The organism is Candidatus Vallotiella hemipterorum (genome assembly GCF_910593725.1).
Classification (GTDB): Bacteria; Pseudomonadota; Gammaproteobacteria; order Burkholderiales; family Burkholderiaceae; genus Mycetohabitans; species Mycetohabitans hemipterorum.
This window is the reverse complement of the sequence record NZ_OU343031.1, coordinates 576,714-634,384: the sequence shown is the minus strand read 5'-3', so window position 1 is coordinate 634,384 and position 57,671 is coordinate 576,714. Positions and strand designations below refer to the sequence as shown.

The 57,671-nt window shown below is 42.7% G+C and carries 30 protein-coding genes, 1 tRNA gene and 2 pseudogenes (2 of these 33 cut by a window edge); 17 read left to right on the top strand and 16 right to left on the bottom strand.

The window, feature by feature from the left end; genetic code table 11:
- Nucleotides 1–116, bottom strand: the start of a protein-coding gene (gene nth / locus KW136_RS02100; protein WP_216796817.1) for an endonuclease III. Its footprint begins 556 nt before the window's first position; the window shows 116 of its 672 coding nt (coding positions 1–116); it begins with the start codon at nt 114–116; its stop codon lies off the left edge, out of view.
- A 135-nt stretch (nt 117–251) separates the two neighbouring features.
- Nucleotides 252–1,076, bottom strand: coding sequence for an electron transport complex subunit RsxB (gene rsxB / locus KW136_RS02095; protein ID WP_246583177.1), 825 nt, complete (start codon nt 1,074–1,076; stop codon nt 252–254).
- A gap of 1,161 nt (nt 1,077–2,237) precedes the next feature.
- Here rsxB and KW136_RS02090 point away from each other — a divergent pair.
- The 3 genes from KW136_RS02090 to msbA all read left to right on the top strand — a co-directional run bounded on the left by KW136_RS02090 (nt 2,238) and on the right by msbA (nt 10,485).
- The gene (locus KW136_RS02090) at nt 2,238–3,677 is read left to right on the top strand and encodes a DEAD/DEAH box helicase (protein ID WP_420885633.1); all 1,440 of its coding nucleotides are present in this window, start codon (nt 2,238–2,240) and stop codon (nt 3,675–3,677) included.
- 1,462 nt (nt 3,678–5,139) lie between these two features.
- Nucleotides 5,140–8,676 carry a DNA polymerase III subunit alpha gene (gene dnaE, locus KW136_RS02085; RefSeq protein WP_216796811.1) on the top strand — a complete coding sequence of 1,179 codons (3,537 nt, stop codon included), beginning with the start codon at nt 5,140–5,142 and terminating at the stop codon, nt 8,674–8,676.
- A gap of 39 nt (nt 8,677–8,715) precedes the next feature.
- On the top strand, nt 8,716–10,485 hold the full coding sequence (gene msbA / locus KW136_RS02080; protein ID WP_420885632.1) for a lipid A export permease/ATP-binding protein MsbA: 1,770 nt from the start codon (nt 8,716–8,718) through the stop codon (nt 10,483–10,485).
- 127 nt (nt 10,486–10,612) lie between these two features.
- Here the strand turns inward: msbA and KW136_RS02075 are convergent.
- Both KW136_RS02075 and ppa read right to left on the bottom strand, forming a co-directional pair.
- Nucleotides 10,613–10,689: transfer RNA gene (locus KW136_RS02075), tRNA-Met, on the bottom strand.
- Nucleotides 10,690–11,884: 1,195 nt separating this feature from the next.
- Nucleotides 11,885–12,415, bottom strand: a complete 531-nt coding sequence (gene ppa / locus KW136_RS02070) for an inorganic diphosphatase (protein ID WP_216796809.1) — start codon at nt 12,413–12,415, stop codon at nt 11,885–11,887.
- A 1,332-nt stretch (nt 12,416–13,747) separates the two neighbouring features.
- Here ppa and argH point away from each other — a divergent pair.
- Entirely contained in the window at nt 13,748–15,157 is a 1,410-nt protein-coding gene (argH, locus tag KW136_RS02065) for an argininosuccinate lyase (RefSeq protein ID WP_216796807.1), read from the top strand.
- 165 nt (nt 15,158–15,322) lie between these two features.
- Here the strand turns inward: argH and KW136_RS02060 are convergent, their stop codons facing one another.
- From KW136_RS02060 to apbC, 3 genes are all read right to left on the bottom strand, one after another.
- The gene (locus KW136_RS02060; protein ID WP_216796805.1) at nt 15,323–17,608 is read right to left on the bottom strand and encodes an arginine/lysine/ornithine decarboxylase; all 2,286 of its coding nucleotides are present in this window, start codon (nt 17,606–17,608) and stop codon (nt 15,323–15,325) included.
- 115 nt (nt 17,609–17,723) lie between these two features.
- Complete coding sequence (dcd, locus tag KW136_RS02055; protein WP_216796804.1) at nt 17,724–18,293, bottom strand: dCTP deaminase; 570 nt, start codon at nt 18,291–18,293, stop codon at nt 17,724–17,726.
- Nucleotides 18,294–18,910: 617 nt separating this feature from the next.
- Complete coding sequence (gene apbC / locus KW136_RS02050) at nt 18,911–19,999, bottom strand: iron-sulfur cluster carrier protein ApbC (RefSeq protein ID WP_216796803.1); 1,089 nt, start codon at nt 19,997–19,999, stop codon at nt 18,911–18,913.
- A gap of 672 nt (nt 20,000–20,671) precedes the next feature.
- Between apbC and metG the strand changes: the two are divergent.
- From metG to KW136_RS02030, 4 genes and pseudogenes are all read left to right on the top strand, one after another.
- A pseudogene (gene metG, locus KW136_RS02045) lies at nt 20,672–22,348 on the top strand (methionine--tRNA ligase); the annotation flags it as partial.
- 2,965 nt (nt 22,349–25,313) lie between these two features.
- Nucleotides 25,314–26,150: a pantoate--beta-alanine ligase gene (gene panC / locus KW136_RS02040; protein ID WP_216796801.1), complete on the top strand. Its 837-nt coding sequence runs from the start codon at nt 25,314–25,316 to the stop codon at nt 26,148–26,150.
- Nucleotides 26,151–28,612: 2,462 nt separating this feature from the next.
- Nucleotides 28,613–28,903, top strand: a complete 291-nt coding sequence (locus KW136_RS02035) for an ATPase (protein WP_216796800.1) — start codon at nt 28,613–28,615, stop codon at nt 28,901–28,903.
- Entirely contained in the window at nt 28,900–29,220 is a 321-nt protein-coding gene (locus tag KW136_RS02030) for a cell division protein ZapA (RefSeq protein WP_216796799.1), read from the top strand. Before KW136_RS02035 ends, KW136_RS02030 begins: the two co-directional genes overlap by 4 nt.
- Nucleotides 29,221–30,225: 1,005 nt before the next feature.
- On the opposite strand, the gene lgt is transcribed toward KW136_RS02030, so the two are convergent.
- A complete protein-coding gene (lgt, locus tag KW136_RS02025) occupies nt 30,226–31,128 on the bottom strand; it encodes a prolipoprotein diacylglyceryl transferase (protein WP_216797428.1) in 903 nt (300 codons plus the stop codon).
- Between the two features lie 752 nt (nt 31,129–31,880).
- Here lgt and ilvD point away from each other — a divergent pair.
- Entirely contained in the window at nt 31,881–33,554 is a 1,674-nt protein-coding gene (gene ilvD / locus KW136_RS02020) for a dihydroxy-acid dehydratase (RefSeq protein WP_216796797.1), read from the top strand.
- A 664-nt stretch (nt 33,555–34,218) separates the two neighbouring features.
- On the opposite strand, the gene KW136_RS02015 is transcribed toward ilvD, so the two are convergent.
- A complete protein-coding gene (locus KW136_RS02015; RefSeq protein WP_216796795.1) occupies nt 34,219–34,635 on the bottom strand; it encodes a DNA polymerase III subunit chi in 417 nt (138 codons plus the stop codon).
- 57 nt (nt 34,636–34,692) lie between these two features.
- The gene (locus KW136_RS02010) at nt 34,693–36,213 is read right to left on the bottom strand and encodes a leucyl aminopeptidase (protein ID WP_216796794.1); all 1,521 of its coding nucleotides are present in this window, start codon (nt 36,211–36,213) and stop codon (nt 34,693–34,695) included.
- A 231-nt stretch (nt 36,214–36,444) separates the two neighbouring features.
- On the opposite strand from KW136_RS02010, the gene lptF reads away from it, so the two are divergent.
- Entirely contained in the window at nt 36,445–37,542 is a 1,098-nt protein-coding gene (lptF, locus tag KW136_RS02005) for an LPS export ABC transporter permease LptF (RefSeq protein ID WP_216796793.1), read from the top strand.
- A 3-nt stretch (nt 37,543–37,545) separates the two neighbouring features.
- Complete coding sequence (gene lptG, locus KW136_RS02000; RefSeq protein WP_216796792.1) at nt 37,546–38,694, top strand: LPS export ABC transporter permease LptG; 1,149 nt, start codon at nt 37,546–37,548, stop codon at nt 38,692–38,694.
- Nucleotides 38,695–40,480: 1,786 nt separating this feature from the next.
- Here the strand turns inward: lptG and KW136_RS01995 are convergent.
- On the bottom strand, nt 40,481–41,794 hold the full coding sequence (locus tag KW136_RS01995) for a hemolysin family protein (RefSeq protein ID WP_216796791.1): 1,314 nt from the start codon (nt 41,792–41,794) through the stop codon (nt 40,481–40,483).
- Between the two features lie 2,402 nt (nt 41,795–44,196).
- Between KW136_RS01995 and KW136_RS04160 the strand changes: the two are divergent.
- A pseudogene (locus KW136_RS04160) lies at nt 44,197–44,463 on the top strand (penicillin-binding transpeptidase domain-containing protein); the annotation flags it as partial.
- Nucleotides 44,464–45,459: 996 nt separating this feature from the next.
- Here KW136_RS04160 and ispH read toward each other — a convergent pair.
- Entirely contained in the window at nt 45,460–46,404 is a 945-nt protein-coding gene (gene ispH / locus KW136_RS01985; protein ID WP_246583176.1) for a 4-hydroxy-3-methylbut-2-enyl diphosphate reductase, read from the bottom strand.
- A gap of 569 nt (nt 46,405–46,973) precedes the next feature.
- On the opposite strand from ispH, the gene rpmB reads away from it, so the two are divergent.
- Together rpmB and rpmG are read left to right on the top strand one after the other, a co-directional pair.
- Complete coding sequence (gene rpmB / locus KW136_RS01980) at nt 46,974–47,198, top strand: 50S ribosomal protein L28 (protein ID WP_216796790.1); 225 nt, start codon at nt 46,974–46,976, stop codon at nt 47,196–47,198.
- A gap of 24 nt (nt 47,199–47,222) precedes the next feature.
- Nucleotides 47,223–47,390: a 50S ribosomal protein L33 gene (rpmG, locus tag KW136_RS01975; RefSeq protein WP_216796788.1), complete on the top strand. Its 168-nt coding sequence runs from the start codon at nt 47,223–47,225 to the stop codon at nt 47,388–47,390.
- A gap of 964 nt (nt 47,391–48,354) precedes the next feature.
- Here the strand turns inward: rpmG and KW136_RS01970 are convergent.
- The 4 genes from KW136_RS01970 to purN form a co-directional block, all read right to left on the bottom strand.
- Nucleotides 48,355–49,551 carry a DesA family fatty acid desaturase gene (locus KW136_RS01970; protein WP_216797426.1) on the bottom strand — a complete coding sequence of 399 codons (1,197 nt, stop codon included), beginning with the start codon at nt 49,549–49,551 and terminating at the stop codon, nt 48,355–48,357.
- 193 nt (nt 49,552–49,744) lie between these two features.
- Nucleotides 49,745–51,082 (bottom strand): mechanosensitive ion channel family protein, encoded by a 1,338-nt coding sequence (locus tag KW136_RS01965; protein WP_216796786.1) that lies wholly within the window; start codon nt 51,080–51,082, stop codon nt 49,745–49,747.
- Between the two features lies 1 nt (nt 51,083).
- Nucleotides 51,084–52,370 (bottom strand): RsmB/NOP family class I SAM-dependent RNA methyltransferase, encoded by a 1,287-nt coding sequence (locus KW136_RS01960; protein WP_216796784.1) that lies wholly within the window; start codon nt 52,368–52,370, stop codon nt 51,084–51,086.
- Nucleotides 52,367–53,008: a phosphoribosylglycinamide formyltransferase gene (purN, locus tag KW136_RS01955; RefSeq protein ID WP_216796782.1), complete on the bottom strand. Its 642-nt coding sequence runs from the start codon at nt 53,006–53,008 to the stop codon at nt 52,367–52,369. Before purN ends, KW136_RS01960 begins: the two co-directional genes overlap by 4 nt.
- Before the next feature lie 163 nt (nt 53,009–53,171).
- Here purN and KW136_RS01950 point away from each other — a divergent pair, with 163 nt between their 5' ends.
- The 3 genes from KW136_RS01950 to lspA form a co-directional block, all read left to right on the top strand.
- Nucleotides 53,172–54,134 carry a bifunctional riboflavin kinase/FAD synthetase gene (locus KW136_RS01950; RefSeq protein ID WP_216796780.1) on the top strand — a complete coding sequence of 321 codons (963 nt, stop codon included), beginning with the start codon at nt 53,172–53,174 and terminating at the stop codon, nt 54,132–54,134.
- 222 nt (nt 54,135–54,356) lie between these two features.
- Entirely contained in the window at nt 54,357–57,194 is a 2,838-nt protein-coding gene (gene ileS, locus KW136_RS01945) for an isoleucine--tRNA ligase (protein WP_216796778.1), read from the top strand.
- Nucleotides 57,195–57,671 carry the 5' portion of a signal peptidase II gene (gene lspA / locus KW136_RS01940; protein ID WP_216796776.1) on the top strand. 36 nt of this gene lie beyond the right edge of the window, so 477 of the gene's 513 nt are visible here — the first part of the coding sequence; it begins with the start codon at nt 57,195–57,197; its stop codon lies off the right edge, out of view. It begins immediately after the preceding gene.

Here is a 57,671-nt window from a genome sequence, read left to right as displayed (position 1 = left end):
GAAAGTATCACTGCAATTAGAAGTTCGAACGATGTTGTATACTCTAGTTCTGTAGTTGGATAGGGGTTCAAGTTTTTCAGCGTTTCGTAGATTGCACGGCGCTTTTTAGCGTTCATAAAAGTTCTAGACTTAGAAAAATAATAAACACCGACGTGATTTATCTCGTATTGGGGAACAAGCTATTCCAGTGACACTGGATGGAGAGTATAGTAGGGTATTCAATAGAGTGCAGCTACTTTCATCTTTTTAGCTTAATCCAAGCTCTGCTGTCCGGCCTTAGTCGCGTCGATTTGCTCTTGTATGCTTATACTCACGCCTAATATGTTCCGAGGCACTACCCCTCCCTGAGCAACTAGTTCTTCTTTTTTATTGTGGATACGCGCTAGCGCCATCTTGATAACAGCTTGTTTCCGTATAGCGATATAGTTTTTCAACAACGCTATGAGCCTTACTTCTAGCGAGCTAGCTGAGATAGTAGTCGCCGCCGTCAAGGCCCATTCTAATGCGGGCGGCAGTTTTACTGGTAGTATTGCATGGCGTGAGGCAGCATGCTGTTGCGCCTGATCACGCTTTTTCCTAATCCGAAGATTACGCGTCTCATGCCGCTGTCGGGCTGCTTCTGCCTGCTGAGGGGACCATGCATCCCATCCGGTAGCAATTTCAGTTATTGGAATCATCTCAATACAATTGACAGGGCACGGAGCAATGCATAGATCACACCCAGTACACCAATCTAGTAATACTGTATGCAGCTGCTTTGGTGCGCCGACAATAGCATCAACTGGGCACGCTTGCGTACATAACGTACATCCGATACATATAGTTTCATCAATTACCGCTCGTAGTCGTACTCGCTCGACACCATTAATTGGGTTGAGCGGAATAATTGGCTTATTAAGCAAAGATGCTAGCCGGGCGACACCTTGTCGCCCTCCGGGCGGACACTGGTTGTAGCTTGCTACGCCGTTTGCAATAGCATCCGCATAAGGTCGGCATCCGTTATAGCCACATTTGGTGCATTGGGTTTGAGGAAGCAGATCGTCGATGCGATCCGCAAGCGATGGAGAGACGCTCACAGTATTGGAACCTAGGTACGTCAAGAAGTATGACGCGTATTTATCAATACATAATTATTACTTATTCCAGTAGCGGCGCGTCGAAGTTGCGTAATATTATTTACCGTTCTCTACGTCCATATTAGAGCAAGTAACTGAGCGTAGAATGCTTTTTCTAGCGTCTAGAATCTTATAATTCTACGTCTAATATCGATAAGTGAAATAAAGTAGCGAAGAATTTACACAGATCCGATGTTAGAAAAGTGTTAAGAAGAATCTCGACCCTATTTGCACGAATTAATAATAAGATTACGTTTGATAAGGATCTCGCATCAAACGTACGATGCTCTCTGTTTTCAGAAAGATATTTCTTATTATATAAAACTTTTGGGGTGTAGCTATAAAGCTATGCTTAGTGCTCCGATCAGCTTTATCAGAGCTATTCTTATTACAACGCACCGGGCAGCATAGTGGTTTACAGCAGATCGAACGTAAACACGGCCTCGATGCGAGCAAGCAAAGCTTGAGAACCACATTACGTGGTATTAGTATACTCTATATACGCTAGTTGTAGAATGTATTAAGCAATGCACTTCTGATGCTAGACGGCTAAAAAACAAGAATATTAAGCACTTAGATTTTTCGGCTTTAGGTCTGCTATTCCCTAATTATAACGTATAAAAAAGTACCCGATACGTTACTCATAACCGGGCTGTCCCAGCCCTACATTTTCTCAGAATTATACCGAGTATTCTTAAGCATGCAACAGCCTATTAAGCTATGAGCTTATACTAAATTTTCTTAAATAAAATCAAGCAGCAAGGCAGATGCGGAAGATACCTCGGCGTAGGGACATAGATAAACATCATTAAAAATAGAGGCGTTCAAATTATTTAATGCACTAGTAAGCTACTAAAAATCTCTTTTAATTAAGTAGACCTATATTAACTATACCCCATAAGATGAATCATCCTTTTTAGGATGACCTAAATTATTTCCGAGAGCGAGGGGTCCGATGTATGTATCTAGTATCACCGGATACTAAGTGTATAGAGTGCTATAATTGAGCATTATTCCAGCATTCCCTCGGAGGGCATCCGCTTGAGCGAACGCTCACATATAGCATTAGATCTAAATACTACCTCGCGTTCCATTCTAACTGAAGCACGAGTTTCTTGTGGTATCGCCGTTTCTAGCTCAGTACCAGTGTCTTTTCCATTGTCATTTGATGAATTTGGCCTTTCTGCGTTAATCGTTCGGTCAGTAATAGAACAGGGCTATGTAAAACCAACGCCGATCCAGGCTCAGGCGATCCCAGCTGTGCTAGCTGGCCGAGACGTCATGGGTGCAGCGCAGACCGGAACAGGTAAGACAGCTAGCTTTGCACTACCAATTATTCAACGCTTGTTTCCACTTGCTAGTCTTAGTGCATCTCCCGCACGCCATCCAGTACGAGCACTTATTTTGACCCCTACTCGAGAACTTGCAAATCAAGTAGCAACTAATGTCCATAGGTATGCTAAGTACACATCATTACGCAGTACAGTCATATTTGGCGGTGTCGATATCAATCCACAAGTGGCTGAATTGCGCCGTGGTGTCGAGATCGTAATCGCGACACCCGGTCGGCTACTTGATCATATTCAGCAAAAAAGTACGTCATTAGCTCAGGTGCAGATACTTGTACTCGACGAAGCTGATCGGATGCTTGACATGGGCTTCTTACCAGACTTGCAGAGAATCCTAAACTTGTTGCCACGTGAAAAACAGACCTTGTTGTTTTCCGCGACATTCTCCGCTGAGATTAAAAAACTCGCAGCGACTTACTTACGCAATCCGGTTACGATTGAAGTAGCTCGTAGTAATTCAGCAGCTGAGAATGTTCGGCAAATCGTCTTTGAAGTGTCCGAGCCTAATAAGCAAGCGGCAATCCTTCAGTTAATCCGTCAGCGTAAATTAAAGCAAGTAATTATTTTTTGCAACAGTAAGATCGGAGCAAGTCGGCTGGCAAGGCAACTCACGCGCGATGGCATAATAGCTACCGCAATTCATGGGGATCGCTCTCAAAGCGAGCGAATGCAGGCGTTAGAGGCATTTAAGCTCGGAACAATTGAAGCGTTAGTTGCAACCGATGTAGCCGCCCGAGGACTAGATATTGTAGAGTTGCCGGCTGTAATCAATTTCGATTTGCCATTTAACGCGGAAGACTATGTGCATAGAATCGGGAGAACGGGTCGTGCTGGGGCATCCGGTGATGCGTTGTCATTGTACAATGTCAACGAGTGTAAACAACTGACGGATATTGAAAATTTAATTAACCGCAAGTTCACTCTTCAACCTCTCGAGTTACACCGATCAACATCTCGGAACAGCTCGCATGAACGTGTTGATTGTAACGACCGTCGTCGTAATCGACATGATGATGTTTCTAACCGGGTACGCTCATCAATACCTGATGCCAAGCTAGTTGATGACTTCTTTACGAAGCCATATGAGCCCTCATTTTCAGTCTGCCAAATAGCAAACTATGAAGAGCAGAATCCGGTACTCGACAAGAAATTACCTAAGCAACGATTAGCTGCGCTATTAGGCGGATTCGGCATGCCGCGTCGGGATTCTTAATCCCCTAGGGGGGGTTAACTTGTGATAAATACCCCCCCATATTCTATGGTCTATCTTACTAGGGCGCTAATATGAGCCGAAAATGCAACAGCCCTCTAGCTTCATCGATTTAAGAGGCTGATTTATGCCGATTAGTAGCGCTCTAGTTTTTCCCTCTAAATAAAAAATGATAGATACTGTTAATAGATGTTAAGTAATAAAGCATAATTGTAAGCAAATTTTCCACAGGTGTAATTGAGCATCTCTTATGTATGATTAGTACGCGTTAATAATAGCTACCTTAAGTTATTTAACTTACTTATTTGTTATATAGTTTTCTGCAGATTAGTAAAGTGTGGTACTAGCAATTGGCTTACAAGAGAGTTTCGGTACGGTGTGTGCTAAGTCAATATAAAGTATTCAAGCTATGCATAGCTGTGTTACATGATGGCACTTGATGTTTTTATTTTACACCCTCTATATACTAAAAAACTTACTTACTTTGATTTAGGCAGAACATTAGCCTGTTTCATAGTAACCCTAACACAGTAGACAACTCTGAGGAGGCGACGCAGAAGATCGGGATAAAAAAGGGGGGGCTAAATTTCCTATTGTTATTTCTAGTAATACCGGATGTTATCCGTCAGATGGTCTATATTTACCTTAACTTAACTACCTGTAGGATGATTTTGATATTTTCCTGGCTATTAAAAGAGTAAGTACATGTATTGTGTACCGATTCCAAATTTCTTTCTAAAAATATAGGTTAATAATATAACAGATTACGCCCCTTAAATATGCTTGAATGCGACCTAGAACGAGTTATAGGCGTTACGTATACTTATTAATTAAGTATATAAGATTTATGTGCTTAATAGGGCTGCTATGTTATTTAGGCGCATGCCTATTAATCTTAATTTCTGATAATAACCAAACTTAAGATTATATTACTAACGACTCAATTATAAAAACTGACGCTTATTCCTAATCAGGATGCTTTAAAATATTTACTTGTTTAAAAACTCTTCTTGAACAGGATGTGATGAATATATCGTCTAACACCAAGCTAATATGCAAGTAGTTGCTTAATATATTGGTTGACTTAAGACCGCCGGTAATAAATAGACTGGAATACTTAAACCCTGGGATATTTTAGTATCGAATGCCATGAGAATAGTGGGGTGGCAAAGATTAGCCGTATCAAGTAAGTCGCTCTTTTTTAAAAAAATTAATGTACCGGTAGGTGACCGTATGCAATATGGCGTTTAAGCCATCTATTTATTTAGAAATCACTGAGCTATATACCCCATATTATTTCTAGTCCGCCGACAGGATTATATCCACCGGGTGGTGAGTTAGCAGTCTAGCTTATTTATATGAGTGTCTAGTCAACTAGGTTGACTGTTATCAGTAGTTATTGTTATTAGGCCAGACGCTTCGGTAACGACGGCTAGCGGCATTCTCCGTAAGATAGAACACAGATATGTCTGATCCACGATTCGTTCATCTGCGCGTTTACTCCGAGTTTTCTATTGTCGACGGTATTATACGACTTGACGACATGATTCAGCGGGCAGTAGAAGACGGGCAAGGTGCAATTGCACTCACTGATCTTGCTAATGCTTTTGGTCTAGTACGCTTTTACAAAGCTGCACGTGCACGCGGTGTTAAACCAATTGTTGGTGCTGACGTTTGGATTTCAAATCCAGAGAATCGAGACAAACCAGCGCGGCTATTATTGCTCGTTAAGGATCGATCTGGCTATCTAAGCCTGTGCGAGCTCCTTAGCCGAGCGTGGTTGACGAACCAGTATCGTGGCCGAGCTGAGATTAACCTTCACTGGCTTGAGGAAAGTTTTGCTAAAGGTCTGCTAGCATTGTCCGGTGCTCAACAAGGCGATATTGGTATTGCACTAGCTTCAGGTAACGTACAAGCGGCTATTCGCCATGCTCAGCGTTGGGCCACTATCTTTCCAAATGCGTTCTATATTGAGCTGCAGCGGATACAGAAACCAGGCATAGAAGCTTATTTACAGCAAGCTGTAAAACTCGCTGCGCGGTTAGGGCTGCCTGTAGTAGCGACGCACCCAGTGCGGTTTATGACCCCGGAGGACTTTACTGCTCACGAAGCGCGCGTGTGTATTTCTGAAGGCGACATTTTAGCTAACCCAAGGCGCGTGAAACGCTTCTTTACAGATGAGTACTTTTTCACGCAGCATCAGATGTGCGAGCTGTTTGCTGATATCCCATCAGCGCTTGAAAACACAGTACAAATCGCCAAGCGCTGCAATCTAACACTTGAGCTAGGTAAGCCCAGATTACCGTTATTCCCAACGCCGGCTGGGATGTCGCTAGATAATTACCTTATTCAGTTATCTATCGCTGGACTTAAGCAGCGGCTCGCGCAGCTATTTCCCGATAAAATGCAACGAGATGGACACTGCCAGACGTATAAAGAAAGACTAGCATTCGAGTGTGACACCATTATTAAGATGGGTTTTCCCGGTTACTTCTTAATTGTTGCAGACTTTATTAATTGGGCGAAAAATAACGGCGTGCCAGTAGGACCTGGACGAGGTTCTGGTGCAGGTTCGTTAGTGGCGTTTGCACTTGGGATCACAGACTTAGATCCATTGCGTTACAATTTACTCTTTGAGCGGTTTCTAAATCCAGAACGTGTCTCAATGCCGGATTTTGACATCGACTTTTGCCAGAATGGTCGCGATCGCGTGATTCAATACGTGAAGAGCAAATACGGTACTGCTGCAGTGTCACAGATCGCAACATTTGGCACTATGGCAGCAAAAGCCGCTGTGCGTGATATAGGTCGTGTATTGGACTTGGGGTATAACTTTACCGATAGTGTCGCGAAGCTGATTCCGTTTAAACCTGGTAAGCATATTACTATTGCTAGCGCTATTAAGGGAGAGCCTCAGCTACAGGAGCGATTTAATAGCGAAGATGAGGTTCGGCAGTTACTCGAATTAGCACAGCGTGTTGAAGGATTAACACGAAATATCGGAATGCACGCCGGTGGTGTGCTAATTGCGCCCGGTAAGCTTACTGATTTTTGTCCACTATATACACAGGACAACGATGGCAGCATTATTAGTCAATATGATAAGGATGATGTTGAAGCCGTTGGACTTGTTAAATTCGACTTTCTTGGATTGACTACGCTTACAATCCTAGATTGGGCTGAACGATACATCCGGCGACTAGATCCGTCTAAAAAAGAGTGGTCACTTGCTCAAATATCTCTGGAGGATGCTGAATCGTTTAAAATCTTGAAGAACGCTAATACGGTTGCTGTATTTCAGCTAGAAAGTCGCGGTATGCAGGGTATGCTCAGAGATGCGCAGCCAGACCGTTTCGAAGAAATTATCGCATTAGTAGCACTATATCGGCCAGGCCCGATGGATCTAATTCCAAGTTTTTGCGCACGTAAGCATGGACGAGAAGCAGTAGAATATCCGGATCCTCGCGTCGAACCTATTCTGAAAGAGACCTATGGCATCATGGTCTACCAAGAGCAAGTGATGCAGATGGCTCAGATCATCGGCGGATATTCACTAGGAAGTGCTGATTTACTGCGGCGAGCGATGGGTAAAAAAAAGCCTGAGGAGATGGCTAAGCATCGTAGGTTATTCCGAGAAGGAGCGGCTAAGAATGGTTTAATCGCGGAAAAGGCTGATGAAATATTTAATTTGATGGAGAAGTTTGCTGGATACGGCTTTAATAAGTCGCATGCGGCATCATACGCATTGCTTGCGTATTACACGGCCTGGCTTAAGGTGCATCATCCGGCTGAATTTATGGCGGCTAATATGTCGCTCGCCATGGACGATACTGACAAGGTAAAAATTCTTTTTGATGATTGTATAGCGAATCATCTGGTAATTCTACCACCTGATATTAATCAGTCTGTCTACCGTTTCGAGCCAGTAGCTGATACGGTAGACAAGCAATTGAAGATAATCCGCTACGGTCTCGGCGCGATCAAGGGTAGTGGGCAGAATGCAATCGAAGAGATTCTTCGGGCCCGATCGACAGGGCCGTTTAAAAACTTATTCGACTTCTGCGAGCGAATCGATCGACGCATTGTAAATCGCCGTATGATTCAAGCCCTAATTAAAGCTGGCGCATTCGATTCTCTACATAAAAATCGGGGTCAACTACTTGAGTCGGTTCAGCTTGCAACGGAAGCGGCTGATCAGGCGGGAGCTAATGCATTACAAGGTAGTCTCTTTGATATGCCTGATGGCTCCAGAGAACATCATTATAAATTAGTTGATAGGCCGGCATGGACAGAGAAGCGAAAATTGCAAGAGGAAAAAGCAGCCCTTGGCTTTTATATTTCTGGGCATTTATTTGATGCATACAGGAGTGAAGTACGACATTTTGTATGCCAAACAATCGGAGGATTAAAAGAGGGGCGTGATCAGCTAATCGCTGGGGTCATTACTACAATGCGTACACAGATAACGCAACGCGGTAAGATATTAATCGCTGTGCTAGATGATGGCACTGGCCAGTGCGAAGTTACTATTTTTAATAAAATATTCGACGCGAACCGTGAGATTTTTAAAGAGGATGAACTACTAGTCGTACAAGGGCAAGTGCGTAACGATAGTTTTGCTAGCAGGCTTCGATTTACAGTTAACATTGCTATGAATTTAGAGTGCGCTCGTTGCTGCTACGCAGACTCGCTATTGCTTTCGATCAATCACAATGCAGATCTGACACGGCTTCGTAATCTACTCGAACCATACCGGCTTTCGGAGACATCACAGCCTAAAAAGGCGTTGGTAGCTGTTAGTATGTCGGGCCGATCACACAGTAGGAGCGGCCTTGAGTCTGGTGGATTGAGAGTTAGGGTCCGGTATCAAGGTGCGAGTGCGCAATGCGAGTCGATGCTGGGCGATGCATGGCGCGTAAGATCTAGCGATGAGCTTCTTAATCTGCTACGAGCAGAGTTCTATGCAAGCGGGGCTGTTCAGATTCTATATCCGGAGTGCTGATGCTACTGAAGGAGTAACTTGACTATACCTCAGAACGGAATTGTCAGCAGGGTAGCTAAACCCCTTACATACGCTGATGTGCTATCTCGTATTGGCCGGATTATACGTCCGTATTGGTGGGCTGTTATGCTTGCAATCGTATCAATGGGGCTAGTAGCGAGTGCTGAGACAGGCATACCAGCATTGCTTAAGCCATTGATAGATAATGGTCTCAGGCTGAAAGACTCAAGTGTAGCGGTTTGCTGGTATGTACCGGCGGCACTTGTTAGTCTCGCGCTGGGTCGAGGACTTGCCCAGTATGCGTCTAGCTATCTACTATCCTACGTATTGAACCGTATTCTGTTATATTTGCGGCTGCAGATGTTCCAAACAATGCTGCGCGCACCCGCTGATTTCTTTCAGCGTGAAACAGCTAGTACAATTATTAGTGCAATTGTATTTGAGGTAAATCAGGTTCTTAATGTGCTAATGACTGTACTTGTCACACTTGTGCGAGATTCATTGACAGCAGCATTCCTACTTAGCTATTTGTTCTACCTAAATTGGCAGTTAACGCTAATTGTTTCGGTAATCCTGCCGGCGCTTGGCTGGCTAGTCAGTAAGATTAATCGTCGCTTACGTTGGCTCAATCGTGAGCAGCAAATGCTGACCAATCAGCTCTCTTATATCGTTGAAGAGACAGTGGGTGGTTATAAGGTTGTGAAGGTGCATAATGGTGAGCCGTACGAAATGCGCCGCTTCACGCATATGATCCAGCTTCTCCGTAGCTATGCAATGCGGATGGCTATTTCTAGTGGGCTAGTACAGCCAATAACTCAGTTTTTTGCGTCGCTTGCTTTGGCAGTTGTAGTTTTAATTGCGGTAATCCAATCGGCAAACGATAAAACGACAGTAGGTGGATGTGTTGCGTTTATCATGTCTATGCTACTTATTATTTCTCCATTAAAGCATTTAATCGATATAAATCAACCGTTAACACGCGGTATGACTGCAGCTGAACTAATTTTTGGTCTAATTGATGAGCCGGTGGAGAACACCGGCGGTGAACGAAAAGTTATTCGCGCGCAGGGTGCTATCGAATTTGAGCATGTAAGCTTCCACTATAGGGAAGCACATCAGCCAACGCTTGACGATATCTCATTTAAAATTTCGCCTGGTGAGGTAGTTGCGCTAGCTGGACCATCTGGAGGCGGTAAAACCACGCTGGTAAACTTGTTACCCCGCTTCTTCGAACCCTCTACTGGACATATATTAGTCGATGGTGTTCCGTTACCAGAATATCGATTACCGGATTTACGAAAGCAGATTGCATTCGTTACCCAGGACATCTTACTATTTAATGATACGATCGCAGCTAATGTTGCTTATGGGGAGAGCATAGACTATAAACGGGCAGAAGCTGCCTTATGCTCAGCTAGTCTTATAGATACAATAGCATTAATGCCAGCGGGGCTTAATACACTGATTGGTGATAACGGCATGCGTTTATCTGGTGGTCAGCGGCAACGTCTTGCAATTGCCCGCGCGATCTATAAGGATGCGCCGATTCTGATCCTTGATGAAGCAACGGCCGCACTAGATTCAGAATCGGAACGTCATATTCAAGCGGCGCTCGCGGTATTAATGCGTGGACGGACTACACTACTTATCACGCATAGATTATCAACTATCGAATATGCTGATCGTATACTCGTTCTTGATACGGGTCGTATTATTGAACAGGGTACACACACACAACTACTAAGTCAGGATGGTTTATACGCGAATTTATATAGAATACAACACCAGCAAGGAAAGATGGTTGTATAACAAGTCGCGGCGTATAAAAGCCCTAATATCTTACTATAAAATTAATCGTAATTACCGACAAAATTTTGTGGTGTGAAATGCACTTATGCACTCGGAATTATAATATTCCGGATAATATTTTATGAATTGGTTGCGGGGGTAGGATTTGAACCTACGACCTTCGGGTTATGAGCCCGACGAGCTGCCAGACTGCTCCACCCCGCGTCTGCAAAAACGTATTTTAGCGGAAACTAATGGGCAGGTCAAATACTTTGTAGCCTAAATATATATGCTCGTAACAAGCATCAGAGCTGCTTTAGGATCCTGTTTATCTAGGAAACACTTGAACCATTTAATTTTTATTGACAGTAGATACAAGGGTGCTTGCTAGTGAGGACCTACCCAGCGTTGGTAATGCCGACTAGAATGTTTATCAGAATATAGTAACTATGTTTAGAATATAATGTACGTATAACTAACAGTAGAAAATGTATGTCTCACATAGATAGAGCTAGATTAGTAGCTATCCTCGATCGAACAGCATAACATGTATAGTTGTAATAATATTATTAACGCCTTATTTTCCTGTTCAGTTTATTAAAACTCGATTTTTATATATTAAATAAGCACACATAATAATTTGTATATTAACTACTATTAATTAATATAGATGGTTAATTTGTCTATAATTCCGGTGTAGCTAAAGATGCCTGTAAAAATCGATAAAGCGATAATTTATTAGTCCTCTGCTAGCTCGGTGTCTCGAAAATATATCTCTAACTGTGTTTTGAGAATCCTACTCTTACGTGATAGCGTATGGCGTAGTTTAATAAACTCATTCCGCAGGACTAATGTTAGGGCAGCTAGATGAATATATTTTGAATATAAGTTATCTTTTGTGTCAGCTCATATGTACGCAAAACTGCTGTATGACACTATTGCTATTTTTTGCCGAAAACCTCTCAGGTTATATCTCCATGATCTAGTGATCATGGAGATACTGTGCTTTACTAGTACTAAAATTAGAATAGTAAACTACAACATAGCTGCATATAACTTACATTCTTAGTTTCTTTAGGCAATGTAATTGAAGATTACCCGTTGGTTCTGATTCAGAAACCTACTGTTAGGTGTTGTCTTTTGTTGTAGATAGCAAAAATATAGAAAGACAGTCCATGTGCGCGAAGTAGCTACCAGTTAAAGCGTAGTAATATCTTAAACCTACTCAATGTGATCTGCATCCTGAAAAACATTAACGCTGTGCTTCTGATCTATAGGATCCACAGAGGATAATCGCAAATAAGCCTCCTGAGTTAATTAAGCTTAATATGCCGTCGATAAAATCGCTAAGCCGATAACCTAATCCTAGGTGGGGTATTGCTGATAAGTGGTAGTGTACTTCGTTGGTACTAGCCGGTATTTATCGCTTATAAAAGTTTGCAATGCTGCTGGTAATCTCCTTGTGCGCATCGGCGATACCTTTCCAGCCCTGAACTTTAACCCACTTGCCTTTTTCGACCGCTTTATATTGCTCAAAAAAATGCTTAATCTGGTCTTGTAGATAATCTGGTACATCATCAATAGATTTCAGGTTCGCAGTCATCTGGCATATCCTATCGGCCGGCACCGCGATTAATTTAGCATCTCGCCCAGATTCGTCTATCATGTTTAGTATACCTAACGCTCGACAACGCACAACTGAACCAGCCAGTAGCGGAAATGGTGTGATCACCAATACATCAACTGGATCACCATCGCCAGAAAGCGTTTTCGGGATAAATCCGTAGTTTGCTGGATAGCGCATTCCCGTACCAATAAAACGGTCTACGACGAGTAGACCAAGCTCCTTATCGACTTCATACTTAACCGGATCACTGTGCGCTGGAATTTCAATAATAACGTTAAAGTCGTGGGGTAATTCGTTGCCGGACGGAACATGATCGAAGCTCATATCGGATTATCCTGATAACGATAAAATAAATAGTGGGGAGAACGCGTTAATTTTATCAACTAACTGGCTGCGAGCGTGTGATTCGCGACAATCTGTATCATTTATTATCCGCTATGAGCTTGAGCGCCAGATTAAGAAATGCCTGTATCATATGCTATATGGCTGTGATTGCAAGTCAAAAACCCTAAAAGAAAGTCTAGCATCCTCCTGGTGCCTGTCGTACTATGCTTCTGTGCGCGCTGCTGACTCAACGAACGGAAAGGGGGGGGGATCTTATCGCTTGCACAGTCCGTGTATCGGTGTAGGATTTATCAGACCCTATGAATTCGAAAACGCTCCTTAAACGATCCTATAGGCATCGGTTGGACAACTGTAAAACGATAAGCAATTCCACCAGCTAAATTTGAGATGCAGAGCAACTGATGCGCGATAGAGATGGGTGATTACTAGCGCCTAAAGACGTCTCAGCATTATGCCGCTAATTAAGTAATTCTATACTTTACTATGAGTTATATCAGGCATATCGCCATTGTGGGCTAGGTTGTCTAGCGATTTCTAGCATCTTTAATAATTTGGGTACTGAAACTCAGTTACTTTACTCTGTTATATAGCTACTGCAGTACACGCTATGAGATTTCAAAGCATTAATACGTTGTGCAACCCGAGTATACATCTCGTTATACTTCTAATACAGTCCGCAAGCAGGCGTTTATACACACACATACAGGCCCTGCTATGCTTCCGGGCTAGATATAGATAGCATCCTGGTAGTGCGTATTGATCCTTCTAAATAATCGTGCTATGCATACGTATAAAGTATTGAAGAGTAACTCGAGTCTGCCATCGGCTGCGCTAATAATATCTTCAACTTCCTCAGGGTAGTTAATCTCTGCGGCAAAAGCAATAATAATAAGTGCACCAATCAACGCCTAGGAATGATAGTGCTGTTCGTCTATTAATAGACAAATCCGTATTAGATTAGATCTACACCACAAAGGTGTATTATATGGCTTGCCGTCGCGTCGGCTAGGGTTAGGATACATATCTCTCTCACCTCTTTTTTCATAGAAACCGGCAAGGAAGGCGATATATACAGTATCTACTAGACATAATTTTAGTGTGTTTAGAAGCATGTTATAGAGCTCCATCAACCGGACCGTTTTAGCGCCTACTTCACTTCTTGATAGCCAGTTAGATGAGTGTGTATTGATATGAAACTCGTAATGCCCACCTTGGTATGTTAGCACTATTACATCACGATGCTATAATAATGGCTTTGTCGCATAGTAGCGCGGCAAGCGGCACATCTTCTCACTATTGCGTCAATCTGTCATGACATCTCAATTGTATAAAAAGGGCGAAATCTGGTCTGCGCGTTTTTCTGAGCCAATATCTAGTCTGGTTAAGCGCTACACTTCGTCCGTGTTATTCGATACGCGACTTGCACTTATTGACATTGAAGGTTCGCTTGCTCACGCGGCCATGCTCAGTACTCAAGGAATTATTAGCAAAGATGATGGGGTAGCAATCCTAAAAGGTATGGAGCAAATTCGAGGCGAGATCACGCGGGGAGAATTCGAATGGCAGCTCGATCTCGAGGATGTCCACCTAAATATTGAGGCTAGACTAACCGCATTGATCGGCGATGCGGGAAAAAAATTACATACTGGACGATCGCGTAACGACCAAGTTGCTACTGATATTCGGCTCTGGCTCCGCGGGGAAATTGATAAGATTATTAACCTCATTAAAAGTTTTCGAGGCGCGCTTCTTGACCTTGCGGAACGGCATGCCGATACAATTCTGCCTGGTTTCACGCACTTGCAAGTCGCTCAACCCGTGACATTTGGCCATCATCTTTTAGCATATGTAGAGATGTTTACGCGCGACACTGAGCGGATGCTAGATTGTCGTAAGCGGGTTAATCAGTTACCACTTGGCGCTGCGGCACTCGCCGGTACTAGCTACCCAATTGACCGCTGGCAAGTCGCTAAGACGCTGGGTTTCGATAGCATCTGTACAAATTCACTTGATGCGGTGTCAGATCGAGACTTTGCAATCGAATTCACAGCAGCCGCCGCCCTAATTATGAGTCACTTCTCTAGGCTGTCTGAGGAGCTTGTATTGTGGATGAGCCCGATGGTTAGCTTTATCGACTTAGCCGACCGTTTTTGCACAGGCTCATCTATTATGCCACAGAAAAAAAATCCTGATGTGCCCGAGCTTGCGCGCGGCAAGGCCGGCCGAGTAAATGGGCATCTGGTCGCGCTGCTTACGCTTATGAAAGGACAGCCTCTTGCGTATAATAAAGATAATCAAGAAGATAAAGAGCCGCTGATCGATACCGTGGATACGGTGATTAATACACTGCGCATCTTTACTGAAATGATCGCTGGCATTATAGTTAATCCGAGTATGATGCGCTCGGCAGCATTGAGGGGATTTTCAACTGCGACTGACCTAGCCGATTATCTTGTCAAAAAAGGCTTACCGTTTCGCGACGCGCATGAAGCCGTTTCACATGCAGTACGAATATGCATAGATGAGGATCGTGACCTACTAGATCTAAATCTTGAGAAGCTACGAACAGAATTACCAAATATCGCACATCTGTTAAGTGACGACGTATTTGATTACCTGACTCTAGAAGGATCGGTCGCTAGCCGAAACCACATCGGTGGCACCGCACCCGAACAGGTTCGAGCTGCCATAATAGTGGCCCGAACTATGTTATCCACGTAGTAAGAAATCTATAATGTTATATTAATTAGCTATAGCACTGTATATATTAAATCAGATTAAATTACTTAGCCATTATTAATCGTATACCTTTCGTGCTATAGGTAATCTCTAGATAGAATTTGTTAATCAATAATCCAAGAGCTGCAGTATTGCTAGTGCCTTTAGTTAGAGTTGTACGCAATCTACGAAATATTCAACCTTGCTATCAATAACTTTGGTGACTAACCCATGAATATCAGTATAGAAGCCTGGAAATAGTGCATTAAATTCACGAGCAAAGCTCAAGTAGCGCACGATGGTCTTATTAAATCGTTCTCCCGGAATAAGCAATGGAATTCCGGGAGGATAAGGCGTTAGCAAAATACTTGTGATACGGCCCTCTAAATCGTTAATTGGAACGCGATCAATTTTTCGGTGCGCAATTTTTGCGAATGCGTCAGTTGGGCGCATCGCTGGCTCCATATTAGACAGGTACATCTCGGTAGTCAGTCGCGCAATATCATTTTCACGGTATACGCTGTGAATCTGCTGACACAGATCACGTAGTCCTACGCGCTCGTATATTGGATACTGTACAATAAATTCTGGTAGTACGCGCCATAGCGGTTGGTTTCTATCATAGTCGTCTTTAAACTGCTGGCACTCAGTAACCATTGAGTTCCATCGGCCCTTTGTAATACCAATTGTAAACATAATAAAGAATGAGTACAATCCTGTCTTTTCTACAATAATGCCATGTTCCGCAAGATAGCGGGTAACAATTGCAGCTGGAATGCCCGCCTCGCCAAACTCGCCCTCTACGTCTAACCCGGGGGTAATAATTGTAGCTTTTATTGGGTCTAGCATATTAAAACCCTTAGCTAGATTACCAAAACCATGCCAGCGATCGTTCGGTGGCAATATCCAGTCTTCGCGCGAACCAATACCTTCGGTAACAAGACGATCTGGCCCCCATACCTTAAAAAACCAATCATCGCCATATTCGGCATCAACCTTACGCATCGCGCGACGGAAATCAAGCGCCTCGGCGATTGACTCCTCGACAAGAGCGGTACCACCTGGCGGCTCCATCATCGCCGCAGCTACATCGCATGATGCAATAATAGCGTACTGCGGGCTAGTTGACGTATGCATTAGGTATGCCTCATTAAAACGATGCCGATCAAAGCGTGGTAGTCGCGAATCTTGTACTAGGATTTGAGATGCCTGCGAGATGCCGGCTAAGAGCTTATGTGTCGAATGAGTAGCAAATACTAGGGCGTCAGTCTGGCGAGCGTGTTGCCCGATTGCATGCATATCTTGGTAAAACGGATGGAACTCAGCATGCGGAAGCCATGCCTCATCAAAATGCAGCGTATCGATCGTGTCGCTCAGCAGGCTTTTAATCATCTCTACGTTATAGACCACACCATCGTATGTACTTTGTGTAATCGTTAAAATCCGCGGTTTAAGTCCTGGATTATTCACGATTGCCTCACGCGCGAACGGATTGGCAGCGATCTTGCGACGAATATTCTCCGGTTGGAATTCATCTTGAGGAATTGGCCCGATAATGCCATAATGGTTACGAGTAGGCATCAGAAAAACTGGAATCGCACCAGTCATCGTAATCGCGTGCAGAATTGACTTATGGCAATTTCGATCTACTACTACGATGTCTCCGGGCGCGACAGTAGCGTGCCACACGATCTTGTTTGATGTAGACGTTCCATTGGTCACGAAGAATAAATGATCCGCGCTAAAGATTCTCGCCGCATTACGCTCGGAAGCAGCTACCGGCCCAGTATGATCTAATAGTTGTCCAAGCTCATCTACGGCATTACATACATCTGCACGCAGCATATTTTCTCCGAAAAACTGATGAAACATCTGACCGAGCGGACTCTTTAAAAACGCGACACCCCCAGAGTGGCCTGGGCAATGCCACGAATAAGAGCCTTCGTCCGCATACTTCACCAGCTCCTTGAAGAATGGAGGTGGCAATGAATCTAGATATACTTTCGCCTCGCGGATAATATGCCGAGCAACGAACTCAGGCGTATCCTCAAACATATGAATAAAGCCATGCAATTCTCGAAGAATATCATTCGGGATGTGACGTGATGTGCGCGTCTCACCATATAGAAAAACTGGGATATCGGCATTGCGACGTCTGACTTCGGCAACGAACGATCGCAATGCTAATATTGCATGAGCGAGATCATGCACTTGGTCGTGTGTCACAGAGACTTCATCAACTAGTGCTATCTCATCGTCGTCGATCGAGAGTATAAAGCAGGACGCGCGGCTAGATTGTTGCGCAAACGAGGTTAAATCACCGTAGCTCGTTAAGCCAAGCACCTCAACTCCTTCGCGTTCAATCGCTTCGGCAAGCGCTCGAATACCTGAACCGGAGATATTCTCTGAGCGAAAATCTTCATCGATGATAACGACAGGATAGCGGAACTTCATTGGCGTAATTTTCCGAAAATAAGGCAGCGCGCTCTATTTTTAAGCATGCAGCGGTAGTAGGTGATGTATCAGTGTAATACACTCCGCTGATAGCGCAATAATGACGTGAGAAAACTCAAATTTTAGGCGGCGTAACGCTATATTGGCCCTGGTATTTTCCACCGCGGTCCGCATAGGAGATTTCACAAACTTCATCACTCTCAAAGAATAGAACTTGCGCTACGCCTTCGTTCGCGTAGATCTTCGCCGGAAGTGGCGTCGTATTTGAGAACTCCAGTGTCACATGCCCCTCCCATTCTGGCTCGAAAGGCGTAACGTTGACAATAATCCCGCAGCGTGCGTACGTAGATTTACCAAGGCATATAGTTAGCACATTTCGTGGGATTCGGAAGTATTCGACGGTGCGCGCCAGAGCAAACGAGTTCGGTGGGATGATGCATACATCACCATTAAAATCAACAAAAGATTTCTCATCGAAATTCTTTGGATCGACGATAGTCGAGTTAATATTAGTGAAGATCTTGAATTCATTTGCACATCGGATGTCGTAGCCATAGCTTGAGGTACCGTAGCTGACAATTTTTTGACCATCTAAGGCGATGCGCACCTGATCCGGTGCGAATGGCTCGATCATATCGTACTGTCCAACCATGCGCCGGATCCATTTGTCCGATTTAATCGTCATATATGCAATCGAAAGGCGGCTAGGCCGCGGGTTAAAAATGATCGGACGGAGTTTAGTGCTTTGTCGCCTTATCTCACTTCGACTATGATTATGCATGATGCCTCTAAGACTAGAACGGGATCCAAGTCATTCAGTCAACAGAAATATACCAGTGAGCCCGACTGTCGTGTTCTTTGCTTCTGCGTTCGGGTTTACCAGGTCACTTTATAGAATTTAACCCACTGATATATTATGTGTTACGCCTCGCGGCGAAACTCCTACTTACGTCGACGGAAAACTTACAGTTTTCGCTTATAGCTCTTAAGAATATAGTCACCGTCTAGTGGGTAACCCTACTTAAGTTGTGGATGCCTAGCACTACGTCAATATGTGCGATCAGTGTAATCATGCTTCATAAAAAGCGACAGACGAGATCTAGACAGTCGCATGCTATTCGTAATTGCCGACGATACATGCTAGCTATACATAGCACTAATTATGAGAATCGAAATTAGTGTTTTAAAAGGATCCCATCCTAATCGTAGCCCCATTAAAGTCCAAGATACTGAATGATTAGAATCATGCTGTGCTAGACGCATCTGATGGGACATCGTATGGAGTATTCTAATAGAGGAATGTTAGGTATTCTGAACAACTATGGTTGAAAATTTCGCACTCATATCGCGCGGCAGGGCTGCAATCCGTATTGCAACTTGTTGAGAAATATCACGATATAGGTTCGAAATACGCCCATGAGGATTAGCGACCATAATTGGGTACCCCGTGTCGGTATACTCCCGTATTTCAAGATCTAGCGGCAGGCTACCTAAAAACGGAATACTATACTGTTTACAAAGATGCTTTCCACCGCTGTCACCAAAAATCGATGCGGCATGGCCGCACTGCGAGCAAATATAAGCACTCATATTCTCAATAACGCCTAAGATAGGTACACCAACCTTCTCAAACATTTTTAGGCTTTTTCGTACATCCATTAGCGCAATGTCCTGAGGGGTTGTAACAATCACCGCACCGGTTAGTGGAACCCGATTAGATAGCGTGAGCTGGATATCGCCGGTTCCGGGTGGCATATCGATGATTAAATAATCTAGGTTTCGCCAATTCGTTTGACGCAGCAACTGCTCGAGAGCAGACGTAGCCATAGGCCCGCGCCACATTATCGGGTCATCCCGTTCGACGAGGAATCCAATCGAGTTAACCTGTACACCATAGCCCTCGAGTGGAATCATTGTTTTGCCATCTCCGGATACTGGACGACCAACAATACCGAATATCGTTGGCTGAGACGGACCGTAGATGTCCGCGTCTAGCACGCCAACAGACGCGCCTTCGTTAGCTAGCGCAATCGCGAGGTTTGCGGCCGTTGTACTCTTGCCGACTCCGCCTTTGCCAGAAGCAACCGCGATAATATTACGCACGTTTGGTAGCAACTGTATGCCGCGTTGTACTACGTGCGCCCTAATTTGATGGGATACCCCTACACGTAAATGCACCAACCCCCGTATAGCGCATAGCGCCTGTTTAATATGCGTCTCAATCAGTAAATACTGACTTTTGGCTGGATAGCTCAGCACAACCTCGAGTGATAGAGTATCGCCGTTAATCTTAATATTGCGCACTCCTTTGCTCGCTGTTACCGGCTGTTCTGTATTCGGGTCGATGATGCCATGCAGAACAGCATCGATCTGATCCCTATCAATTGTCATTATTTCCCTGTTATCAAGTCTTTTATTCGAATACCGAATGCGAGCATTTAGCCTTCAGCATAGGGTTGCCTTTTTAGAAGAATCAAGTTAAGCATTGCGAAAATTATTTCGCAGCAGCTAAGCTAACCGTTATACACAACATAGTGTGCAGCTATTAGCTAGTTGCTGTATTGCTGGTGGAATTTTAGTGGCCCTAGATCTACTGATGTTTAAAATGCTTCGTCGTCTAGAAACTGTGTTCTGATTTAGCTTGTAAACGACGCCCTGGTTGGTAACTATGCGTACCATGCATTTACTCTCTTTTTCACTGCAATTATCCGTCTTTGTAGTAGTAGGAGCGATGCTATCTTGGTATGACCAGGTATAACTATCATGCGATAAAATAAGTCTTAGGTAGCTATCAATATTATATTAACTCTTTTATGTTAAAATAATAACTTAATCTTACTGTGACATCAATCGACGCCATATATAGCGATATAATAGCTATTATTAACTTAATTTTGTACCTTCTAAAGGTAGCTGGATAACCAGTGCTAAATTGTTGATCCTAAGGTTTATCCTGCATTTAATCCTTGCATAATGCGGTCCTACCCTTTCACATCCACTTTAGGTGTCTGTTATCACAGACACGCTTGCTAAAATCTGCATCCTTCCCGTTTTTGATGAATTATGTCATCTTCTGTCTTAGCTGGTGTACCTCGCCGCATGCTCGTCACATCCGCACTACCATACGCAAACGGCCCAATTCATATTGGCCATCTAATTGAATATGTCCAGACAGACATATGGGTGCGCGCAATGCGAATGCACGGTCATGAGGTGTACTACGTCTGTGCGGACGATACACATGGCACACCGGTCATGCTACGCGCTCAATTTGAGGAGATTAAACCATGTCAGCTGATCCAGCGTGTCTGGCATGAGCATAAGCGTGATTTTAACTATTTCGGCATCTCATTTGACAACTACTACTCAACAGACTCGGATGAAAATAGAGTGTTGTCTGAGACAATTTTTACTACACTTTATAATCGCGGATTAATCGCAGTACGCGATATCGAGCAGGCGTATGACCCAATAAAGAAGATGTTTCTCCCAGACCGCTTTATCAAAGGCAACTGTCCGAGATGCGGTGAGAAAGATCAGTATGGTGACAATTGCGAGGCGTGTGGATCAATATACCAAACAACCGAACTAGTTAAACCATATTCAGTATTATCCGGTGTTACACCGGTAAATAAAACATCAACACACTATTTCTTTAAGCTATCTGACCCACTCTGTGAAACTTTCTTACGCGGCTGGGTTGGGCAGCTTGCACAGAAGGAAGCTACTAATAAGATGCTAGAGTGGCTTAGCGAGGGCGGAGACGCGAAGCTTGCTGACTGGGATATTACACGAGATGCACCATATTTTGGCTTCGAAATACCAGGCTCGCCTGGAAAGTACTTCTATGTCTGGCTTGATGCACCAGTTGGTTACTATGCAAGTTTTAAAAACCTATGTGATCGACACGGCCTAAATTTCGATGAATGGGTTCGTCCGGAGTCTACTACTGAGCAATATCATTTTATTGGCAAAGACATTCTGTATTTCCATACACTATTCTGGCCTGCCATGCTGAAATTCTCAGGCTACCGCACGCCGACAAACGTCTTCGCACATGGTTTCTTGACTGTAGAAGGTAAAAAAATGTCGAAGTCGCGTGGTACCTTTATCAGCGCGAATAGCTACATTACAACTGGTTTAGATCCGCAGTGGCTGCGGTACTACTTCGCCACGAAGCTCAACAGCACAATGGGGGATATCGATTTAAACTTTGATGACTTCCGGGCACGCGTCAATAGTGACCTACTGGGAAAATATGTAAATATTGCAAGCCGCACTGCTACTTTTTTAGTTAAGGGGTTTAATGCGTGCGTGTTAGATAGCGCGATGAATCATCAACTTTTAATTCAGTTGCGCACCGCAATCCCGGCAATTGCGACATACTACGAAAGTCGAGAATACGGCCGAGCAGTTCGCCAGGTCATGGTATTGGCGAACGCTGTTAACGCGTATATAGATGAGGCTAAGCCTTGGAGACAAGCAAAAGATTTAAATCATTCGATAGCATTACATGAGACATGTAGCATTAGCCTTGAAGGATTCCGATTGCTTACGCTAGCTCTTAAGCCTGTGTTGCCAAAACTTGCTGAATCGGTTGAGAGATTTCTCTCGATTGAACCTCTTACATGGGCCGACGTCACGGTGCCCCTATCCTCAATGCGACCGATTCGGCCGTACCAGGATTTGATGCGCCGAATAGAGCCACAACAAATCAATAAACTTCTTTTAGCCAACCAATAATTATTGCGGCCAAACGCTGCGATAGGCGCTACTACAAATAGCGCGGGCAAGTTTTTTTCTACCACGAACATAGGAGAGAAAATAGCAAGGCCCTTATCATAATTAATATTCTAATAAATAGACTTGTGCATCGCACGTATCGCTTATTATAAAATAAGGGGCTATAAAAAATCTAGAGAATTGCCGTAGCTCTAGCACTAGGCGTTAAATTATAATCTCTGGAATCAAGGCACTCTGCCACCAAGAGGAGCTACTTAGCAAGCTAAGGTTGTGAAGATTACGACGTGCAAGATAAAGTTCGGCGTGTATAAGCTACTATAGCTTTAAAGTAGAGAGTAAGTTCACCAGTATCTTGATATGCTTATTGTATCTAGTTCGAACCGCAGAGAAATCTATTTTCTAGGACAGTCACTGCTTATCAAAGTTGCTAAGGCTAAGCCTTCTACTTTTAACACAGGCTTTTGTCACCTGTAGGATATGCGGTTAAGAGGCGCAACAGCGTGATACGCAGCTATACTACCCCTGTTATTATTTACGTTTCTCTCCGATTTAATCGGGACTTTAAAACTGAACAGTGCCAGTATACTTGCATATAGATCTCAGCCTTTTAGTGGTACCAATCTAGATGTTAATACTCGATTTCTGAGCAACTTATTAAGGGTAGAATAGATGTTTTCGATATATAACTTGTGAGTAAAAAACTATTTTAGTGCTCTATGTAGAAAGAAAAATGCCATATATAGTAGAATAAGACACTGAGTTAACTAGTAGGGTCGTGACTTGCAGTATATGTCTATTTAATACCTAATTAAATTAGATAGAGCTGTTAAAAATAATAGAATTTCAATCATCTTGTTACCCAACGATAACATCTGGACATAGCTAATATAAACCGCCCCCCGCTAGATAAGTGAGGTAAAGGCGTGATAAGCATCTTTTAAAAGATATTAACGACTTCTAGTCTACACGCGGTACGCTAACGCGCTATGTAAGAAAATATGTTGAAATAATAGTTAGCAGCCTTGAAAATAGTGGTAATGCTGACATAAGCTAAAGTGTTATTTATAAGGTAAGATATTAGCACGTTCCGCGCGCTTAACGGTGGCGTCAGTTTTACTTAAGACTTAGGCCCAGACTTGTTTCCTAAAAATAATAAGACTAACTATCTAGACGAGCCTCAACTTATTAAAACAATATATTTAACTCACTGTTATTAACAAAAATTTGTCTCTGGCGGCGGCGTTAGATACCAGAATTAACTTAATAAGCATAACTAGCGCTCGACCGCATAATAGATTATTAGTGCATTACTCAAAACTAGACTCAATGAATTTTACTCTAGCATAGATAGTTATAACCTCGTCTAACTGCTCAATATCGAGCTCTTCTATAAACGAGCTGCCATGTAGCTCTTTGCATTGCGTTCTAGTCGTAGATAAGCGAGAACAACAAGAGGTCTACTATCTATATTAATGGATAGTTAGCATTAAGAACAAGGCGTGGTAATGTTGCACAAAACATTCCGCCTATTTTAGCTACCATCTCGCATTATTAAGACGATTAATTGTGCTATTGTAAAAGTACAATAGTGAATTATTGTGATGCTTTTCTGAAGCTCGTTAAGCTGCTGATAATAAGGATTAGAGCGATAGGCTGCCAGATTTCCTAGCTACTACAGACCGTAAAGGCGTGATATACGCTACCACTTTTTAGTGAAATTATTACTAATTATAGCTGCTAGCCCCCGAATTAGCTGACGCCACTTTTCGATACGTCCTGCGCTATCAATTTGTCTAGGAACCAATCAAGTTGATGTGTTAGTAATAATTAATTTCAGCCGGTATTACACCTTAGACATACTTAATCGGTCTGATAGTAAACCTTATTAAACTTTTATAAGCAATTCTTAAATATGTTATTCTTAATTTTATCTTCTAGATATATAGAAATCAATAAATAATAAAAGATATAAAATCTATACATCTAGGTAGCCAATACTATTCTTAAGTATTAAGTAGAATTGTCTTGTATTTTTATCGTACGCGATTGCAACTATTAAAGTATATTAAGAAACTCCGTTTCTCACGAATTGAAACGTAGAGTTAATAGTCTAAATTTCTAGACTTGTACCAGAACAATACATGCACGCACTAAAAAACTAGGTATAAATGAGGCAATAACGATTTATTTAATTAATCCGAGTTCAGCATTTTATGCTGCGATTACTTTTCGTAAAGTATGTTTATATATCAATTAAATCTAGCTTCAGGAGAGACATGTAGCACTTAAAAACGGCAGTGTTATAATATTTACTTTTGCTAAACAAAACATCAATTAGTCCAAAAAAGTATTTACTATAGCGGTAAGCATATATACTGTAAATATCTTACGTATTTTATCAAAACTTACTAAATTGAACGTTGTTTCGAGTGAGCAATCAGCATAATAGCGTATGTGCCATAGATTACCTATCTAGGCCTATGCGCCCCATTAGGAAATTCTATGACCGTTCAAGTAAGTTGACATAAATACAAATATATAGGCTGCGATCAGAAGGTTGATTCACTAAAAGTGACAATAAATAATCCCTTAAAGCGGGTATAAATCTAGAAAAATTCAAAACTGGGCTAGATAAATATAAGTGTAGGTATATCTACATGAAAGTGTGTATTAAAGTGCTTAAGTAATGCGGGTACTCGTGAACCCATAGGATCACCTACAAAAAACTTGTTAGCACGAAAAGTGCGTAAGCTAGAATTGCACAAACTGCATCGCGTATGCTCCGTAAAATTTACAGAACTGCTCAATGTTTAGAGTGGTTTTCTAGTTTTATTGCGATTCTGTAAAATTTCCTCGAATCGTTCTCGGCATAATACAGGATAAAGAATTTTCGTAGATCTACGTCATCTGGCGTACTTACTCATTAAAAGATCTATTGACTTTTCCTTTCTGGCTTCACTACATGAAAATTATCAGCTCTATTAAAGAATTAAGGGACCAGCTGCGCGGGCAGAGGGGTATTGTATTCGTGCCAACAATGGGAAATATTCACGAAGGACACCTATCTCTAATTCGTCTAGCAGGCCAGCATGGCGAGCGAGTAGTTGTTAGTATTTTTGTGAATCAGCTACAGTTCGGACCGGGTGAAGATTTCGTTAAGTATCCACGTACCCTGGATAGGGATATCGAAAAGCTTCAGCAAGAAAACGTTTACATGCTATTTGCACCAACTGAGCAGGATATGTACCCGAGTCCTCAAGAGTATCAGATATATCCACCGCATGATCTCTGCTACACCCTAGAGGGAAAATTCCGGACAAGATTCTTCTGCGGTGTATCTACGGTTGTTATGAAGCTAATATCATGCGTACAGCCACGTATCATGGTGTTCGGTAAAAAAGACTATCAACAATTAATAATTGTACGTCAGATGTGTGAGCAATTCGCGTTGCCCGTTGAAGTATGCGCAGCCGAAACTATACGCGACGCAGATGGACTGGCCCTATCGTCACGTAATACGTATTTGACGCCATCAGAGCGTTCTGAAGCACCAACCTTGTTTCGTATACTGCAACATATACGCAGTACTGTGCTTACTACCGGTCATCGCGATTTTACTAAGATTGAACTATCGGCATTTCAGACTTTAATCGAGCGTGGTTGGCAGCCAGACTATATTGCGATTCGCAAGCGTGCTAATCTGCGCTTGCCTCAACTACACAAAGAGCATGAGCCTCTTATTGTGCTTATTGCAGCGCAGCTTGGAAAAACTCGTCTTATTGATAATCTAGAAATATAATCATTATCCGTAGCTATCTATTAGTCTCTCCGATTTTATGCCTTATGCTTTTCCCAATCTCTAATCTAGCGCATAGTAGTGCGGAGGGAATACATTACAGGATAGCGCAGCCCATGATATGGGGAGGTTAATATATATACTGATGCTTAATTTAATAGACTACGCACTATCATCCTATCAGATAGTACTTTTAAGTTCTCTATATAATCGGAGACAATTTCCTGGAAAGGAGCCTTTAACATCATTGGAGAATGAGAAGATTAAATTTAAAGTAGCAATAATTCTAAACATTAGACGTACCTTACGCTATCTATAATGATCGGGGTAGTATTATGCGTTCACTGAACAAGTTCGCCTATCCGGCACACGCAAGTCAGCGATCTAATTTTATTGCCATGTTTATCCTAATGAGTGCCACTGATATCAAATAACACGTTTAACCTAAATCAGGTGCTAATATAAAAAGAGGTATGCTCTGAGCGCTTTAATCAAGAATGCAAGAGCATGCTACTATTTCTGTAGTTTATAGTATATCCATGTAATAATCGAATGCTCTATTCTGAAGTTCAGTGGCAAAAGATCTACTCAAAGTGCATGTTTAACAACAATAAGTTATAAAAAATAGTTATATATAGCTTAATGTATTAGAAAGTAATAGAGTACTAGTAGGTAAAATTAACTACCGAATTAGTATACAAAATTTACATAGCTGGTATAAACGTTTACATAAAATTCCGGTTATATCACCATCTAGATTTAGATATATGTGATGTTTAACGGGCTAGTGTATTTTCGGCTTACTAGGATAGTTAACAACACTAACGACTACAAATTTAAGGGGGTTAGCTAGTAGTCTGAAATAGGCATTAAGATTATAAAAATTAGTATTTAAGAAGTTTACGGAATTTAAATATTAATTTAAAACAGCAGCCTGAATTTGTATGTATACATAGGTCTAAATTACTAATTTAGACTAGCGTGAGCTACGAGCACCGATAATAACAGGTCGATCTAGGTTCGGTAGAGTAGCGAACCTAGATCGTATAAATATTACAGAGGCAGATTATTTATTTATGATAAGCATATCTACTAATCATACTTAAAGTATAAAAGCTTATTACCCTCTGCTAAGTCCGCTAGGCTGTAGCGCATAGTTCTAAAATCTTTCGAAGCCTCAGTAATAAACAATTAGGGTACGTCGTGTACGTATCGCATTCAATTCGATTAAATATTATATCATCCAAACGATTAATGTTTCTCTAGATGTTGACCATTTAATAGTACATCGTACTAATTATTAATTTATATGGGTACACCGCTCAAAACCAGGTCTATAGATGCGCCCTTGTTCGAGCTTCATATTAATTAATAGATATGGTATTTACCCCCCCCTGAGAATCCTGAATCGCGAGAATATCATGTCATAATATAATCTCCGTGTTAGGTTAACCTTAACTATAAGGTCTGCGCTGGGCGCACTAACGCAGACAGAGCCGTATATAAAGTATCTCTGCTAATCTTAAGGCGACCCCCTGTCTATTAGACTATTTACCTAACATAGAGCGAATCGGGCCACTCTTAGCCTACAGGCTTTATAGAGTAACTGCATTATCTGATGTAGTATGGATTGCAGAACACTGGTGCAGCTGAGCGAGAACCCCCTATTATTACCCATCGTACAGATTACTGTCTCAGCCTGATTCTGAGCGGCTTTTAGCTGTATGACTATACTAGAGTAAGAGTATATTTCAGAATTTTCTCTCATGATGCTTAACTGCTTCGGCCCTAACCATAACAGTTCTAACTAGCTTATATCTAATCGAGATCGCATACGATATTGTCTACTATGATAGCCTTAAGGTAGGGTTTATGTGCACTATCAAAGATAGAATGGGCAATAACCTATGCGTCGCGAAGCTTTGTATTAAGTATTTTATGACGGTTAAGGACGTGTTGCGTAGGTCTCTTATATTTTGCCGATGAATCTGACACCTGCTCAACGTAATTTAATTTGTTGCTTACAGGTTTGTATATTTCACGATTATTGAAACAGATTCCGGAGAATTATTAAAATAGCGGATACTAGCGTTTTATCGCGTAATTAAGCTGTTTTTTAATAGGGCATTATTTGCTCTTTAGGCAAACGTAATCATTAACTACCGCGCTACCTATATATAAACACTCGCTGAGTATGAAAAGCTCGGCACTGAACCCTCGCTTCCATTATAGGACCTGTACAGGTTGGTCTGTTCGTGTGTAAACTGCGCTCCCAGTTGTGCGCGTTTAACCTATGCCCGCGCGTGCCTTTATAAGGGCACACTAACAGTGTGGGAAGTATAGATACCTATTACGTGGGCAACTAATAACTAGTACGCATCACTCACTGTTTTTCTAGACATGAGCTAGGGTATCGATTACCGCTAGAAGCGCGCTAGCATGCCTCTTCTAGAGAGAATGCAACAATGCTTACCGAACTTAAAAAGTTATCTCAAAATATTGATCTACTGATTGAGGTCAGCGATCAGAATCGTCAAGCGCATCTAGCCGCAGAAGAGCAGCTCGAAGATATACGCATACAACGCGACGCACTTCGCGTACATCTCGAACAGGTGCAACGTGAGCGTGATATTCTGTCTGAGAAGATTATTAATACACAAGTCCGCCTGAATGCAATCCTAGAAAAACTGTCGCACATACGACTCTCTGATTCTCCTCTCGACGTCAGGGACAGACACTCAGGAGAAAGCGCATGACGACGAAACAGATTGAAGTATCAATACTTGGCCAATCATACCGACTCTCTACTCTGCCTGAGAACGAGCCCGAGCTGCTCGAAGCTGCTAAGCGCGTGGATAGGGAGATGAATAAAGTCCGAGCAGCCAGCAACGTTCGGAGCTATGACCGAATAGCGGTAATGGCCGCGCTGTCTATTGCCTCTGAACTACTTCAATTGAACAAGCTTGTGCAGGACGGAGAAAGACACCCAGTGGTGGAAATTCAGCATACAATAGCTCAAATAAATAATAAACTCGCAGAGGCTCTGCGTCAGAATAACGCAGAGAAAGAATAGACTTGCATTACATTGATATTTTTGTGTGGTCTTCAGCTTAAAGGCTGCATAGCCTATATATTTTCCGTCTGCGTTACTAAGGGCAGAGCTGCTATAAATGCAATAGTAAGGAGTATTATACGGTCACATGAATTTTTAACGTAGGCGTGCATAATTCTGTAATTAGAGTACTATAAATAGTACTACAAATCCAGTTTCAGACTACTAGATGATGTAGAGAAAAATTATCGAAACAAGCACATACCCATACTGTATTCTAGCTTCTAGCTACACATTGCTATAAAACCCCCCCGCACAGCCACTACATTTATAGTATAATGAATAACGGAGTGCCGTTATAGAGTAGAATACTTATTTCAAAATTAAGCATCACAAGCTTAGGCAGAATCACTTCTATAGTATATCATATCCAACACAATTTTTTGCTAAGCTAGCTCTTGCCACTATCTTGACTTTTATCACTGTTGCTTAGTCAATATATGCGTGCACCAGACGTTATTCATTAAGTGAATCAAGAAAACTACAGGAATACTCTGCCTTAGATAGAGATGCAGATAAGTATCCGCATCAAGAATCCCTGACGATTACTCTAAATTAATAGGGGTCACCGAATAATTAAAAATACTAACTAAGACTAGCTGGAAACAAGCGCGAGTTTATTTTAAGAATATGCTCACAATAAGCATTACCTCGCATATTACTACACAATCGACAATTTTATTAAGAATCGCAGGCATATTAACATTTAAGATGCGTATAAATGAATACAGCCCTCTAGTCTTTTTTTCTAAACATACGTCGAAATATCCATTTTAAAAAAGAGATGGTTTGTATCACGCCGTTCTGTGAGACAAGCGACCTTACTAACGCTCTCTACTAAATGGATCAATAAGATTACCTATTAAGGTAACCGAATCTAGATATAAGGAGTGCCCGCCCGTTTCTTTAGTAAACATATACTGTAAGTGCTATCTTTACAGATAGCAGATGTAAAAGTAGTATACTTCAGCTACCTAAACGGGTACTAGGCAGACGCTTATTTTTTCGATTAGATAAGATGAGAATTAATAGGCCGACAAAGATCATCGGTACAGAAAGCCACTGTCCCATCGATAGATGGAAGGCAAGTAATCCAAGAAAATTATCTGGCTCGCGAGCAAACTCGACTATAAAGCGCACGATCCCATAGCCAATTAAAAAGACTGACGAGGTAGCTCCAACAGGACGCGACTTGCGCGCGAAACGCCACAGCAGGAGGAAGAGTATACCGCCCTCCAGAGCGACTTCGTAAAGCTGTGACGGGTGGCGAGGCAACATATAGTAATGCTGAAACCATTCTAGCAGGTGCCACTGCGAGGATTCCAGTGGATGCGATGCGATCCACTCCAGATCTTCATTAATTGCTCCCTGAAATCCCATGGCCCACGGAATATCTAGCATCGTGACACGCCCCCACAGTTCACCATTAATAAAATTTCCAAACCGACCGGCGGCTAACCCAGCTGGAACTATGGGCGCGATGAAATCAGTGACCTGAAGCCACATACGTTTTCTCCGGTACGCAAACACAATCATAGAAAACGTCACGCCGAGGAAACCTCCGTGGAATGACATGCCACCTTCCCAGATCTTTAAGATATCAACTGGATAGACAAAGTAAAAATCAGGTTTATAGAATAGCGCATAGCCAAATCGGCCACCAAGGATCGCGCCTAGTACACCATAAGACAGCATATCGTCAATGTCATGCGATCTCCATCCTTGCGCTGAAACATGTGACAAACGCAACCGCAGTCGACCAAGAATAAGGGCCATGATAAATGCGATTAGGTACATTAGTCCGTACCAGCGCACCGCGAGTTCGCCAAGGTGAAAAGCAATGGGGTCGAAATTTGGATGAATCAGCACCATTAGACCCCTAAGTCAGTTGATATCAGGAAAGCGCTAGATTGGCGCATAGTGCTGGGCAATTGATACTCACAAAATTGAGAAGCACAATTGTCACAATACTCCTCTTACTGGAGCCAATATAACTCTGAAGCTCGTCGGCATTTGGATGGCTTCCCGGCTAATCCGAGGCAAAAGCCTATATTCCTATAACAGCCTATAATAGTACTATGAAACTAATCATCGAATACTATGTGGAAGTTTACCAATAGAATATTAGTAAACTGTGCTCATCGATTTGCAACAGGTTGTACGTCGCATCTAGCAACTAAACTAGTTAAGCAAAATAGCAATAATGCGTCAGAACTTACGCGTGAGTAGCAGATTAACAGTGCGTCTACATATTGGCTGGATCGAGATGCCAGCATTTATCTATCCCGCTACCAGTTTATTAACCAGGCTATTACTAGTCATTTCCCGATACTACTGTAGACTAACGCCGAGGAAGAATTCTAAAAATTATAGAAATCTGTGGGTAGCTGAGAATGGTCAGCCCTGGATAAGACCCATTCCTGTTCATTGCGACATCAGTCTATTAGCTCTAGATACTTTTCCTTAGCTAACAGGGCTAAGGAAAAGAACTTCTGAAAATTACGAGACGCATAAACATCTAGAAACCGATAAAGTTTACAACTGTATTTTTCTAAAATACATTGGACATTTAATTAGCGCCGCCGCATTCTTTTATTCAAACTAATAGGAGCTTCCGCACTATGTCGCATAACCTTCGTTCGAAGAATATCACTCAAGGTGTCGCCCGCTCGCCAAACCGCTCGATGTATTACGCGCTCGGCTATAAAAAAGAGGACTTTGATAAGCCGATGATTGGCATTGCTAATGGTCACTCAACGATCACACCATGCAATGCGGGATTACAACGGCTTGCAGATGCAGCAGTCGTCGCCATTACAAATGCTGGCGCTAATGCACAGACATTTGGAACGCCAACTATATCGGACGGCATGTCGATGGGTACAGAAGGTATGAAATACTCGTTAGTATCGCGAGAATTAATCTCGGATTGTATTGAGACCTGTGTACAGGGTCAGTGGATGGATGGCGTAGTAGTAATCGGGGGCTGTGATAAGAATATGCCTGGAGGCATAATGGCATTGGCTCGGATGAACGTGCCAGGCATCTACGTCTATGGCGGAACGATTCGTCCCGGTACCTGGAAAGGTCAGGATTTAACAATCGTGTCATCGTTCGAGGCGGTTGGCGAATTTACGGCAGGGCGCATGACACAAGAAGACTTTGAGGGAGTGGAGCGCAATGCATGCCCGAGCACTGGTTCATGCGGCGGCATGTATACTGCGAACACAATGAGCTCATCGTTCGAGGCTCTGGGTATGTCGCTTCTATACTCGTCGACGATGGCTAACCCAGACGATGAGAAGATTGCATCCGCCACCGCTTCGGCAAGTGCTCTTGTTAAAGCAGTGCAAAATGACCTAAAGCCACGCGATATTATCACACGTGAATCGATTGAAAATGCGATATCTCTAATCATGGCAACTGGTGGATCGACAAACGCGGTTCTACACTATCTAGCTATCGCGCATGCCGCCGATGTTAAGTGGTCCATTAATGACTTCGAGCGCATCCGAAAACGCGTGCCAGTAATCTGCAATCTTAAGCCATCTGGCCAATACGTAGCTACTGATCTACATAAAGCCGGCGGTATTCCGCAAGTGCTGAAAATTCTACTAGAAGCTAATCTGCTACATGAAAGCTGCATAACAATTACAGGTAACACAATTGCAGAAGAACTAAAAAACGTACCAAGCCAGCCCCGTGCTGATCAGCAGGTAATCTTCCCGATTAATAAGGCGCTGTACAGCGATGGGCACCTAGCAATCCTCAAAGGTAATTTAGCCGAGTCCGGTGCAGTCGCGAAGATCACTGGCCTTAAAAATCCCATCATCACAGGGCCGGCCCATGTATTCGACGACGAGCAAAGTGCGCTCGAGGCAATTCTATCAGAACAGATAAAAGCTGGTGATATCATGGTTCTACGCTATTTAGGCCCTAAAGGCGGGCCTGGTATGCCAGAAATGCTTGCACCTACTTCTGCCCTCATCGGTAAAGGACTTGGCGAATCAGTAGGGCTCATCACCGACGGACGCTTCTCTGGCGGCACCTGGGGTATGGTAGTTGGCCATGTGTCGCCAGAAGCTTTTTCTGGCGGCACAATTGCACTAGTAAAAGCAGGTGATTCGATTACTATCGATTCGCATAAGCTTCTTCTTCAATTAAACGTTGATGAGGCAGAAATCGCGCGCCGCCGAACTGAATGGATTCAGCCTAAACCCCGATACACACGCGGTGTGCTTTCTAAGTATGCAAAGCTCGCAAGTCCAGCAGATAAAGGAGCAATGACCTACTAGATCGGTCAATAAAGTTTTTCAATAGCCTCATTCGGAACCCCTTCCATATAATCAATCTTATATACTAACTATAGATTTAATAAGGAACGGGTTAAGTGCTTATCGGTAGTGCATTTAGGCTGATTTTATATATTGCGTGGGCATATACAGAATATTAATAACGCATAAGATTCGGGTATAGTTATTTGTGGAGGTCCCTGTATATTGGATCATGAGTTAGCTACCTTAGCATAGACACAACATAGTATCGTTAATATTTAGCATAGGTATGCTAAGTAACGAGCTGATTATCATCTATACACGGATAACTATAGAAAAATAAGAGCCACACGTTCTATCTTAATCCTTGGACTGAGATAGCTTGAGATAGCCCGCTCTATATAAGTTCATAAAGGACACCCCCTGTATGAGGTACAGGCAATCAGCTGCTTTATAGCATAGCTATGCAGCTATCGATCTCTGACGCATAGGCCTCTATGCTAGCGTGATAGAACAGGGAAAAACTATTAAATGAAGATAAAAATATCCTGGTGCTACTTTAGTATCTACTATAGCCTGTTATAAAATATGTAAATTATTAGTGGCTCTAGTTATGTTAAGAGCTGACTGCAGCTAGGTAGCTAGCGCCACTAAAACGATACTATCGATATCATACTAGCAATCGTTACATGCCTTGCTTATACATGTTTAATGTATAGCCCTGCTTCCGATAGAAGCAGTATCGATCGCGTCCGGCTGCAAGCTCATGCCTATCATTGCTGATGATCTCAATCAACCGCTCAAAACTCGTAAATTGCTGCGGCACTCTACTGCCGAGATTAAGAATAATTTGGTAGTGTGGTGCCTGATCTACGTCCGTGGTTAACACTACTGGGGTCTCGCTAGCCAATATTGAGTCGGCCATGCAGTGCGGTATAAAATCTACTGGGGAAAATATCCACAGCCGCTTATTGAAATTATACAGCACGGCTGGTTCACCTAGCACGATCAGCTGGTGTGTAGCTTGGTAAGCTTTGCGTACTAGCCGGCAAGCATAGCCCAGTGGATCTTTAAGGTGAGTATGAAAGTCCACACGGGTCATAGACAACCCTGGCCATGCCGGTTTATTGATTCAATGAAGTATATGATGATGAGCATATCACTTAGCGCGATCGATCAGAAATTGCGTGAGCAGTGACACAGGACGTCCAGTTGCGCTTTTTTCTCGGCCACCTTTCCATGCAGTTCCAGCAATATCTAGATGTGCCCAAGGGTAAGACCGTGAAAAACGCTCAAGAAAGCAGGCGGCCATCACACTCCCTGCTGAACGCCCCCCTCCAATGTTAGCCATATCCGCAAAATTCGACTTTAATTGCTCCTGATATTCCTCATCTAGAGGTAGCCTCCATGCTGTATCAGATGCATAAAGACCAGCGGCAAGTAGCATGTCAGCTAGTGCATCGTTCTTTGAGAATAATCCGCTATTATGGTGTCCTAGAGCAATCACGCAGGCGCCAGTAAGTGTCGCGATATCAATCACAGCAGCTGGTTTAAAACGCTCCGCGTAAGTTAGCGCATCGCATAAAACTAACCGTCCTTCTGCATCGGTGTTTAAGACCTCAATGGTCTGTCCAGACATGCTAGTCACAATATCACCTGGCTTATTCGCGTTGCCGCTCGGCATATTCTCGCAAGCAGGTATCAGTCCTACGACATTAAGCTGTAAGTTGATCTCGGCAATCGCCCTGAATGTACCGAGTACTGAGCCGGCACCGCACATGTCGTACTTCATCTCGTCCATGCTTTCACCTGGTTTAATCGAGATACCACCCGAGTCAAATGTGATGCCTTTTCCAACGAGCACTACTGGTGCCTGCTTTGCATCAGTGCCCTGGTGCTCTAGCACAATAAATTTTGGTGGCTGCGCCGAACCCTTAGCAACCGATAAAAACGAGCCCATTTTTAATATTTCAATTTGCTTCTGCTCAAGCACATCGACTTTTAGCGACCAGTTAATCCCTAGGTGTTTCGCGATGCTGGCTAGGTATGCTGGCGTACAGATGTTGCCCGGTAGATTACCCAGCTCACGGGTTAAATCTATACCATTAGCAATGGCAATGCCTTCATCTAAGCCGTGTCTTACCGCCTGCTTATATTCAGGGTCTACGACTATAACTACTTTTTTTATTATGCTGTCATTGTTAGCATCGATTTCTACTTTAGACTTAGTCTGTGTATACCGGTAGGTTAGTTCACGCAGTGTTAAAGCGCTCATGCGCACACCCCAGCTAGAATCTCGGTTGTTAATATCTACCTGCGTAAGCATCCAGGTTGCACTAGCTGCACGCGTGTCTAATACAGCACGCCAAGCTGCTCGAGACACATCGATAAATGTCTTTGGGCTTAGGGCGACCTGCCGGCCTAGGCTTACTAGCAATACACGCGGCGCACTAATACCAACCACCTCATACAGCATTAGAGTCGAGCCAGCTTTAGCGTTTAGGTCGCCACTTTTAACTAGACGACTAATAAGTCCCTTAGTAGCAACATCCAGCTTTTGTGCGATACCAGATAGCGTCTGCGTATGGAAAACGCCGACTATGATGCAATCTGTATTTATATGAAGTAATGTGCTATCTGCGGCTTTCTTCCAATCATAGGCTTCTATGATAAAGTCCATTATTGCTAGTCCTTCTTTAAAAGTCTGGATATTGTGTTAAAAACAAACTGAAATTATCTGTCATTTTTTCTACCGAAGCATCGCTACAGCAGGGCGTTCGTTTTTCGTGAGCATATGCGGGGGCGGGGGTGTGTTATCCACGCAGAAATGCCTATCGTGAAAGATCTGTAAATTGATAAATACTGTCTGCATTCTAAGCTGGTTGACGAAATACAAATATGTTTTGTCCAGATGATCCTTGAACGTTCCTTGCAGCGTGAACTCGCTTATACAGGCTCCACAGTTTTTCTCGTTCTGCTGACTCTCGTACTGACGACGATGATGATCCGGATCGTTGGCTCTGCTGCCTCGGGTGAAATTGATCTTAAGGACGTCGTTGTTTTAATAGGCTTAACGATGATCAGATATGTTTCGGTAATGCTGATGGCGTCCTTATTCTCAGCGATCTTATTCGTTCTCACCCGTTGGTACCGAGACTCCGAAATGCTGATTTGGCTTTCATGCGGCGTGAGTTTGACTCGGCTAATTAAACCAATTACGATGTTCTCTGTGCCGATCATCGTTCTAATCTCTTTTTTTTCATTTGTCGGGTGGCCATGGGCAAACGAGCAAAGTAGGCTAATTCGAGAGCGCTTCCAACAGCGTGATGAGATATTATTGCTAGCCCCCGGCCAGTTCTGTGAGTCTACCTCAAAGCATCGAGTATTTTTTGTTGAAAAAGTGGGTCCCAGTCAAAAAGATATCGAAAATATATTCGTAGCGAGCACAGAAAATGGCAGAGTCAATATTCTTGTATCTAAGACTGGTTATATGGAAATCCACCCGAATGGTGACCGCTTCGTTGTGTTAAAAAATGGACGCCGCTATGATGGTGAACTAGGCCAGATCGATCTTCGAATAATGGAATTTTTTAGTTATGGCATAAAAATCCAAAGTGAACAACTAGTGGATAGGCCAATGACTCCTGGTCTATCCACAGCTACGCTGCTACGTGCACGGAATAATACTAATCTAGCTGAGTTTGCATGGCGGGCTAGCCTGCCGTTAACTGCGCTCAATCTAATGCTTCTGGCAATTCCACTAGCATATCAAAATCCAAGGCATGGACGCACAATTAGTCTAGCGCTTGGGGTGTTTATATACCTGACGTATTCCAACCTTATGAATTTAGTTCAAGCCTGGATCGAACAAGGAAAAATTGCGTTTATGTCCGGGCTACTAGGGCTACATTTGATCATATTAGCTATTACTATTTTCATATTCTGGTTACGCGTCTGCAACCAGCTACCGCTACGGCGTCTACTTATGCGTATCAAGGCTAGACGTTAACTAATGCGCCTCTACGAGAGGTACCTCGCTAAAAAAGTTTACTTAACGCTTTCTTTGCTCCTATTTGCGTTCTCGGGATTATTTTTTTTCTTTGATCTAATTAATGAACTGCACTTTATTGGGCGAGGCAACTATAAATTCTTGTATGCGGTGCTACGAGCAGTATTACAAATACCATCTCGGTTTTACGAAATTATTCCTATTGCTACGCTGATTAGCGCAATCTATGTATTTACACAAATGTCAACTAGTTCTGAGTTCACAATTTTTCGTGTCTCTGGATTGTCTGCACCTTATGCGCTCAGATCGCTGGTAAAAATTGGTTGGCCAATTGTTATATTAACTTTTATCTTCGGCGAAGTCGTTGGCCCCTATGCTGATCAGTTATCTGAACATATAAGCCTAGAGGTACCAAGAACTTCAATATCAAGCAACTTTCAATCAGGTGTATGGGCTAAAGATACGTTATTTTGTAATGGAACAACCAAAAAAGTCACACGTTTTGTAAACGTGGGAGAGCTAAAACCAGATGAAACTATTTCAAACGTGCGAATCTTCGAATTCGATGCACAATTCCATCTTACCAGTATACGCACAGCTGATATCGGACTTTACGTCCGACCAGGCCAGTGGCTGCTTAAGGGCGTGACCGAGGTACGGCTATATCAGCTGGCACTAACCGATACAATGGTAAAGGATTCCCTTAATCCCGTATATAAGTCCTCGCTAATTTTAATGCCGGAATATAAGATGCGCTCCGAGCTAACACCGCAGATTCTATCTGCATTACTAGTCTCGCCAGACCGGATGTCAATAATGCACTTATTTTCGTACGTACAGCATTTGCATGCTAACCATCAAAATGCACAACGCTACATGATTGTTTTATGGAAAAAGTTGTTGTATCCGTTCGCGGTATTAGTAATGCTAGCACTATCACTCCCGTTTGCTTATTTACACACTCGAGCAGGTTCTGTAAACACCAAAATGTTTGGCGGCATTATGGTTGGCATGAGCTTTCAGCTATTTAATACTTTATTCTCGCATATTGGCACGCTTAACGCCTGGCCTGCGCCCCTGACAGCTGCAACACCCAGTCTAGTTTATCTAGTAATAGGATTGCTTGCACTACTCTGGGTTAACTGCCATTGATTCTTATTTTACCGTCATGCCCATCACATAGCATATGGTGCTTTTGCATAATCGACTAGAGGAGTATCGTCATGTCAGTGTCATTTCTATGGGTAGTTGTTTTTAAACGAGACGTATGCAATGAGCTTATATTTTTGACGCAGCTATGCTAGTAAAAGCATAGCTGCGTAGAGACTTAAGATTATGTACATGCTTGTAGTGAATACAACTTTTATAGAACTAGTTATCGTATAATTCACTAATTAGTGCGGCCCGATTATTATTATTTAGCTATCTATGGCTTATAGTGCCCTGTATGTATCGAAACTGGCTCGCGTTTCTCGGGAAATACATCTATGTATATCAATGTAGAGCTACAAGATACGTTACTCCTATTTTTTCGTAACATGCATTACGCATTGTAGGGCGGTCGTAGTTTTCTTAACCTCTATTTTACTGGATTCGATGCAGCTTATATGCTACTGAGTCTTCCTGGACTGCGCACTATTCTATAAATGACCGCCATTACCACTGGGCAGTACAGTGACGCTAACCTATAAGGTATCTAGATGCATTATTCTTGGGCCTTATATCCGAATATACTTTTAATAAAAAATAGATTACGCTCGACAATCTCTCGTGCACTTTTTGTGGATCACCTATAACAATAAGTTCATAAAACTTTTAAATATCAACTAGGTATTTTCCCGCGGACTTATAACAGATATTATTCTTAGCGTATTAGAGATAAATATTATAAGTTCTATAGGAGGTGAAGCTCGAGAAGCATAGATCGAAGTTACATAAAACTTAAAACATTACTGTTGAGTATTAGGCTTTAATTCACATTAATAACTCATTTAATACTTTGTATATTATACTAATTTTCACCAATACAAAGAGCTATACCTGCGATATAGAGTTTATATATTCCTCGAATTTCTCTTCTTACACTACATTAGAAGTTAATGCATAGATAGCGTTATACAACGTGATACATAGTCTGTACATTCGAATTTTTGTATAGTGAAGAATACATAGTCAGGCTACTTAACTAGATATACAAGGAAAAATTATACGGCCACAGTTACGATATTTTTGTCATATAGCGATTAAATTATAGATACGATTCTAGAAATCCCGCACTTATACCTTTCTTCGCTAGAATCTGTGTTAGTATTTATACTGAACGTGTCAGATTGCAGCGTACTCATGTTCACAAGCCGTAGAATAACTTCTACCCTAAAAAGCACGTTTATTTTATAAATAATAAGTGTAAAGTAGTATATATCTCGATATTTTGCCCGGGTGGTGAAATTGGTAGACGCAGGGGACTCAAAAATTTGAGCCCCTCAGGAGAAATCCTGAGGGTGAAGCCCGTCAAACTCGGTAAAAGCCCTGAATGTATTTCGAGCTAATGCCGATCCAAGCTAGGGAACTAAAAAATACCTTAGAAGGTGTAGAGAGCAGACGGCGGGCACCTAAAGCCCGAAAAGCTAAGGTGAAGGCGTGCTCCAGACCACGAACGCTAACTCTTAAAAAGAGGCGGCGGCGAAAGCCGAAGTGAGAAGAAAATCCCCCGCCGAAAGGCGTGCCGGTTCGATTCCGGCTCCGGGCACCAATAAATATTTATTTATAGTCATAAACAAAGCTTCATGTTTCTAGAAACCACCTAAATCGGCATGTACTCCGACACCAAATTAATGTAGACAGCATAAAATACCTTGTTTTTATGCATCAGGGACTTTTACGTGGTTACGCCAGTTTTTCTAGTACGAATAGCTATAAGTCGATCTAAGAAATTTAGCTAAGCTATCTCGGCTGATGGCATTTTTGGCGAGACTTTAACCATTACAATTCGTGGGCCGACTCGTTCATCAACAGTAATCAGGCACGGCCCAAAATCTACTATTTGACCCTGCTGAGGTAGTTCGCCAAGCTTATCTAAAATCATACCACCAACTGACTCGGCAGATTGCTCACCAAAATCCACACTTAGAAGGTGCTCTAGCGAAACAATTGATAGGCTACCACGACCAATTACGCTACCATCTGGCTGCCTCTGCCATTCAATATCAGTCGTACGAGTATCGTCTTGAATCTGACCGACTAGCGCTGCAAGTAGATCTGGTAATGTAACAAAACCAACTGGTTTCAGCCCGGGACGCCCAATCACTGCAAAGTGCGGCGAACCTGAACGAAAACGCCGTAATAGTTCAGGTGCGGGCATCTCCGGTAATACTTCGAGCACAGGACGTGCGAGTTCGCGCAAATCATTCGCTATATGTCCTTCGAGACGACAAAAGAGCAAATCTTTTACATCGACCATGCCAAGCACCTGATCACCGCTTTCATCAAATAACGGATACCGGCCATATCGGCTTTTTGCCACTAATGCCAAATTTTCGTCAAATGATAGATTGACATTAAGGCTCAGTGCCTCACGAAGCGGCCGCATTAAATCTGATGCGGTCAGTTCGCTGAATTCTAGCGAGTGAGACAGTGTGCTTAGTTCATCGCTTGAGAACTGACGATGGCATCGGCTTGCACGTACAATTAGTTTTAGTTCATCACGACCATACGGAGCTTCAATCTCCCTACCATCGCCTAACAGACCAAACCACGCAAGCATACGGTTCGAGCTATCATTAAGCAGTGCAATAGCCGGATACATAATCCAGTAGAATAGGCATAGTGGAACAGCAGTAAGCAAGCTAGCTCGCTCTGGCATACGGATGGCGAGAGATTTTGGCGCAAGCTCACCCGCAACAATATGCAAAAATGAAATCATTAGAAATGCTAGCGCAAGCGAAAGCGCGTCAGCAAGCGGCGGCATAATATGGAGCCTACTGAATAGTAAGGCTATAAAATGTGCAAACGCCGGCTCTCCTAACCAGCCTAGGCCGAGCGATGCAAGCGTGATACCTAGTTGACAGGCTGACAAGTAAGCTTCTAGGTTAGCATGCACACGTAATAAGACTCGTCCTCGCCAGCCATATTGGCGCGAAATAGCTGAGACTCGCGTACTACGGAGCTTCACTAGCGAGAATTCTGCGGCAACAAAAAAACCATTTAGAAGTACTAGAAGTAGGACAGCAACAAACGTTAGAAATGTCTGCATCAGAAAAATTGAACCAGCGCTTACCTACGCTCGGGAATAAAACAGCATTGTATGCCATCATGATAATGATATCTGTTATGCCTGATATATAAGTATTACTCGGTTGCCTAGACTGTACAAAACATAAAACACCAGCAGATCTGAAAACGATAGTATTCCAGTTGCAATAGAAAGAATAGGGTCTCCAGCGACCTTGGAGTAATCGGGGTATTATTAGAGTCTAATAGCATAGCCCCTAAAAGCATTTACTCATGAAGCCTAGACGTATTCCGTATTCGATAGGGTATGTGATTTATTCTGTATAGACAGCACCCGCTGGGTTTTTGAAAAAAACAAAACATACCCCACTTAAGTAATAAATAGCGCGGGCCATAAGTACTTAAATTCGCCACGGCAGCATTTAAAATGCTACATAAGTAGCTCCGCTAGCTCAAGGCTAGTTTCTGTTAATACCTTAAACATTCTCGATATAAATCCCATGTTATAACGTGCTGGCAACTTTTAATATAAAGGCTAGAACAGGCATAAAATAACAAATACGCATGTCGTGACTATAAGCTATCCGACACAGAAGAAACAACATATGACGTTTATATGCCTAAATCGACCTCGTGTCACCCTAGATGGTATTAGACCTAACAGATGTTGTATATGTCTAAGGCATTTTCTCGAAAATGAATGGGGGTGGGTAATTCACATCCATAGCACTATAGTGCGCTGTAACCGGGTGTGGTGAAAAGCATAATCGATTGCACTGGGCCTATGGCCATCTCGACTATCGTGCCGACAGGCCTAAATACGAAAGCATACTATAGTAGCGCATATCGTCTTAGTCATGTGCTTATAAAAAACACAAAACCCGATGAGCATTTTTTAGGAAAAAATTGCTATAATTGCCGCGACACTCGCGAAATTATATGCGCTATGCCTAACGCAATACTAAGCGATGCATAGAGATAATAAACATTCTAGAATTGTCTACTATTTCCTTTATCGCAAAAACTTTTAGCTATTAAGGTAGAGCGTAACTATCTAGTAAGACTGTCTCACTAAAAACGCTGAGCTAATTGAGGAAATTCTCGTATAGCCAGAAACAATACTGCTTATAAGCATAGTATTTACTATTTTTGGAAAAGATAATACATGGTATAGAGATCAGGCATATGAATAATGCGGTGAAAAAATTTGTTCGATCCCTAATGAGAAGGAGTCAGATAATATAAATAACGCGCGCTCGGCGCAGCTACAAAATGGGGCCTGTATCTTCCCCTCGATAGCGTTAAGGTAGTTATAGAGATGTGGCCAGTATACTTACCTGGGATTTTGAATAAAACTGGCTTGACTATCCATACCGTGCAATGGAGCATTTACTCCACTAAGAATTGATAAGCCTTATAGCTATTCGAGAACTAATCCAATGTGATTGGCATGCGACTTACTACACCAGTAAAATAGCGCTTATAAGCATTATACTTAATAATCGTATATGTTATATAGACAGTAAAACGCATACTCATGACTAGTAAGTCATTGCTAGAGTTGGCTAAAAAGTTTTCGCATCATATAGAAAGCTAGCCTAGCAAATGCTTGTATTATTAATTAATTAAATTAAAGCATTCAAGTAACGCTGGAACAAAGCGGACAGTCGTTCTAAGTAGAAGTTAATAAACCGCTTTAGACACCGTACTGCGTCAGGATTTATATTTTACATATAGCTGCAATACGGCCCAAGAACAGTGCATATAGATTCATGTAAGCGTCATCTGGTAAGTGCAGTGCGGAATCAGCGGTTATATTTATCTTTAGCTCTATCTTATCTTTGGCTCTATCAAGGGATAAAAACCCGCATCATAATGCTGCTATGCGGCACTACCGAATAATCAGACTTAGAGATTAGTATCCTCGAAATTAGTAATATTAACTATATAGGTAAGAAAGTTACCGTGTCAAGTTAATTCGCTAAAGCGTGTAACGCACGACGTAAGCATTCTTAGGCTACAGCCGCTCGTTAATAAGCGACTGCACGATCTAGAAGTTCTAGTATGGTCGAGATCCCTTTAAAAGATAGCGAGCGCTAAAGCTATGTAATACCGAGTATGCTAGACCATGAGGGACTACTCGAGCTGCATCTGCATATTAAGCATATATCTGGTAGTATTCTCACCGACTACCTGTTTAGGTGTAATGAAGGAGTACGATACTCTCTACTTCGATGATCCTCTAGGCACGTTTTTGCGCGAGGACTCTTATAAACCAATTTGTGCTACTTGCATCTAGAACAGGCTTTAGCTACTACCGCCCATTAAGGAGATTAGCGAGAGTAATAGCCTTAATAAAGGGTACTAAGCATCCTATTACTCTGTACCAACAGAGCGGCGCGATTTATAATTATTAGGTTTTGAGCTGGCAAGACTGGTACGGTGCAGGTATTTTCGCTACAAGGACAAAAATACCGCGCACATGCATTATCTGAGCACTTACGTGATCACGCATTATTTATTGCGTTTGCGCCGGTTGAGCAACCGAAAATAGCTATAGCATTAATAGTCGAGAATGGCGGCTGGGGAGGGCAGGCGGCTAGCCCTATTGCCCGAACCGTACTTGATTATTACTTTATTGACCGCGTGAAGCTCGATTCCAAAGCCACTACCTCCATCGCGATGAAAACTTCGACAATCGACCTCCGTAGTGCTCAAACCCCAATACAGGACATATCGAACTTAGCCAAAGCAGAGGTAGTAATGGCTAAGTCGGTACTTGCAAAGTAAGTATAAGTACTCGAAGTTCCTGACATGTACATAGATGATCATCCTTCTATCGTTTTCATCTATAGCATGAGATGTAGCTACACGATAACATGGTAAGCGCTATTTATATTTCACTCGGCAACTAGCTATATTACCCGCCTGTAACGAGAGCGCTGCTGCGAAACTGGCAATCAGGGTAGCATATAATGAGATAACCTATTAATAATCGTGGTTAGAAGCGCAGTGGTCTCTCAACCGATTACACTGATCTTTCTAAAGCGAGTGAGTAAGAATGCACGATACATGCGCAATTGATTGCAGTCGCTATTTAAAGAGTGTGAGCTAGCTAGAGAACGCAGCAAAGGCCTGTTTATTGCATTCTTTATTGCTTGATAAAAATCTTGAGCCGTAAATCATCTAAATAAAAAATACATAAGCCGAGGCCTAGAATACCTATTATATTTATGCTGCCCAACCTGATATGTACGCCTCATACCAGTATTAAATGTTGCACGATCGGAAATTGACAAGATGTTTAAAATGCTTGATAGCATGATTAATCATGCGCTGTAATATACAGCGCCCTGCATACAAATGCGCACATCGATTTTTCGAAGCGATTATACTTCTATTCTTAAATAATATAATATGCCACATAACTCGCCTTATTAATATCAGCAACAAGGTTCTGTTACAGCCGCCTAAAGCATATTTATTATGCTATATACAACCTTGTTTAAGCTTGTGTTTTTCTTTTACTTGTTATTCTTTTGATATAGCGCTATTAGCTTATAGTATTATTAACTAATATAAGACTATTATCTTTTCACAAGCTGTTTTTCTATAGGACAGTGCAGTTTATAAAAATCATAAAATGCTGCTTAAATACAAAAATATATTCTAGTGCGATTAGCTGTATTATACTAATCCTTTAGGTAAGGGGAATGAAATGTTTTCCTGGACGCCATCTAGTATTCGGACATAGCAGAAGCTCAATTTTTGTAGTCGCTTAACGACGGCCTGTGCTAGGGCTTCAGGTGCTGAAGCCCCTGCCGTGACCCCAACACGCTGCTTACCACCTAGCCAAGCAGGGTCTATTTGCTCTGGCGCATCTACCATGTAAGCTATCTCGCCATATTTTTTCGACATTTCGAATAGACGATGTGAGTTAGAGCTATTCGGACTACCAACGACAATTACAACATCGCACAGCGGCGCTATAAATTTTATAGCATCCTGCCGATTTTGGGTTGCATAGCAAATATCTTGCTTCTTTGGTTCACGAATAGCTGGAAATCGCGCTTTTAGTGCGCTTACCATCTCTACCACATCATCAATAGATAATGTAGTCTGTGTTACGTATCCTAGCCGATCTGGATCATTAACCTCTAGCATTGCAACATCTACCAAAGTTTCAACTAAATGCATGCCTACACTACTTTGCCCCATCGTACCTTGAACCTCTGAGTGGCCTCGATGACCGACCATTATGACCTCAAAACCCTCGGCACAAAACTTTGCTACCTCCATATGTACCTTAGTGACTAATGGACAAGTTGCATCAAAAACCCGCAAGTTCCTATTAAGTGCTCTAGCACGTACCATCTTTGATACTCCATGTGCGCTAAATATTAGCGTTGCACTATCTGGAACGTCGTCAAGCGATTCAACAAATACTACGCCCTTACGACGCAGTTCGTTTATAACATATGCATTATGCACAATTTCATGATATACGTAGATCCGAGAGCCGAATAGCGTTAGAGCACGCTCAACGATCTGAATTGCCCGATCAACTCCCGCGCAGAATCCACGCGGTTGTGCTAATAACACCTCACCTGGGTGTTTTATGATTGTATTCAAAGTATTAATTCCATAAAATACTAATAATGTAAATATTAAAAGCTAAATTCAGAATATGCTAATGATTAAAATAATGAGCTAAAGAAGCAATAATTTATTTTAGTGGTAATGTACCGACCCACTCGGTAGCCGGTTAGTTGTGCTGTGCTTAAATAGGTTTCGTTTAGAGATTACTTTTATACCTTAAAGGTGCTCAATATAGTTATTCATTTCAGCTAAAAAGAGAAATTGTCGGATGAGCAGTACCTGAGTTCCAAAATTCAGTGCGTAAGATATCTCAAATATTTCAAAAAGATTTAATGCTTATAATAAATAATCGCTCTTATAAGATGTTTATAGACTTATTTCTTAAACATTCTAGTTGTCTATTGTAAATATAATAAGAGCTATACTACAGTGCGTTACTGATCCTCCTATCCTCTCTAGGAGAGATTAGCAGAAATATTCTCATTTGCTCATTTTATAATTTATCTAGCATCGTTTTTATGATATTCTATGTCGCAATAAAAAGCTTTTTAAGCTGTCTATTTTTATTCATCTAAATTTAAGCGTATTGTAGGGATGCTTCGATGACACGTAAATGTCAAGTTACTGGGAAGTTGCCTATGGTTGGCAACAATGTTTCTCACGCAAATAATAAAACTAAGCGTCGTTTCTTACCAAACTTGCAAAGCCGTCGGTTCTGGGTAGAAAGTAAAAATCAGTGGGTGCGGCTACGTGTTTCTAACGCCGGCCTGCGCCTTATTGATAAGAATGGTATCGACACAGTACTTGTCTCTTTGCGTTTCCGGTAAAGCTTAAAGAAAAGGAGCTACAGTATGGCTAAAAGCGGTCGCGATAAGATCAAGCTAGAATCGACACTTGGTACAGGTCACTTCTATACTACAACAAAAAACAAACGCACAATGCCCGAAAAAATGGCAATCATGAAGTTTGATCCGTTTGCACGTAAGCACGTGGAATATAAAGAAACGAAAATTAAGTAATATAAATAATTATTACTATATTAAATAAAAATTTATAAAAATTCGTGGAGCCTGTATTAAAAACATAAAAATTCTGTTAAACACAAAAAATACTACCGATTTCTAGATTATATATCATAATCGCTTTGTGTACGCGTCTAGTTGTAGATATTCTAAAGCTAGTTAATTATATTATATAATAACGAGTCTTGCCTCACTCAACACTCTGATAACGTTTATTTTATTTTTTATTCTTTAAGACAATAGTTGGAGTATCAGATATATACTAAATTATCACTAATTTAATATTATACTATCTTGTATACCATCTATAGTCGACTATGTTATAGCTTTCTAATAAATTCATAATTTTATATAGATTATTTATGCTATAACCTTAATCATAGTTATTTTAATTGTTTATTTTATAGGCCGTCATATATTCTATTTATTATAACAAATTATAGTATATTGCTAGCTTTTAATAAATGTTGTTTATAGCTCCATAGTATTAGTACATGATTACTATATCTTTTTAGGGTAAAATCTCATATATAAAAATGCTAAAAGCTTAAAAAATAAGCAGAGTTATACAATTGACATATCTATACATAAAATATGTATAACCTTCATATATAAACATAGTTTCTATGTGCTAAATAATTCTACTTTCTAAATAAAATTTGGGGTATTTATACTAAAAATATTAATAATAACTCTAGAAATTTTATAGAAAAAGTAGAATATTTAAATATGATATTAATGCCATAAGCTTAAAATCCTACAAAATTAAAATATTACTTTACGACCGAAAGAAATTTAAGGATTTATATAATCATAAGCCGCAGGTTGCATTTTCTATTTAATTAGCTAGCGATAAACAATTTATTTACTTACTCTATTTAATTCTATTGAGTAGCTAACAATATATATTATGAATTTTATTGGTCTTTAATAAGTATTAATACTAATTTCATTTCTTATTTTAAGCGTAACGACGTAAGTGGTATGAAAAATCCCGTAATGCATGAATACCGCTTTGTTCCGCGCGATAGCACCAGCCCTGTAGGAGCAATAGTAACTGCTCACGTGAAGCGTGTGAGTGATCCCATATCTGCATGAGTTCAATACGCAATTGATAGTAAGTCTGCAGACTTTGGCTACTGGAAAAAATCTGCATTAATTGCCGTTTTTGTGGTTCATCTAAGCCTGCTTCATCTTTATGAATCCATCTATGTGCGCTCTTAATTAGGGCATATTTCTCATGCGCATTTAATTCTTTGAGTTCTGCTAACTCTTGCCGATACGCTCTGTTGACTGTCTTTGCATAGCGGGCCATCACCTCATAGCGATTAGCAAGTACAGCGTGTAATGTATCTAAATCTGGTACAGCCTTGCGCGTCGCTAGAGTCAGCGTTGGCGCAATCCTTTTAACTTTTGCAAGCCCGAATGCAGACATAATTTTAATATACATCCAACCAATATCAAACTCATACCACTTGTTTGAAAGTTTAGCTGATGTCGCGTAGGTATGATGATTATTATGCAATTCCTCTCCGCCAATTAAAAGTCCCCATGGGAATAGGTTTGTGCTCGTATCCAAACAATTAAAGTTTCGGTAGCCCCAGAAATGACCTAGGCCATTTACCACACCAGCAGCCCAGAATGGAATCCATAGCATCTGGATAGCCCATACCGAAATCCCGACAATTCCGAATAACGTTAGGTTGATTAGCGCCATAATTGTCACACCGAGTAACGCATGCTTTGCATAAACAAAACACTCTAGCCAATCAGTTGGCGTACCCCGACCGTACTTCTTTAATGTTTGTGTATTCTTCGCCTCGGCACGATATAGTTCGGCGCCCTCTAGAAGTACCTTCCATATTCCACGCGTCTGAGGACTATGCGGATCCTCATCAGTCTCGCATTTTGCGTGGTGCTTACGATGAATCGCTGTCCACTGGCCGGTAACCATACCTGTAGTTAGCCATAGCCAAAATCGGAAAAAATGACTTGCAATTGGATGCAAGTCTAATGAGCGATGTGCCTGGTGCCGGTGTAGATATACAGTAACACCAATAATTGTGATGTGTGTCATCACAATCGTATAAAGCATAATTTTCCACCAAGACCAATTTAGTAAGCCATGGGCAACAAAATCAAGTACAGAATTCACAATTTATACCTGGATAATAAATTTCGAAAATTGCCTAGTTGGAACTATAGATATAGCTTGCTATAGCGGTTAGAAAAAGTCTAGTTGAGAATTTTACTTAGTCACCAATAGGCGATTTTATAAAAATATTTTTATGGTCTAGCCCATGCTTATAACCTTTAGCAAGAGCTAAGCAACATACTCCCAAGAAGAGAGATTAAGCTGATTTCTTAGCTTCAATTACAGTAACCGGCACCGGTTCAATTGTGGCAGCATTTAAGATCCGAATCTCGTGTTGCGCAGACGGAACACGAATACCATGCGCCGCAAAACCCACCCAGATATTATAATTGACAGCCGAGCGCACCGAGGCAGTGCCGAGTGCCGCTTCTGTAATCCAGAATCCTAACTCTAAGTTAATTCCATTAGCACTAAATCCTGCAAGATAGGAGCAAGGAGCCGGGTCCTGTAATACGCGCTCTACATCCTGTGTAGCTTGTACGAGTACGCGCATTGCTAGATGGACGTCAGAACTATACTCCACTTGGATTGATACTTTAGTTAAGCCACGCGTAAGGAAGGATGACTGATTTTGTACAATGTCGGTAATAAGCCTCTCATTCGGCACGAGAGTCTCGACTCCATCTAGTCCACGCACCACCGTATAGCGGGTGCGAATTTGGGTAACCCGGCCTTGAAGACCGCCTACGCAAATTGTATCACCGAGCCGTAGCGAGCGATCTAGAAGAATAATAAAGCCAGATACATAGTTGCTTGCAATCTTTTGCAATCCAAAACCCAGTCCGACGCCGAGCGCACCGCTAAATAGACCAAGTACGGTAATATCTATGCCGACAATCGATAGACTTATAAGCACAGCAGACAAGATCAACAATCCACGACTAATGCGCGATAACACAACCTGTAAGTTCGCATCAAGTAAGCTAGCTCGTAACAGCCATTCGTCCAATATGCGGCCAGCCCACAGCGCTACGATTAACGTGATCATAACCCATAGCAGACCGCTACATAACGATAGCAAGCTCAGATGTACAGTAGCTATGCGAAACTCTATACTGCGCATCCAGCACAGCACATCATTCTCAATGCCCATTATGGTTAGTACCGTACCAACCCATACCAAAACGGTGACAATCTTTTCAATGAGGTATGCGAGCCCGTGTAAGTGCCCATCACGAGAAAACACCCGGCGCATTAGATATAACGCAACATAAATTAGCGCAATCCCGAACAGCGGTACACGCGCAAGGTCCAGTAGCGATGTTTTCATCACCTGACCTAGCACAAGCTTAGTACCACTCACGATTAACCAGCCGAGGAATGGAAATAATGCCTTTTCTAGCCCGTCTGCACCGAAGCGTACTGCTGCGTTACGTACTCGGGCATACGAATCAAAACGCTTGCGGACATAACCAGAAAGCCCATATGCCATCATTATGGCGCCAATTAACGCAGCAACTTGCCAGAGAATCGTCGGCCGACTTAAGTCGTGCATCAATTCACTAAATAGGCGAGGCAGCATTCTATGCTGCATGTCAGGCTACCCGTTGCATCACTGCTGCAAAGAAACCATCAGTACCATGCTGGTGCGGCCACAGCATGAGATTATCACCAGTGTTAAGTGCGATTTTTTGATCAACTAGCACTTGACTTACCGCTACACGTTCGAACGCTGAAGAAGCGGCAATAAATTGTCTAACAATGCCCTCATTCTCATCTTCAAGTAAGCTACAGGTCGCATAAACGAGGCGACCGCCTGGCTTGAGAAGTTGTGCGGCAGCGGTAAGAATCGATATCTGCTTTACCACTAACTTGGCAACCAATTGCGGTGTTTGGCGCCACTTGAGATCTGGATTTCGGCGCAGTGTACCCAGGCCACTACATGGCACATCAACTAGTACGCGATCGATCTTACCTGACAGTCGCTTAATCTTCACATCATGCTCACTAGCGATAGCTACTAGGTGTACGTTTGATAAACCGCTGCGCGCGAGCCTACTCTTAATCTTCTCTAATCGTTTATTTGACACATCAAACGCATATAGTCTCCCGGAAGAACGCATCATCGCGCCAAGTGCAAGCGTCATACTGCCCCCCCGGGCGCAGAAATCTGCGACCATCTCTCCACATTGGGGTGCGACAAGTTCGCACAATAACTGGCTACCTTCAGGCTGTACCTCAAACCACCCCTGCTGAAAAGCAGGGGTTTTATAGATTTCTAGTTTACTAACTACACGGATTCCTAGCGGTGCATAAGGCGTCGGTTTTGCTTCTACACCAGATCGCTTTAGAGCGGCTAGAACTGTATCGCGATTAACTCGCATCAGATTTGCCCGTAGATCTAATGGTGCCGGATAGTTTAGAGCTGAAGCAAGCTGTAATAGCTTTTTTTCCACCGCATCTGGCTGAGTATTGATGGTAGTCAGGCGCGATTTCACTATAGACTGAATCCATAGAGGTAAATTAATGCGCACACGTGTTGGAAGGCTTGCCGGATCAATATTTGATACATAGTGAAGCCATACAAGTTCCTGTTGTGATACATATAGGCGCAACTCACTTAGACCAGCAGTCTGCATTAAGCCAAGAAGTGCTAGACTCCGCGTTAAAGTCCCCCCCCCTTTTTCGGCTAAATACTCATATTCCATTTTACGGCGCAGAACTGCAAATATCGCTTCTCTCATTAGGCGGCGCTCGATCTGACCGAGTTTCGGATGTGCACAAAAAAATTTACTCGTAGCCGCATGAGCTGAATCAGTAAATTTTAATACGTCATTCAATAACACACCAGTTTGTCCAATCAGAAATCTATGTAGTCTCATATAGCGTCCAGACGAAATAGGAGTCGCGTCTTAGTAACCGCTAGCTCGACTCGGTTATTACATACACGCAACTGATCCTCGATAAACCACCGTATTACGCGCGGATAGAGCTCGTGCTCAAGCCGCAGAACCCGTGCAGCAAGCACGTCGGCAGTATCGCCCGAGAGTACTGGTACTATACCCTGCGCAATAATCGGGCCATAGTCTAATTCAGCAGTTACAAAATGTACTGTAGCGCCATGTACCGTAACTCCTCTATCCAATGCACGCTGATGCGTATTCAAACCCGTAAAGCTCGGTAGTAACGATGGATGCACGTTCATCATTCGATTTGAATAGCGCTTTACAAACGCTGGTGTCAGAATGCGCATGAATCCAGCCAGAACGACAAGGTCCGGCTCATACGTATCTAGCGCACGTATGAGAGCAGAATTAAATGCATCGCGCCCATCGAATTGCATATGATCGACAACTACTGTGGCAATAGAATGGGTGGTAGCAAAAGTTAAACCTGCGGCGTCGGGGCGGTTAGATATAACCGCAGCAACGCTCGCTGGCCATCGCTGCGAAGCGCACGCGCGCACGATCGCCTCCATATTAGAGCCACGTCCGGAAATTAGAATGACGAGTTTTTTCATACGAGGATTTTATCATTACCCCCCCCCTGACTGCCTACGCCAATCTTCTAGTTCCTGCTGCCATTAAGTTTGAGCGTCTATAATCAGAGACTTTGCGGCATCGAGCCCACGCCGATATTGGCGAGGCCATCAAACGCTGCAGGGCCTGACCCAGCTAATCATCGTGAAAGTCTTCAGGGGTCTTCCAAATTCCGAGCATTGCGCGCCTTGCGCGTTGACGATCGGTAACTTCGACGGTGTGCATCGTGGCCACCAAGCTTTGTTAGCTCGCGTTTGCGCTGCCGCTAGCGCACGCATGCTTCCGGTTTGCGTGATGACGTTCGAATCGCACCCCCGCGAGTTCTTCGATCCAGATGGCGCGCCACCACGTATTGCAATGCTGCGCGACAAACTTGAAGCATTGCGATGCAGTGGCGTGGATCAGGTTGTTGTTGAGCATTTCAATCATAGGTTTGCTGATCAGTCTCCGGGCTCTTTCGTCGAGCATACTATCGTCAATGGATTGCGAGCCCGCTGGATAATGATTGGTGACGACTTCCGGTATGGGGCAAAGCGTGCTGGTGATTTTCTATCATTGAGGGCGGATAGCATACGGTATGGATTCGAGGTTGAGCAAATGCCTACCGTGTCAGGCCCATCCGGGATGCGTATTTCCAGCTCAGATATTCGAGCTTCGCTTCTTGCTGGGGACCTCCATTCAGCTCGAACCACCCTTGGTAGGGCAATTATAATAAGCGGTCACGTTGTGCATGGCATGAAAGTAGGCCGAGACCTAGGATTTCCAACGCTAAATCTTCCAATCTTGCACAAGCGTCCCGCGCTAGCCGGCATCTTTATTGTTCGGGTACGTGGCATTGAAGCAAACCCATTGCCTGGCGTAGCCAGCTTAGGCTGGCGTCCCAGCGTAGCTAATTTCAGCAGACCCCTATTAGAAATACACTTACTAGACTGGCATGGTAATGCATATGGCAAGCTAGTGCGGGTTGAATTTCTCGAGAAATTGCGTGATGAACAGAAGTTCATAGACTTAGAGGAACTTATCCGGGCGATAGTATGCGACATCGCCCGTGCTCGAGAATATTTCGCAGAGCATAGTGCTTTAGCGGCAGCAAAACCCCTTACTTAATCTGATTAGTATAGCGCACCCATATATCCTGGATAGCAATTCTGTGATGTCCTTCAACAACGAATGAGATAGGCTCTTGGGTTGTGCCGCACACCAGTCAGTGATCTAGAGAAGCTTTTTAGCCCGAGACATGTGTCTAGCTCCCTCATAATATGCCCTAACCTCCCAGCATAATCTGCATAAGTAATCAGTGACTGCTGAACTTCTCCACTACCCCTGATCATGAGTGACATGAAAGCCGATTCTAAGCAGTCTCCTAAATATCCTATTAACCTGCTTAAGACACCATTTCCAATGCGTGGTGACTTGCCTAGGCGCGAACCGCAATGGGTTCGCGAATGGCAACAAAATAAGGTTTACGAAGCAATTCGAGAGGCTAGTCGCGGACGGCCTAAATTTGTGCTGCATGATGGCCCACCCTATGCTAATGGCGATATCCATATTGGACATGCGGTGAACAAAATCCTAAAAGATATAATTGTCAAGGCGCGAAATATAGCGGGGTTTGACGCAGATTATGTACCAGGATGGGACTGTCATGGTATGCCCATCGAAATCCAGATCGAGAAGCGCTTTGGAAAGTCGCTGCCAATTGAGCAAGTTAAACGTAACGCACGACAGTATGCTGCCGAGCAGATTAGGCGTCAAAAATCTGATTTTCTCCGGCTTGGGTTAATCGGAGATTGGGACAACCCTTATTACACGATGAACTTTAAGAACGAGGCGAACGAAATCCGTGCGCTAGCGCGCATTTTTAAAAAGGGCTACATGTTTTGCGGACTCAAGCCGGTAAACTGGTGCTTTGACTGCAGCTCCGCGCTGGCGGAGGCCGAAGTTGAATACCATGACCGCGTTGATTCAGCTGTGGACGTCGCATTTCCATTCGCCGAGCCGGATAGAATCGCTGAGGCATTTAACATGCCATGGCTGCGTTGCGCTGACGGCGCGATTGTAATCTGGACCACTACACCATGGACCATTCCAGCAAATCAGGCGCTAAATGTGAATCCAAAGTTATTATATAGCCTTGTAGATACGCGCCGTGGATTTTTAATCCTTGCCTCTAACCGCGTTGAGTTTTGCCTAGCCACATACGGCTTAGACGGCACGGTGATCGCATCAGCGCCGGGTTCCGTACTAGATAGAATCCAATTCTATCATCCGCTTGCTAATTTGAACCCGGGCTACGATCGCACATCGCCAGTCTATTTTAGCGACCACGTAACCATTAATTCCGGTACTGGTGTTGTGCATGTATCGCCAGCCTATGGCATCGAGGACTTCGAGTCCTGTAAGGCATATGGTATCGAAGATGCTGCTATTCTAAGCCCAGTAATGGGCGACGGCCACTATACTAAATCATTGCCGTTATTCGGTGGTTTATCAATTTGGGATGCAAACCCAAAGATTATTGACGCCTTGCGTCAGGCTGGTTCTTTGCTTCACATGACCCCTTATACTCACAGCTATATGCATTGCTGGCGGCATAAAACGCCAATTATCTATCGCGCGACGACGCAATGGTTTGCCAGTATGGACCTGGCACCTGTTGGTGGTGGTAAGACACTGCGCGAAATAGCGCTAGATGGTATTGAGGCGACCGCATTCTATCCAGAATGGGGTAAGAAGCGACTGCATAATATGATTGCGCATCGACCAGATTGGACATTATCGCGCCAGCGCCAGTGGGGGGTACCAATAGCTTTCTTTATTCATAAAAAGACGGGCCGGTTACACCCCCAAACGCAAGAATTGCTTGAACAAGTTGCGCAACGAGTAGAGAAACATGGCATTGAGGCATGGCAATTGCTCGATGCGCGCGAGTTGCTTGGCGACGATGCCGATCTGTATGTAAAGAATCGAGATACGCTAGATGTTTGGTTCGATTCTGGCACGACACATTGGCATGTGCTAAGGGGCTCGCACGCCGAGCAGCTGCGCTGGCCTGCAGACCTGTACCTTGAGGGCTCAGATCAGCATCGAGGATGGTTTCATTCGTCGCTACTCACTGGCTCGATGCTTGATGGTTACCCACCCTATAAAGCTTTGTTAACGCACGGCTTTACAGTCGATAGGCAGGGCCGGAAAATGTCAAAATCTGTCGGTAATATTATTACCCCACAAGAAATTTCGAATAAGTTCGGTGCTGAGATTATTCGTCTTTGGGTCGCATCAACTGACTACTTTAGGGAACTATCAATCTCTGATGAAATTCTTAATCGTGTACTCGAAGGCTACCGGCGAATTCGCAACACATTAAGATTCTTGCTGGCCAATTTATCAGATTTCAATCCAAACAAAAATATGGTGCCATCCGAGCACTGGCTCGAAATCGACCGTTACGCACTTGCAAGAGCTTCAGTATTACAAGAAGAAGTGATTAATCACTATAACGCGTATGAATTTCACCCGGTCGTAGCTAAGCTGCAGACTTTTTGCTCAGAAGACCTAGGCAGCTTTTATCTTGATATTCTGAAAGATCGATTATATACATCAGCAGTCGATGCACATGCGCGACGCAGCGCCCAGTCAGCGCTATATCATATCACGCATGGATTGCTACGGCTAATGGCACCTTTTCTATCGTTTACAGCCGAGGAGGCGTGGAAGATTTTCCAGCCGGGACACATAACAATCTTCACTGAAACATACTATGTTTATCCGTTGATACCAAATAGCATAGCATTATTAAATAAATGGGCCCTTATCCGACAATTGCGAGGCGATGTTACTAAAGCACTCGAGATAGCACGTAAATCTGGACGAATCGGTTCGTCTCTACAAGCTGAAGTTTGGATTCGGGCGCATGGCACACGCCATAACACCCTTGCGAGTCTCGGTAATGACTTAAAATTCATTCTAATAACCTCTGCAGCTTGGTTGAGCAAGGCCGAGAACAAGGGTGACGAGACGATCGAGGTACTTATATCTCATTACCTAAAGTGCGAGCGCTGCTGGCATTACTGCGAGGACGTAGGTATAAACATAGAGCATCCAACCCTATGCGCACGTTGTATAGCTAGTTTATTTGGGGAAGGCGAACACCGGAGTATCGCATAAATGATACAGACTTTATCTCGAAAACTAGCGCAATCGATAATGCTTATACCATACTTTAGTATATCGCTTATCGTGGTCCTGCTCGACCAATTATCTAAAATTGTGATGTCATACCTGTTGACGTATGGCTACCCGTACCCTATTACGTCACTTTTTAATCTTCTGCTTATTTATAACGGTGGCGGAGCGTTCAATTTTCTAGCGACAGCCGGTGGCTGGAAACGCTGGGCATTCACCGCGTTAGGTACCCTATCCATGGTAGTGATAACTTTTTTATTTAAGAAAAATAGTAGACAAAAACTATTTTGTGCGGCTTTAGCACTAATTTTCGGTGGTGCGCTCGGCAATGTCATTGACCGGTTAGTATATGGATATGTAATCGACTTTATTGATTTTCATATTGGAAGCTGGCATTGGCCAGCGTTTAATATTGCTGACAGCAGTATTACGAGCGGTACTGTACTCCTGGTGTTAGAC

Bases quoted from the DNA above. Each gene is read 5' to 3' on its own strand.
- dnaE (WP_216796811.1), top strand. From the start codon at position 5,140: ATGTCTGATCCACGATTCGTTCATCTGCGCGTTTACTCCGAGTTTTCT.
- ppa (WP_216796809.1), bottom strand. From the start codon at position 12,415: ATGAGCTTCGATCATGTTCCGTCCGGCAACGAATTACCCCACGACTTT.
- argH (WP_216796807.1), top strand. From the start codon at position 13,748: ATGACATCTCAATTGTATAAAAAGGGCGAAATCTGGTCTGCGCGTTTT.
- KW136_RS02060 (WP_216796805.1), bottom strand. From the start codon at position 17,608: ATGAAGTTCCGCTATCCTGTCGTTATCATCGATGAAGATTTTCGCTCA.
- dcd (WP_216796804.1), bottom strand. From the start codon at position 18,293: ATGACGATTAAATCGGACAAATGGATCCGGCGCATGGTTGGACAGTAC.
- apbC (WP_216796803.1), bottom strand. From the start codon at position 19,999: ATGACAATTGATAGGGATCAGATCGATGCTGTTCTGCATGGCATCATC.
- panC (WP_216796801.1), top strand. From the start codon at position 25,314: ATGAAAATTATCAGCTCTATTAAAGAATTAAGGGACCAGCTGCGCGGG.
- KW136_RS02035 (WP_216796800.1), top strand. From the start codon at position 28,613: ATGCTTACCGAACTTAAAAAGTTATCTCAAAATATTGATCTACTGATT.
- KW136_RS02030 (WP_216796799.1), top strand. From the start codon at position 28,900: ATGACGACGAAACAGATTGAAGTATCAATACTTGGCCAATCATACCGA.
- ilvD (WP_216796797.1), top strand. From the start codon at position 31,881: ATGTCGCATAACCTTCGTTCGAAGAATATCACTCAAGGTGTCGCCCGC.
- KW136_RS02015 (WP_216796795.1), bottom strand. From the start codon at position 34,635: ATGACCCGTGTGGACTTTCATACTCACCTTAAAGATCCACTGGGCTAT.
- KW136_RS02010 (WP_216796794.1), bottom strand. From the start codon at position 36,213: ATGGACTTTATCATAGAAGCCTATGATTGGAAGAAAGCCGCAGATAGC.
- lptF (WP_216796793.1), top strand. From the start codon at position 36,445: ATGATCCTTGAACGTTCCTTGCAGCGTGAACTCGCTTATACAGGCTCC.
- lptG (WP_216796792.1), top strand. From the start codon at position 37,546: ATGCGCCTCTACGAGAGGTACCTCGCTAAAAAAGTTTACTTAACGCTT.
- KW136_RS01995 (WP_216796791.1), bottom strand. From the start codon at position 41,794: ATGCAGACATTTCTAACGTTTGTTGCTGTCCTACTTCTAGTACTTCTA.
- rpmB (WP_216796790.1), top strand. From the start codon at position 46,974: ATGACACGTAAATGTCAAGTTACTGGGAAGTTGCCTATGGTTGGCAAC.
- rpmG (WP_216796788.1), top strand. From the start codon at position 47,223: ATGGCTAAAAGCGGTCGCGATAAGATCAAGCTAGAATCGACACTTGGT.
- KW136_RS01965 (WP_216796786.1), bottom strand. From the start codon at position 51,082: ATGCAGCATAGAATGCTGCCTCGCCTATTTAGTGAATTGATGCACGAC.
- KW136_RS01960 (WP_216796784.1), bottom strand. From the start codon at position 52,370: ATGAGACTACATAGATTTCTGATTGGACAAACTGGTGTGTTATTGAAT.
- purN (WP_216796782.1), bottom strand. From the start codon at position 53,008: ATGAAAAAACTCGTCATTCTAATTTCCGGACGTGGCTCTAATATGGAG.
- ileS (WP_216796778.1), top strand. From the start codon at position 54,357: ATGAGTGACATGAAAGCCGATTCTAAGCAGTCTCCTAAATATCCTATT.